Source organism: Drouetiella sp. (genome assembly GCF_059504425.1).
This window is the reverse complement of record NZ_JCACIN010000053.1, coordinates 1-56801: the sequence shown is the minus strand read 5'-3', so window position 1 is coordinate 56801 and position 56801 is coordinate 1. Positions and strand designations below refer to the sequence as shown.

Here is a 56801-nt window from a genome sequence, read left to right as displayed (position 1 = left end):
TGGCGGAGAAGGGCGGTTTAAAGGCAAAGGCGGCATTCGACGGGGCGAAGCTCGTTACGTCATCCTGGATGCGCTACGCGATCGCCCCAAGCACGGCTACGAGATTATCAAGACATTGGAGGAGCGATCGTCCGGTCAGTATGCACCTAGCCCTGGCACCGTTTACCCAACCCTGCAATACCTCGAAGATAGGGGGCTGGTGCGCACCGTTCAGGAGGCAACCAAGCGCGTCTATCATCTGACCGAAGCTGGACAGACGGAGCTAGATACTCATGCCGAGGAAATCAATGCCTTCTGGACACAGTTTGCAGTTGCAGACACTAGCCCAGCTGAAATCCGCTTTCTGCAAGATGAGCTAGATCTACTGACGCAGACCGTCTGGGGTGGACTGCGATCGGCTCAACAAGATGAGGCTCAACGAGATGATGCCCTAATCCGGCGAGTTCGACAGGCGGTAGAAAACTGTCGCAATGAGATTCGCCGCATCCTTACTGAACCGGATCGGTCTCTGGAAAAAACGGAATAGCCGTTGCGAAACAGTAGCGTCACTGTCTAAAGGCTTACTGAACATTTAGCAAGCGAGAACCCACAAACCGATCCATCCAGCCTTCCAGATAGGCGCGATTAGCCTGCTGCTGTTCTGGATCAGTTGTGGTGCGGGGGTAGGGCATTAAGCCAAAAATAGCCGCTGTGGTGACGCAAAACATGGATTTTTGGAAGCTGAGGCAAATTTTTACCCGCAGATCGTCATCGCCTCGCAGCCCCTGCATATAGACCTCGCGCAGGTAGTTGGGAATGTAATGCAGCATGTCCTGCATCAGCAGCGTGGGTGGAATGCCGGAACCGCCGATCGGCAGCGGATCGGCAAACAGCGCGCCATAGTTAAAATCTGCCTGATTATGAGAAATTTGCCCTGCCTGGGCGTTGTAAGACACCGTGCCAAAGAAAGGGAACGATCGAAAAAATACAGCCTCAACGTAGGGTATCGCCGTGTCCTTCAGAAAGGTTAGCCCCACCGATGCCGGAATAATGTCATACACCTTGCCCTTAATTTCTACCGCATAGGTAATTGGGTTAGCGGCAGCCGCCACCAGCGCATCCTGAATATGCTGCACGACCTGAGCAATGGTCTGAATTTCACCGCGATCGTAGCGATCGGACAAACTCAAAAACATCCGGCTCATCACATCCCAAAACTGACCCAAGGCACTGTAGTAGCACATCATTCTCACCTGCTCTGGCAAGAAGTCTGGAAACAGGCGATCGAGTCCTTGCACCAGAAAGTCACCCTGGATTTTTGCCCGAATTGCCGCTCTGACATGTTGGTCGAAGGCTTCACTATCCAGGTAAGTATCCAGCCCCTCTGCCCCATGCCAAAACATTGACTTCATGCAGTATTCGGCAAATTCATAGTTGATGCGATCGTGCCACCAGTGTTTCAGCAGCTTAGGCAGCGTCACTTCACCGTTGAAATACTTGAAGAAGGGAAACATCACCAAAAACTGATGCTCGGCGATGTAGTTGAGGTTGCGCTGATAGGCATCCAACACGTGACCATAGCTTTTGAGTACGCCCACTACCTCCAACACATTTTCGGGAGAGTCGGGCAGCAGAGCGCCTCCTGCTTCCAGATGGTAGAGGATATCGGCAAGCGGATGATTGGAGGAAGGCAGGGCGAGGGTTTGAGTCATTGCAGGAGGGCGAGGAAGCGATTTCCCGATAGAGATCTCTAGCGGTAGTGTTCTTTTATCTAGTGTTCCTTTCTGACTGAGCTGAGTCAAGGAAAAAGTTGAGTCAAGGAAAAAGTTGAGTCAAGGAAAAACAGCTATGTGGACGCAACCCGCAGCGTCGATCGAATCTCTGTGGCATCTGAGAGGTAGCAAATGCCGCCAAACTTGTTGAGAATGGGGCGAACAACTTCGGTCACGCGCTGCGTGAGATCAGGCGGAAAGAAGGCAATGACGTAGACGTTATCAAGCATACTCATCACCAAGTCATCTGTAACCTGACCCTGCTGACCTTTACCTACAACGTTGCGAACTACAGTGTAGCTAGGCACACCTACTTGATCGAGGCTAGCCAGAATTTTTGCCAGTTCGGCAGAGCTGGCAATGATTTCCATGCGGGTAACGGGAGTCATAGGAAGAGTGGGAGATGAAAGAATATCAAGGCCAGAACAGGCGAATAACGTAGAAGTAGAGCGGAATACCAACAATGATGTTGAAGGGAAAGGTGACGGCAAGCGCAGTTGAAATGTAGAGACTTGGGTTTGCCTCTGGCACGGTGAGGCGCATTGCCGCCGGGACTGCAATGTAGGAAGCGCTGGCGCAGAGGACGCAGAATAGCAGCGCATCGCCTTCTGACAGCCCAATCAACTTGGCAATGGCGATCCCGATCGCTGCATTTAAGATGGGAACCAGAACGCCAAAGGAAATGAGAAAAGCTCCCGCCTTCTGCAAATCTTTGATTCTGCGGGCGGCTACTAGCCCCATGTCTAGCAGGAAAAGCGTCAGAACGCCGTAAAATATGTCTTGGGTGAAGGGCGACAGAAATTTCCAGCCATGCTCACCCGTCAACGCACCAATCACCAGGCTACCGATCAACAGGAAGACTGAGCTGTTGAGGCAGGCTTCTCGAATCACCTCCGACCAAGAAAACTCCTGATCATTAGTCTTCGCGGCATATATTTTGACCAGAATTAAGCCAATAATAATGGCAGGCGATTCCATCAGCGCCAGGGCAGCAACCATGTAGCCGTCATACTGCAACCCAATCTCCTGGAGAAATGAGCTAGCCGTGATGAAGGTGACAGCGCTGATCGAGCCATAGGTTGCCGCGATCGCCGCCGCATTGTAAGGATCGAGCTTCCGTCTCAGAATGAAAAACGTGTAGATGGGCACCACAACAGACATGAGGACGGCGGCTGAGAGCGTCAGCAGCACTTCTAGACTGACTCCGCTTTTGACCAGCTCAACGCCTCCTTTGAAGCCGATCGCAAACAGCAGATACAGGGAGAACAGTTTAGGAATCGGCTGAGGAATTTCTAAATCAGACTTGGCAAATACCGCCAGCATCCCTAGAAAGAAAAACAGGATGGGCGGGGTCAGGACATTAGAGAGAACCAGGCTAATGTCCATGGTCGCTAGGCTCCTGAGAGATGAGATTGGAGGGGGGGAAGGGAGGAGCGATCGCGGAGTAGGGCATTAAAATATTAGATTCACAGAAACTCCTATCAGTCCACTGTATAAAATTGTGGGTCATCTGGACGATAAGAATCGCGAATGTTGGATTTTTCTGCAAACTTCTGGGCGATCGCAGAAGTCCCTATGAAGTTTGCCTACACAAAGTCTCGACGATCGATCACACGGAGGCTCGTATCTTCTATCAAAATGCCAGCATCCCCTGATAGGCGATCGCCTCCACTCAGAAAATGAGCGTTAAAGAAGCTGCTTAAAGCAGCTCGCTAGAAAGAGCATATTTACACTACTGACTGTTCAGTGAGTGAATCTGCTCACAAATTTCAATGAGGCGTGACCTTAGCCACTGCTGTCTACCCTCAAGATGATTGCGTTCATGCCACATCATCTTGAGGGTAGTGGGTGCCAATTCGATCGGCAAAGGCACAATATGCAACTGCTTTGCTACTCCACTTAATTGCACAATGCGATCGGGCAATACGGCAATCAAATTTGATTGGGCAATGATTCCAGGCGCAACGGCAAACTGGTTGACGGTCAATGCAATCCGCCGCTGCAATCCTAGGTCTTGCAGTAGGCGATCGATCGGTCCTGTGGATTCTCCAGAGAGAGTAACCAACAAATGCGCGGCTTGGACGTACCGCTCTAGGGTCAGCTTTTTTGCTGCGAGCGGGTGATGCTGACGCATGATACACACGAAAGGCGAGGTAAGGAGCGAGTACGATCGCAATCGGGAGCCAGGATTGGGAAACACCCCGATCGCCAGGTCAATTTCTGCCTGTTCCAGCAGCATGGGCGCATCAATATAGGTTGTTGGAATAGTTCGCAAATCGACTCTGGGAGCTGTTTCTTCCAGCACTATGACTAGCTTTGGCAGAATTAAGTTTGCCGTAAAGTCGTTCATGGCAATGCTGAATGAGGTGGCTGCCGTCGCTGGGTCAAATTCAGCAGGGTCTAAAGTTTGCCGAATTTGAATTAACGCTTCTCGCAAAGGCTGCCAAATCCGGATTGCTTTGGGTGTGGCACGAACCCCCATCGGCACTTTGATGAATAGCTCGTCCTCTAGTAAATGGCGTAACCGTTTGAGTGCATTGCTAACCGCAGGTTGCGTCATATGGAGACGATCGGCTGCCCGCGTGACATTCAGTTCTGTCATTACGGCATCAAAGACCCTAAGCAAGTTGAGGTCAAGCTGTTCGTAATTCACTGCTCGTCATTCATCATAGTGATAATGCTCATAGTAATAATCAATTAGACAATATAATAATCTGCTTTTATCTTCAAGATGTAAGCAGTAAAGGTTATGCACAATGCAATTAGAAAACCAAAACGTAGTGATTATTGGCGGTAGTTCTGGGATCGGTTTTGAGACTGCACAATGGGCAAAAAAGCAGGGTGCGATCGTCACAATTACGGGGCGCAATCTGATTAAGCTAGAGCAAGCTGCCAAAGAACTCGGTAATGTCACAATAGCAATCGTGGATATTGCTCAAGAATCTAGTGTGCAGCAGTTGATGGAAGCTTTTGATCACGTCGATCATCTCGTTGTATTGGGTGCGAGTCTAGCGTCGGGGACAGTCGTAGGAACTCCACTGGAACAGTTGGCACGACCAATTGATGAACGGATTTGGGGTGCAGTTTATGCTGTGCGTCATGCGGCTCCCAAAATGTCAGGCGGTTCAATCACATTGATGTCAGGGCTATTTTCCTCTCGTCCCATTGCTGGAATGTCGATCGTCGCGGCGGCTGTAGGTGGAATTGAAGCCATGACTCGATCGTTGGCGTTAGAACTGGCACCGATACGGGTGAATGCGATCGCCCCTGGCTATATCGATACGCCTTTGCTCCAAGCCGCCTTTGCAGACCAGTATGAAGGTGTAGTCAAAGCTCAAGCTGCAACATTGCCGACCCAGCGTATTGGCACAGCGAGTGAGGCTGCTCAGTCCATTCTATTTTTAATGACTTCTGGCTTTATCACGGGTGAAGTTTTGCATTTAGATGGTGGGGGTCGCTATGTCTAAATATGTAGGGTGGGTCACAATTTCACGGTACTTTTTGTAGAAGGATAGATTTGCAAGGTTTGTACTTTGACATTGCTAAACTTCTGGATTTTCCAGGATATATTTCCCAATGTAAAGTCAGAAAATGTGCCTTTAAACTCAGCGCCTTTGATCTTAATGCAACAGGCTAGACGATGCGGATTCTGTTAGTGGAAGACGATAGCCAATTGGCAGAATCTCTGACTGAAGCACTTAGCCTACAGCGATACATTGTGGATTGCGCCAGAGACGGTGAATCTGCATGGGAAAAGACACAGGCATTTGCCTATGACTTGATCTTGATGGACGTGACCCTGCCGAAGCTAGATGGCATTCGCCTTTGTGAGCGGTTGCGCGATCGCGGTTGCTCTTCCCCTGTTCTCATGCTCACTGCCCGTGATACAAGCCTCGATAAGGTAATAGGGCTAGATGCAGGTGCAGATGCCTATATGGTGAAGCCGCTGAATTTGCAGGAACTGCTGGCGCAAATTCGGGCTTTGCTGCGTCGTGGGCAATCTGGCACCTCTCCCGTTTTACGATGGGGCGATCTGTCGCTTGATCCGGGGAGCTATGAAGTCATGTATGGGCGATCGCCGATCCGCCTCACGGCTAAAGAGTTTGCGCTGTTAGAAACGCTGCTCCGATATGGCAAGCGCGTCTTGAGTCGAGCGGCCATGATTGAAAGCGTTTGGACATGGCAAGAGTGTCCAGAAGAAGACACTATCAAAACTTATATTAAGAACTTACGAGCAAAGCTCAAAACCGCAGGCGCGCCAAGAGATCTGATTGAAACGGTGCATGGCGTGGGATATCGCCTAAAAAGCCTAGATTAAGCGAAGCACTTGCGTTTTTAAATACAAGATGCACTCAGGGCGATGAATATCAGTATTCGCTCTGAATGAGCTTTGAATTCTTCAAGAAACCCTGACATTCTCCACGATTTCTCCACGAAAGCATCCCTGAAATATACAGGTTAGATCTATACGCTGATGCTTAACTTTCGAGAGGTGATTTCGCATCGGAGAAGGGAGAGGGATACAAATTTATGAATCGCTTTTTGTATCTTTTGATGCAATTCTAACCTTGATTTTATCCACTGTAAAGGTGAAGCCCATGAAGATCCACAGACGACATTTTCTTCAAGTGAGTGCAGGTGCAGCAGTAGCGATCGCAGCTCACGGCTGTACGCAACCTCAAGCTCAATCACCCGCTACGATCGCAGGTGCAACAAACTCAGAGAATCCCGGTAAAATTTCGATTGGATTTTGGCCCGTTGCAGCTGGGTTACCTTTATTTATTGCTGAAAAGAAGGGATATTTCAAAGAGGCGGGGCTAGATGTGGAGGTGGTGAAATTTGCCTCGGCTAACCAGGTGGCTGAGTCTCTGATTGCAGGACGGCTCCAGGGCACGGGGAATGGGGTCGCTAGCGGTGCCCTAGGGTTATCAGAAATTGCGTCACCGGGGTTGTTCAAGATTATTGCAGCCAATCCCAGCAGTGCAGAATACAAGCTGGAGCAGGTGATCGTGGCGAAAGACAGCCCGATTCGCTCGATCGCTGATCTGAAAGGTAAGAAACTGGCATCTGGGCCAGGGGCACAAAATCTGGCGATCGCCCAGGAAGTTTTGGTCAAAGCAGGGGTTTCAGATCCTCAAGTGCAGCAGCTTGAGATTCGGCAGCATGTGGCGGCGATCGAGTCTGGACAAATTGATGCGGCTTACACTTTGGAACCCACAGGTACCGTTGGTGATATGAAAGGAATCACCCGCGTTTTGGAATATGGGGTAGTCTCCAAATACATTTTAGGGAATGCAAAAGCGCCCTGGTTTGGCGGGGCAGCAGTCCTCAGCAGCAAGTTTATTGAACAATATCCCTCTACCACCAAAACCTATATAGAGGCATACCGCCGCGCTGTGCAAGAGATTCGCGATAAACCCGATGAGGTGCGGCAATATCTTGTGGGTTATACCGCGATCGAAGGGGAGCTAGTGCAGAAAGTGCCCCTTGTTGCCTATACCCTGTATGACGAATTCAAGCCAGAAGACGTCAGCTATTTTCAGAAATTCTTTGATTTTATGACCGATAAAAAGGTGTTCTCGAAGCAGGTTGATGTTGCCAGCCTGATGTACAAACCTGCTTAATTGTTCACGTTCGATTCATCTGGAGACACGCTGAAGACCCTTATTCTGGGAAAACTTATTATGACGAGAGATGCCGTACTCACGCCCACCATTGCCCCACCCGAACATTTCATTTCTGTGCAGGGCTTGTGCAAGTCGTTTGCAGGGCAACCGCTGTACGAGGACTTCAACCTCGATTTACCCAATAACCAGTTGGTATCCGTTTTTGGCCCTAATGGATGCGGTAAGTCTACGCTAATTAACATGATCAGTGGATTGATTCCCATCGATCGCGGTGAGATTCGGATTCATGGCAAGCCGATTCGCCGCGCCAAGATTGGCTATGTGTTTCAAAACTACCGGGATTCCATGTTTCCCTGGATGAGTGCCTATGACAATATTGCGTATCCGCTCCGGGTTAAAGGAATGCCAGAGCCAGAATGTCGCGATCGCGTCGAGCGCTTAATCAGCACCTTCAATATTCGTCTTGATCTGAAACGCTATCCCTACAGTTTCTCTGGGGGACAGCAGCAGTTGGTGTCGATTCTGCGGGCGCTAGTTGCTGATCCAGAAGTGCTGTTTCTGGATGAACCCTTCTCGGCGCTAGATTTTGAAACGACCCTATTTGTCCGTGACAAGCTCCAGGAAATCTTCATGGCAACGGGCATCCCCATGCTCATGGTCGTTCACAACTTGGAAGAAGCGGTGTTCCTGGCAGATACGGTTCTGCTGCTCAGCAAGCGTCCTACGCATCTGGTAGAAGCCGTCCCCTTCCAAGTTCCCCGTCCTCGCACTCCCGATACTCTCACCTCTCCCGAATTTATTGAAACTAGCCGTCACTGTTTAGAAATCTTTCGTCAGGAGATGCGGAAATGACTGCTTCAAGCGTTCGTTCATCTAATCGCATTCAAAAATTCTCTCTTGCTCGTGCCGATCAGCTATTGCCGCTAATTGGTGTACTGGCGCTGTTCGGAGTTTGGTGGCTAATTGCGATCTCCGGGTTTGTTAACCCCGTACTGCTGCCTACGCCGATCGCCACCCTCGGCACCCTGATCACCGGAATGCTGACGGGTACAATGCTGCCTGACTTTATTGCCACCGTGCTGCGAACCTTTAGCGCCTTCTTCATGGCGGCGGCTGTAGGCGTGCCAATAGGTGTGGCGTTGGGTAGTTCTGAAAAGCTCTATCGCAGCTTCGAGTTTTTAATTGACTTCTTCCGTTCCACGCCTGCAAGCGCGCTGATTCCCATGTTCATTCTCTTTTTTGGCGTGAGCGATTTTTCTAAAGTCGTCATTGCTGCCTTTAGCGCGTTCCTATTGATTGTGTTCAACAGCGCCTATGGCGTAATTAACGCCAAGCAGTCGCGTATCCTCGCGGCAAAGGTGATGGGCGCGAATCGTTGGCGAGTGTTTAAAGATGTATTGCTGTTGGAAAGCCTACCGCAAACCTTTATTGGGTTACGGAGCGGTATCAGTATTTCACTCGTGATTGTGATTGTTGCCGAGATGTTCATTGGCACTGAGCAAGGGCTGGGGAAACGGATTATTGATGCTCAGCAGGTTCTCAACGTTAAAGATATGTACGCCTCAATTCTGATCACAGGCATTCTAGGATATTTCCTTAATATGCTGTTTCTGCTAGTAGAAAAACGGTTCATTCACTGGAGTGGCAAATAGTCGGCAGAGGGTTCTACTCTAGGGGTAGCCGTACTGTTATGGTGGTTCCCTCATTGATCTGACTCTCGATCGCCCATATCCCTCGATGCAGTTCAACGCAGGTTTTTACTACTGCCAATCCCAATCCTGTTCCAGTTGCATCTCCTACATTGCTGCCTCGATAAAAGGGGTCACAAATGCGGGGTTGATCTGCGGCGGGAATGCCAATGCCGCGATCGCTAATCTGAATGATTGCCCTATCTAGATCGGCGCTTAACCTAAGTTGGATGGGGGCATCGGGAGATGAATATTTTGCCGCATTCGAGAGCAGATTGGTGAGGAGCGATCGCAGCAAATTCTTATCTAGAAAGGCTTTGATTGGCTGTCCTGCATTCGTAAACTGAATGGGTTGGCTGATGCCTAGCTGCGTCTCTTCCATAACCTGCTGGCAGAAGCATTCTAGATCCAGTAACTCTGGGTGAAATTCCAATTTCCCCACCTCTGCCCGCGTCAACATCAATAAATCTGCAATCTGCTGGCTCATCCGCTTTGCTGTCAGATGAATTCGCTGAATGTTGGTTTGCTTCTGTGCCTCTGTGAGCTGATTGTGGTTGATCTGCAGCGATTCGCTGGAGAGCAGGATAGTGCTGAGGGGCGTTCGCAGTTCGTGGGATGCCATCGAGAAAAAGCGAAACCGTAAGTTGCTCAAACTTTGAGTTTGTTCTAATTCACGATTCAACTGATGCAAAAACAGCACTAAACCGCTGGTCAGTAGCAATCCGGTCATCAGCGTCGCGATCGCTCCATATTGCGTTCCGGTATAGCCAACGGAGGGCGAAAAGACGATCGACCACTGCCGCTGTCCTACGGTTAAAGTCTGTGTGCAGCTCTCAGCAGAAGGGCAGAAAGGCTGTATTCCGTTAACTGATGACTGATTCTGGCTTGATTGCTTCTGACCTGACTGATTCTGGCTGGCAACGACCTGCTTGCGAGCCGCATCATATCGTCCTAAAAACTGTTCTGCGGGGTTGGCGCTCCGATCGTATACCGTAAAGTCAATCTCGTACTGCAAGTCCTGCAGAGATTCTTCCACAACATCAGATATGCGAAACACACCCAGCAATACCCCTGTGAACTGCTGGCGACGCAGGGCAGGTGCCTGATCATTTTGAGCTTGATAAATTGGCTGAAATACCAGAAAACCAAACTGATTACGTTTTTCCTGAACTAGCCGAATTCGTCCAGTAGCGGTTATGCTGCCCGTGTCTCTGGACTGCGCGATCGCGGCAGCGCGAGTCACATTAGAGTAAAGGTCATATCCTAACGCAGACTCATTGCCTACGAACGGCTCCACATAGGTGACAGGAACATAGTAGGGACGCTGAACAGCCCTCACCAAACTGCCGTCTCCCCCTAATTCAGTGATATTGAAGCGGGGATAGCCTTCTGACTGTACGGTTTGTTCGTAGGACAGACGATTGGCTTGCGGCACTACAGGTGCCCATTCCAAAGCCTGAATGCCAGAATAAGTTTGAAGCGATCGTTCCACAAAACTGGCAAAAGCTTGGCGATCGACGGGAGATTGCTCCACCTTATAGTAATCGCTCAAGAATGCCAGCAAGTCCGTATATCGGTTGAGGCTGCGCTGAAGGGCGGTCGCCAAGTTTTCAATTTGCCGTTGAAAGCGAAGCTGCCGATTAGATGCCTCCCATCTGCTAACAAAGGAAGTTACCAAAACCGACAATCCTATGCCTAAACTGAGAATCAGACCTAAGGTAGATTGGCGGTGCAGAAGGTTCTTTGGCATGGCTGCCCGTGGTGTTATTCTTAGCTATCCTGGCTGTAGCACCGTAAAACTATAGCAGTGCTTAATTCCTAGAGCGTACTATCAATCAGAGGCTTACTGTCGGGGCAGAAAGTGGATAGCGGGTATTATGAGGCGATTTTGGAAATGCATAGCGCTACGCACTTAGATCCAATGAGTTATTTTTTGAGAGCCGTGCTCCGCGCAGCTCTCAAAAAATAACTCGTCCTAAATTAATTACGTAATGTCCTATCAAACACGTACACCCGAATTTTGGGAAGGTCGCTATCAGGAGGGCACCGATCGCTGGGACTTAGGACAAGCCGCACCGCCTTTTATCCGATTGCTAAATGCCGCTGATGCGCCGCCGCCTGGATCGATCGCCGTTCTGGGATCGGGCAAAGGACAGGACGCTCTGCTGTTTGCCGAGCGAGGCTTTGAGGTGACGGGATTTGACTTTGCACCCTCTGCCGTTGCCCGTGCTGCGGAGGTGGCTCAGACTCGCGGATTGTCAGCTCAGTTTCTTCAGCGCGATATTTTTGGGTTGTACCCAGAATTTGCCGATCGCTTTGATTACGTCTTGGAACACACCTGCTTTTGTGCGATCGATCCCGCTCAGCGAGAAGCCTACGTTAATCTAGTGCGATCGATTTTGAAGCCTCAAGGTGAGCTAATTGCCTTATTTTGGGCACATGATCGTCCCGGCGGTCCGCCCCATGGCACAACCCCTGATGAAATTTTGCGGCAGTTTACCCCCAACTTTGAACCTGCTGTCTTTGAACGGGCACAGGATTCGATCGCCAGCCGCCAAAATGAAGAATACTTTGCCAGGTTTCGTGTCAAATCTGTTCTGCCTACAGGCAAGGGCTAGAAACCGAGGTCTACAAACCAGACACGCTCAAAGCGCAATGCCTAGCCTCCAGTCTTCAGCCTCCAGCCCTTAAATTTCAGGTTTAGGGAAGTTGGGCGATCGCCTACGACATCGACTGAATCATGTAGTCGAAGTAGGGAGAAGCCTCCGAAGCATCAGCATCGCTCAACAGCGCCAAAGAAGCCGCCTTCAGGCAGCGAATAGACTCCACCATGCCAGGGACAGGCACACCCAAAGAGTTATACATTTCTCTGACGCCGATCAGCCCAATCTTCTCAATCGGTCCTTTATCGCCTGCCAGTACGCCGTAGGTGACTAGACGTAGATACCAGCCGTAATCCCGCAGACACAGAGCGCGCTGCTTGTCGCCATAGGCATTGCCCCCCGGAGCAATGAAGTCAGGACGTTTGCGCCAGAGACTCTTGCTCGCTTCTTGAACAATCTTTTTCTCATTTTCAGCCAGCGTGGCGGCGATCCGTACCCGCTGCTCACCCGTTTGCAAAAACTCTTGAATGTTCTTCAATTCGCCGCTGCTAGGATAGCGCAGTTCTTCATCGGCATTGAGAATGACCTGACTAATTACACTCATAATTATGGGAATGACTATTGCAGTAATTCGGCTATTGGTCGTATTTTATCGAGTTTGGGGGACGAAAAGAAAGGGAAAAAGCCAGAAGGCTGAGAGGGAAAGCGTTAAGAATCAAGAATTCTTAATCTTTCAGCCCTATTTTTTAATGTCTGTAGCAACCGCCAAGGCGGTTAGGACGGGCACATGGCGGGGCGCGAAGCGCCCCGCCATGTCCTAAGCAAACTGGCGACAGCTATAGATCTGACCCGAACTGCGTGACCTCTATATAAATATGCTCTAATCGCACAGGTTGCCGACAAACCGAATCTAGAGGAATGCCTTGAAAACACTGCAAGATTTGGGATAGCTCCATGGCTTGAGGCAGCCAGAAAGCCAGATCGCTGCCGTATCGCCGGGGCGTAAAGCCGTGGGTCAAGGCCCGATCGATCGCCTGCTCTTCTTCAGGCGTTTTCACGATCGCAATTTCGATCGCCGGGATATGCCGCTGGAGTTCAGGCAAAGTGCCCTCAGCCAACAGCTTGCCGCCCTTCAGAATACCAATCCGCTGACAGAGGCGCTCGGCTTCTTCGAGCAGATGGGTCGTCAACAGCACTGTAGTCCCCTGATGCCGAAGCTGGCGAATCAGCTCCCAAATTTCGTACCGCGCCTCAATGTCTAGCCCAGTCGTAGGTTCATCTAAAATCACCAATCGGGGCTGATGTACCAGAGCGATCGCCATGCTCAACCGCCGCTGCATACCGCCACTCAGGGTTTCTACAGGGCTATGGGCGCGATCGCTCAAATTCACGGCTTCCAGACAGTAGCGCACCTGCTTCAGGCGAGTCTGCCGCGACAGACCGTAAATTCGGGCAAAAAAGTTGAGGTTTTCGGCGCAGGTGAGGCTGCGATAGAGCAAGTTCTCCTGGGGAGCAATGCCGATCAGCTTTTGGGTGGCTCCAGAAATGGGCTGACCATCAATTTTTACTAGACCGCGATCGGCTTTTAGCAGATTGCAAATAATGTTGATCGTGGTGGTCTTGCCCGCGCCATTGGGTCCCAGCAGTCCATAGATTTCTCCAGGTGCGATCGCCAGACTCAGATCTTGGAGCACAGAGCGATCGCCGTAGCCTTTGTTTAGCCTCTCAATCTGCAGCACTCATAGCCTCCTTTCGAGGGTGAGCATCTGACGGTAGGCCAGTCCGCTGCTGATCACCATTAGCAGGGCAAAGCCGATCAAGAAATAGAGGTGAGGAGCGATCGCTTCCACGCCATCTCCTGCGGCTGAAACTCCAGTCAGCGCTTCATTCATGTGATAAACCGGGTTATATTTGGCGATCTGTCGTAGTGGCGTGGGCAAAAAGCTCAGAGGCACAAATGCGCCGCCCAGCATCAGCAGGGGCACCCCAAATGCCGCAACCAAAGCATTAACGTCTTCAATCCGACGGGCAACTTGGGTGCCGAGGGTAAACCCCAATCCCACATAGGCAACAATGCTGAGCAGGATAATGAAACCGCCTAACCACAAGGAGCCATTGAAACGTGCTTCTAGAAACGCAGCGCTTGCATAAACCAATAGCGCTTGTCCAATACCAATGCAGCTATGAGCCATCAAAATTCCGCAAAAGTAGGACAGACCGCTGAGGGGGGTCAGAAACAGCCGCTTCAAGGTCTTCTGCTCCCGCTCGGAAACCACGGTAGCGATCGTGCCGCCCAAGCAGCTAAAAAACAGAGCCGCTCCCACCAAGGTCATTGGCGCGGCTGCTTCAAAAGCTCCTTTAAGCGTTGCCTGGGGCTGATCGGCGAGAATATAGCCATTGAGCAGCAGCACAAACACAGGAAACATGATCCAGAGAAATAGCGATCGCTGTCTACGGCACAATTCCAACAAAATTCGTTGCGCCACGGCAAGCGCTTCCTGCCAATACTTCATCAATACCCGAATGCCCTGCCTACGTCCTTCTGTGCGATCATACCCCGAAGATCGTGAGGGAAGAATGTTTGGCGATCGGCTTCATTAGATTTAGACAAGTGTCTGGAGTTGATCATGGCATTATATCTGGCGTGATATTCTGGAGGAGTTCGACTTCATCTGTAGGATCAGACAACCTGATCTTCCTTGAAAACCCTGCTTAGAAATGAAGACATTCTTAAACTTTTGGGTAGCATAGGCTAGATGCAAAGGTTGAGCTTCTCAAATTTTGATCTGAAGGCGATCGCTGTCCTTCCCATCTCGCCATCAGATTTCCCAAGATTTCCCAAGCCCGATAAGGTGTCACCGGAGCTAGTGAATGGCAAGGTTTGCTGACACAGGTTGTGGGGAGATAGGGATACAGGTAAAGGCTTACAGGAATAGTTTTCTTAGTTTCCATCTAAAGTACTTTCATGCAGACTGCTGTTTTTAGCGAACTGTTTCCGCTCTTCAATGCTGCGAGTCCTGAAACTGTTGAGTGGTTGCTCTCCATCACGGTTGAGCATGAGTATCCAGCAGACAGAGCCATTCTCATGGAAGACGCATGGGGAAATGCGGTCTATTTCGTAGAGTCGGGCTGGGTTAAGGTTCGTCGCCATGCTGGGGAAGATTTCTCGACGCTGGCGATTTTGGGACGCGGCGATTTTTTTGGAGAAATGGCAATTCTGGATGAGTCTCCGCGATCGACTGATGTGGTTGCCCTTTCTTCCGTCAAGCTCCTCAGCATTTCGGCGCAGAGGTTTATCCAGACGCTATTCAGAGACTCTCAGCTGCATCATCGAATGCTACAACTCATGGTGCGGCGACTTCGCCAAACCAATTTTCGCTTTCAGTTGCGCCACCAGCCGCCTGCCATCAAGCTTGCCAACACGCTCGTCTCTCTGGGCGAAAGCTATGGGCTTCCTAGTGAACATGGCACCGAAATTTACAACATCCCCTTTAGAGACTTGGCAGATGTCAGCGACATTACGCTAGACGAAACCGCCAAAATCATGGAAAAGTTGCATAGTAAAGGCTGGATCAGGGTATCTCCCAGCAGTCAAGCGATTTACCTAGTCAATATGCGGCAGCTTGCTCATCTGGCAGGGAAAATGCAATAGGGAATGCCCTAATTCTTCGTATCAAACTACCGTATTCATGACAGAAGCAACTCAAACTCGTCCTGCGGCTCTGCCTCGCACCGTGCAGATGCAATATCAGGTGGCAATGCCTCAGCCAGAGTCGCATCTGTTTGAGGTGACTCTACAGGTGAAGGGTTGGTCGTACAACCTGCTGGACTTGAAAATGCCCGTCTGGACACCCGGTTCCTATCTGGTACGAGAGTATGCACGACACTTGCAAGATTTCACGGCTAGCCACGGTACTGCCAGTCGCGGTACTGCCAGTCACGGTACTGTCAGTCAGGATATTGACCCCGCAGAAAGCAAGCTCACTTGGCATAAGTGCAGCAAAAATCACTGGCAGATCGAGGCAGACGGAGCCAGCGAGATAGAAATCCGCTATCGCATTTTTGCCAATGAGCTGACCGTGCGCACCAATCACTTAGACGCAACTCACGGCTTTTTCAATGGCGCAGCTCTGTTTTTATTCATTCCTGGATTTGAACAGCAGCCCATTCAAGTGGCGATCGCCCCTCCTCCCGAATGGCGCATAACTACGACGCTGCCGCCTGTGACCGCTCAGGAGAATACCTTCCTTGCAGCCGATTTTGATACGCTCGTAGACAGCCCGTTTGAGATTGGCACCCATCAGCTCTACGAATTTGAGGCAATGGGCAAGCCGCATCAGTTTGCCATTTGGGGACACAGCAACCTCAAGATCGATCGCCTGATTGCCGACACCCAGAAGGTGATAGCCGCCGAAGCTGAGATTTTTGGGGGCTTACCCTACGATCGCTATGTATTTTTGCTGCATTTGGCAAGCCAGGGTTTTGGCGGCTTAGAACATAGGAATTCCTGCACGCTCCTCTACTCGCGGCTGGGCTTTCGCACAGACGATCGCTACAACACTTTTATGCAGCTCGTGGCGCATGAGTTTTTCCATCTGTGGAACATCAAGCGGATTCGACCTAAAGGGCTGGAGATTTTTGACTATGAAGCCGAAAATTACACGCCTTCTCTCTGGTTTAGCGAGGGCACGACCAGCTACTACGATCTGACAATTCCTTTACGGGCAGGCCTCTACGATGTCAAAGCCTTCCTAAAGCTGCTGGGCAAAGAAATTTCGCAGTTTCTCTCGACTCCAGGACGGCGGGTGCAGTCCCTAAGCGAATCCAGCTTTGATGCCTGGATCAAGCTCTACCGCCGCGATGCCAACAGCAACAACAGTCAAATCTCCTATTACCTCAAGGGAGAGATGGTATCGCTGCTGCTAGATCTGCTGATTCGAGCCAAACATGGCAACGGACGATCGCTGGATGATGTGCTACGCAGCCTATGGCGGCAGTTTGGGCAATCTGGCTCAGATAACTCTGGCTTGGATAACTCTGGCTTGGATAATAGCGGCAGTCAGCTTGAAATCGGCTTTATGCCAGAACAGCTTGAGGAGACGATCGCCGCTGTCGCCGAGACTGATCTGTCGGAGTTCTTCAGCCGCTATCTCCACACTACTGCCGACCTGCCCTTTGACGAATATCTGGAACCTTTTGGACTTCAGGTGCAGCCCGAAAGCCTCGATCACTTGCCGCCTTACCTGGGGCTGGTGGCAAAATCTGAGAATGGCAAAGAGGTCATTAAGTTTGTGGAAAGCGGCTCTCCGGCAGCTCAAAGCGGCATTGATCCTGAAGACGAGCTATTGGCGATCGATGGGTGGCGTGTCAAAGCCGACCAGCTGGGCGATCGCCTCAAGGACTATGCTCCGGGCGATATTCTCAGCGTTACCCTGTTTCACCAGGACGAGCTGCGCACCTGCTCCGTCATCCTGAGCCTTCCTCGCCCGACTGCCTATCAGATCGTTCCGATCGAGCAACCCTCGATCGCCCAGCAGCAGAACTTTAGAGGCTGGCTGGGTGCAGAGTTGGCGGAACTGCAAAAAAGTTGAAGAAGAATAAAGGGGTGGTTTGAGCCAGACTTGATATGCTTTAAGCCAGACTTGATAGGATGTGTGGGGTGCAGCCAATGTTGCTGCATTGTGGAGTGGTTTAAGATATGACCGGAAAACACGGAAAGCCAGACCGACGATCGCCAAAGAGGTCGGGCAAAATTCCCCAGAAGCCAGTAAACTCATCAATCCCGCCGCTGAAATTTCCTTTGCCCCAGGACATGCCAGCCGCTCAGTCCCCTAGTCTCACAGATCCGCGCCCTGCCAAGCATTCACCCTCCTCTGGCGGGGTTGCCGTGCAGCCTGTGCGTTTGCCATCCCCGCCTACAGGGCAAGACAAAAGCCTATCGCTGCCGCAGTGGGTGCCCCGAAACTGGCAGTTTTGGGGTGCGCTATCCGTGATCACCTTTAGCGGGTTAGGCATTTTCTCCGCTCTGACCCTGTTTAGCCTACCAGATAGCCCCAACTGTCCAGCTATTTTTCTGCCGACTGCCTCTGCGTCTATGCGGCTCTACTGCGCTCAGATGCTAGCAGGTAAACACACGGTAGAGTCTCTGCTCAAGGCGATCGATTTAGTCAACGATATGCCCTCGGATCATCCGTTGCGCTCAGAAATCGATCGCAACGTCGAAGATTGGTCACAAGAGATTCTGAAGCTGGCGGAAGGCTCGTTTCAGAATGGCGAACTAGAAAAAGCGATTAGCACCGTTCGGAGAATTCCTGCTCAGACCGCTGCCTATGGATTGGTCACTCAGCAGATCGAAGATTGGAAAACTCTCTGGGCAAAGGCAGAAACAATTTATCAAGAAGCTGAGGAAGACCTGCGGCAGAACGATCTGAAACAAGCTTTTCTGACGGCAACTCGGCTGTTATCCGTGGGCAATAAATATTGGGAAACTACGAAATATAAGCAGCTCAGTGCTTTGATTACCGATACGCGCGTCGATGGTGGCAAGCTGGATAAAGCCAAAGGGCTGGCTGAACAGGGCGGCGTGGAAAATCTGCTGGCGGCGATGAAATTGGTTGAGGAAATTAAGCCCACCAGCCATCTGTATTCAGAAGCAACCAGCGTCACTTCTCAACTGGGGCAGAAAATGCTGGATTTGGCAGACGCAGCGCTCGATCGCCGCGACTATAAAGGAGCGACCAACATTGTTCAGCAAATTCCTGAGCGCGCCAACCTCAAAGCCGAAATCCAGGACTTCAATACTTTGGCACAAGCCAGGGCACAGGGCTGGGGCGGTACATCAGATGATCTGCAAGCCGCCATCCAGCAGGCTCGGAAGCTAAAGAACGATCGCCCTCTCTACAGCAAGGCTCAGCAGCTCGTTACCAACTGGCAATTAGAAATTCAGGACATTGCCTACCTAGAGCGTGCCCGCCAGCTTGCCCAACCCGGCAGCATTGGGGATTTATCTGCCGCCATTGCCGAAGCACAGCAAGTTCCTGCCAGCAATCCGCGCGGCAAGGAAGCCCAAGACGCGATCGACGGCTGGACAGCAACGATCCAAACGATTGAAGACCGCCCTTATCTGAATCGAGCCGAACAGTTTGCCAGCATTGGCGATTTGCCCTCGCTTCAGCGCGCCATCAACGAAGCCAGCCGTATCGGAGCCGGACGCGCGCTCTATGACCAGGCAGATCAGCTCATTCGCGATTGGACGAATCGAATTCAGCAAGCGCAGGATCAGCCGCTGCTCGATCGCGCCCGTCAATTTGCCAATCAGGGCAATCTTCGAGCTGCGATCGATACAGCTTCCCAAATTGGTGACGGGCGGGCTTTGTCGAGAGAGGCTGAAGCCAATATTCAAGACTGGACGCAGCGCAGCGAACAAGTTGAAGACCGCCCCTATCTGGAGCGCGCCCGTCAGCTTGCTGCCCAAGGCGATCTCTCGGCAGCGATTGCCACGGCAGGGCAAATTCGGGAAGGGCGATCGCTCTATGATGACGCTCAGGCTGATATCCGCACCTGGAGCAGTCAGTCTGAAGGATTAGATCGAATGCAGCAAGCCTATAGCGCCGCTCGCGTCAGCACGCCCCCCATGCTGCTATCTGCCATCCAAATTGCGGATCAAATTCCTGCCAACAGTCCGCAAAGATCCGAAGCCGATCGCATGATTGAACAATGGAGTTTCCAAATTCTCCAGAATGCTGAAAGTCAGGCGCCGTTTAGCCTCACGAGCGCCATCGCCATTGCCGAAAGTATTCCTCCAGGCACGGGGGCATACGGAGCTGCCCAGAAAGACATTCAGACCTGGCGACAACAGCTCCGCCGATAGTTTCCGCCAATAGTTTCCGCCGATAGTTTAGCCTAGCGCCAGCCTATCTGTGCTTGGTTTAGCACATACTCTGCGACCGACTGAATTTGCTCTGAGGTGAGGCGATCGCGATATGCCGACATATTGTTTTTGCCCTGAGTGACCAGAGTGGCGATCGCTTCTAGGGAGTCCACCTGATTTTTCTGGAGCGCCTTCAGCTTCAAATTTTTGCCTCGCCGCACGATGTTGCCCCCCTGAGCGTGGCATCCTGCACAGTGAATTTCAAAGACTTTTGCACCTGTAGCCAGTCCTGAAACGCCGCCGATCGGATCAGAGGCAGCAGGAGCGATCGGCATTGTGAGCAGGAAAATTGTTAATAAAAGAGCGATAATTTTCACGGATTCTCTGAGTCTTCCTTTTTTCTGTTGAGACGCATGATTAAATTGCGTTATTTAAAGTAAAGCGCATTATTTAAAACTATCTGGAAAAGCTCCTCTAAAGCCATTCCAGATGCTTTTGCCATCATAGAAATCACGCTTTTCTGAGCAAAAGAACAGTATAGTCCTGCCTCCAGAAACCAAGGTTGCCCGCTTGGATCGATGCGGAAATCAAACAGGCTGTAATGCCGACAGCCCAAAGCCCCGTGACATTTTTTAGCGGCATCCGCAACCCGTTCTGTGATCGGGTCGTCTGGAGCAACGATCCAAGCTTTGGTACTGTCCTTAGCCACCAGATTTAGGTCACCGTTTTTGTCCTGGTTGATCTTATCGTCGTAGTTCCGAATAGGCTTGTGATCTTTGTCCAAGCTGTACTCTTCCAAAGGCAGACAAACAAGCTGACCATCCCGAACGATAATGCCGCATCTCACTTCTCTACCAAGTTCAATAAATCTCTCTACCAGCACCTCATCTGCGTAAGCAAAAGCTGTCTTTAAGGCAGTGTCGTAGTCTGAGGCATTTCTGACCAAGGCCACTCCTAGAGAATTGTCTGCATCTACAGGTTTGATGACTGCTGGAGGGATAATTTGAGGATAGATTCCAGGACGAAGCAGTTCTCCTTGAGGTACTCTCACCCCTGCAGCTGCCACAACTGCTTTGGCTTTCGCTTTGTTAGCGGTCAACGCCATGACATCGGGTGTATTTCCAAGATAGGGAATGTTGAGTAGATCAAATAAAGCTCGATAGTAGGTCATGCCGGGGATGCAAAACATCTGGGGCAACATCACGTCAATCTTGAGCGCGGTCAAAACTTGAACAGCCTCAGCCAAGGGTAGGGGAATAGCTGTAGCGATCGCTTCATGACTCAGATCAGCAGGAAACCGCCATTGGCGATCGGGAGTAATGTAGGCAATATGAAATTCATACGCCGGATTAGCGATCGACTCCAAACAATCTTGAGCATAAAGGCGCGATAGATCACAGTAAAACTCGCTCACCGCAGACCCCACCAAGTGCAAAACCCGCAGTGCCATAATTAATCTCCTGCCATTTCGACAAGCTTACCAATATTAAAATCAATCCGAATCCAGCCTTTGAGCTGCCGCAAATTTTTGATCAATAGCCAGGGGATTTGCACGTGATGAACCATTAAAAATGGGAGTGGATCAGACCAATCAAAAATGGCATCTTTGCCGCTAAAAATAATTTGTAAGCGCTGCCTTATCTGGGTCGGCTGTGTTACCAATCGCCAGATTTCGTGGTAAATCCAATAAGTTGGGCGACTGGACTTCAGGGGTTGAATAACGGGAAAGCCATTTTCTAAATACGCCCTTGCCACATCGGCATGGTTATAAAACATCGTGATGGCTGAATGGGTGCGTGGATTACATTCGATCGCATAAACAGATCCATCCTCTGCCTGAATGAAATCAAAAGAAACTTGCCCCGTGAGATTTAAACCGCCAACAAACTGTCTAACCCACGCTTCGATTTCTGGCTTGTCCACCCTTTCATAATTGATCTGAAAAGCTGATGACTTACAGCAACAATGCATCTGCAATTCTCCATTGCGCACGGTGCTATGGGTGCAGTATTCTTGCCCCGGAATAAACGCTTGCATGATCCAAGGATTGCGATCGGAGATGGGCAAATCCTTGACAAATGCTGCTGTTTTCAGAGGTGTTTCACAGGGGAGCCGAGTCAGGTCTAGTCGTCGCACAGAGTCGTAGGGAATGCTCTTGAGAATGTATTTTCGCTCTTGCTTGGAAAAATCAAAGTCCGTTACCTGCTGCGGTTGGGTAATGCGATAGGAATCAGGGACAGTGAGACCTAGTGACGCTGCAATGACAGAGAATTCATATTTGTCATCTAGTTTTTGAACCGTTTCCGGATCAAAATGCATGACTTCACAATAGGCTGAGAGTGTCTGCTTCGCTTCAGCATCATAACGACTGGCAACTGGACTACAGACCGGAATATAAACATCTACTCCCTCATTCTGCACGATCGCCAGAAGCGCATCAGCATAGTCCTTTGCCTGCGGATTAGGTACGGTATAAAAGCGATCGACTGCCCAAGAAAAACGATGCCCCGTTAGCCAATATTTATGCGATTCGATTAGGATGACCCGATGACCTGCCTGATGAAACGATCGGGCTAGCTGCAACGCCTTCGTCATCTTGCCACCGCTGACCAAAATTGTTTTAGGATTCGCCACCGTCTTACGAGAGGGTCTCACCACGAGTGCCCTGAGCAAAGCGATCGCGGTCAAAGCGAGATTTAGAGGCAACACTAACAGCAGTAGGGCTAGGGTTGCCACCGTTTTCACTGCGTTTGCCGGAGCTTGCAGTCCCCTGTTGTCTGCCTTGTTAAAGACCATAGTGAGAACAATTGAGATATTAAAAAAGCTCTAAAAAAGCGATACTCCTACACCCTAATCTGAGAACATGGATGTAGGAGCATCGTTTACACTCGGCGAATTAAGGTGAGACCATCTCTCAACGGCAGCAACACCTGCTCTATTCGAGGGTCGTCCACAACAGTTTGATTGAAGGAGGCGATCGCGACTCCATTGGCTGTAGACTCACTCGACAAGTAGGGCTGTCCCTGCATCAGCGTATTGTCTACACAGATCAGACCATTGGGTGACAGTAGACCAGTGTCTAGCAGCAGATTCAAGTAGTCTACATATCCTGCTTTGTCAGCATCGATAAAGACTAAATCGAACGTTTCATTAGCGGCAGCTAATTGTTTCAGCGTCAACAGTGCGGGTGCTACTTTGACCAAAATTTTGTGACCATCGGGTGACTGATCAAAACACTGCTGAGCAAACTTTGCCACATAGGCATCGACTTCACAGGCAACTACTTTGCCATCATCGGGCAGAGCTTCAGCCATCGCTAGGGCAGAGTATCCGGTAAACATCCCAATCTCTAGCACCCGCTTAGCCTGAGTTAGATGCACAAAGAATTTCAAAGTTTGACCTTCTACATGCCCTGACAGCATTTCTTGCTCCAGCTGCTGTACGGTTTCACTGTCAGAAAACCGCTGGCTCCAATCTTCTGCCTGGGTACGTTTGACAAGAGAGGCGAGAGCAGAAGATTCTGGCGTTGTGCAATGACTCAGGTAAGGATCTAGCCCGCTGGCTAAGGCAGAGGCTTGTCGTAGTTCAGACTTCAGATTTGCATCAACGCTGTCTAGGGCTTCTATCTGCTGGCTGAGATGTTCAAGCTTTGCCACCAGAATCCCTAGCGGTGTCACAGGTCTGGGCGATGTCAACGATTTGGAAGTCATGCGTCTATCCCTACTGAAATAGGATGGCTCGCTGCCTCCAATGACATATACATATCTTCTCCCTCTCCCCCGCGAGGATAGCCGCGACATATCTCTTTGTGAATCGCCAAAATCTCATCCAATTCAGTCCTTGTCAAATCATTGATAAAGAAGCAGCTACCAATAGGATGAGGAACGGCTGCCCGCAGCAACCCATCCCGCGTCCGGCTGATCGATTCTGTCGCTTTCCACAGCAGCTCAGGAGTGAGATAAGGACTATCGATCGCCAGACCGATACGGCTCATCAGTCCGATAATGCGATCGCGATCGCTGACCGAAATGTAGCCCCGCTGCTGAGCAATAGTTGCCGAGAACGCCATGTCAATGTTGACTCCATGACCGTGGAACATAGGAATCTCAGGCGTTAGCTCTAAAGTCGGACTCCAGGTATGACCATAGGCAATTACGCGATCGAGATCCAGTTCATGTAGGTTGGGCACTTCTAATCCCAGCATGGTGTTGATGGCATCGTACGTGACCCTGTGCGCCACCTCTCGCAGCTCAGGCGTCCCATTCAAGTAGCCAAATCGGGTGTGCAAAAGTTCTTCACCGTGGTTTTCTAACAGCTCAAAGATGCTGCTGTTAGCAACGACCGCAATTTTAATCAACTCTGCCATGCCGTTGCGTACCTGATCCACGGGTAGCGTCTTTAAAAAGGAGAAGTCGAGAATCACCTTTTGAGAAGCATGATAAGCACCCAGTCGATTCTTTAGCTTGCCGTGGTTAACAGCCACTTTGATGGCAACACTCGCATCAATTAGCCCAATCAGCGTTGTGGGCACTCGGATGTAATTCGTGCGACGGCGATAAGTAGCACAAGCAAAGCCCGTTACATCGGTAGTTAAACCGCCACCAACGACTAAAACAGGCTCTTTACGGACTAGCCCAAAATCTGCGAATGCGTCCACAATCCGCTCAAAAGTCCGCAATGTCTTATCAGTTTCCTTAATCGTGACTGGGAAAACCGTTAAGTCAATTTCATAATGCCTGAAATAAGTCCGGATCTGCTCACCGTACAAGCCATAGACTGCCTCATCTATCACCATGAGACAGCGCCCAAACTGACGATAGCTCTCTGCAATCTCAGAATTCTCAAGTGCAAAGGCTCCATCCACATAAAGCAAGCTGAAGTCAATCTTCTCGTATCCCTCGACATGAAAAGCTTTTTCCGTAGCTCTGAAAGTTGCCTGGATGTTACCCATGAAGTTTTCCTGATAGCTCGACTACATATAACTTAACAATCTTTCTCATCATTATCACGGTAATCAAACGCAATATCAACGTGAGCGCAAGATTGATGTGGGAGCGGGTTTCTATGGTGGCGACGCTTGTTCTAGACGGTTCTAATTTGCGCCAGCCCCTACAGATAGTATTCTTGCTTTGATGATGAGCAAGTATGTCTTTAGAGGTATTTTTTGAAAATTTATTAAGATAGATTGCGCTTGAATATAATAATTAAGGCTGCTGCTCTTTCAAAGGCAGAGCTTTTAAGCTGTGCTCTTGTCGGCAGCGTCTAGGCGCTCAAGTCTGGGCAAGACGGATTACAGAGAAAACATATGTCAGCTATTCTCTTTGGCTCTATTGGCACGATCGCAGACACTTCCGAACTTCAAAGACAGGCTTTTAATCAGGCTTTTGAAGCTAACGGACTCAATTGGTACTGGAATCAAGAAGAGTATCTGAAAATGCTAGAGCAAAGCGGAGGGCAGAAGCGGATTGCTGCCTACGCGAGTTCCACTGGACAGACCGTTGATGCTGCGGCAATTCATAGATCAAAGTCAGAGATTTTTCAAAAAAACTTAACGGAATCTCAGGTGTCGCCGCGCTCAGGCGTGGTCGAAACCATCCAAAGCGCTAAAAGCAAAGGTTTGAAGCTGGCCTTGGTGACAACAACGTCTCAAGAGAACATTGCACTATTAATCGAAGCACTGCGTCCCAATATTCAAGCCACCGATTTTGATGTAATCGTCAATGCCTCCAGCATCGAACACCCGAAACCAGACAAAAGCGCCTATGTCTTTGCGCTAGAAAAACTGGGTGAGAAATCAGATAGCTGTGTTGCGATCGAAGATAACGTGGATGGGGTTGAAGCGGCGACATCGGCAGGCTTAGCTTGCGTCGCGTTTCCCGGCGAGAATACGGCTCATCACGATTTCGTGAAGGCTCAGCTCTTGGTAAACCGCTTGAATTTTGATGAGTTGCAGCAGTTGATTTTAAGCGAGTAAGCTGCATAGGGTAGACATGGTTATGAATAGAGAAAACATTGCTTTTCGCCCGCTTTTACCTTTTGGTAGGGAAGCATACGGGATTAGCATCACTGACGTGAACGATAAAGATATCAACTCTTTGAAGAACGCCCTTGCCAACCATGGATTTGTTGTCTTTCGGAGGCAGTTGGTCAGTGATGCAGACTTTGTTACCTTTCTCGATCGGTTAGGGCAGCTAACTTTTACAGTGGGTGAGACACCTGTCTTACACCAGCCCTCTCTCAATGTTGTCAGCAACATTGGACGAGTTCACCCACCCAGAAGCGTTTTTCATACAGACACGAGCTACGTTTCTCAGCCGCCTGCATTCACGGCTCTGCGGGCTTTGACAGTACCTTCGGCTGGGGGTGAAACGCTATTCTCAGATCAATATCGTGCCTACGACACATTGCCCCGATCGCTCAAAGAGAGGTTTGCAGATGCAAAAGTTCTCCATGTCGTGTCTGGTCTCACATTAGGTGAAGATCAGGAAAAACAAAGCTGGCATTCTTTGTTTAGGCGGCATCCTATTTCAGGTCGTCTGGCGCTATTTTTATCTACACCAGAACGGTGTCAGGCTATCTCAGGAGTAATGCCTGAAGCGGCTCATCGAATAATTCGGTTGCTCTACAAACATTCAATTCGTCACTACAGGCTTTACCGTCATCAGTGGCAGCAAGACGACATTGTGATCTGGGACAACCGCTGTACGATGCATCGTGCTGATCATGCCAAAGTTGTTGGCGATCGGCTCTTACATCGGGGTCTTGTATTGGGCGAAGCCCTTTGACTTTAAACAAATCTTATAAGCTGCCGTCAACTTGCTTAAGACATTTAGGGAAGGGCGCTTCGCGCCCTTCCCTAAATATCCCCGTCCTAACCGCCTTGGCGGTTGCCATAACACCTAAGCCAGTAGTTCTCCACGTAAAACCGTCACGGCTTGTCCACCTAAGTAAACACGATCGCCTTCATATTGCACTTTGATCACGCCGCCTCTAGCAGAAGCTTGATAAGCCAAAAACTCCGATTTGTGGAGGCGATCGCGCCAGAAGGGAGCCAAACAGCAGTGGGCAGAACCCGTTACCGGATCTTCGTTAATCCCCATCTGAGGTGCAAAGAAGCGAGATACAAAGTCAAAGTGACTTGCCTCATCTGCCAAACTTGTGACGATTACCCCATGCACAGGCAGGTTTGCCATTACCCCAAAATGGGGAGAGAGTTCGCGAACCGACTTTTCTGAATCTAAAGCAACAAGATACCCTAACGAGCTTTGCCAAACCTCGTCAATTGCCGCACCTGCAAGGGCTTCAGTGAGCTGTGGCGGGATATCAATTTGCTGGGAGAGATTTACTGGAAAATCAAGCTGAATCCATTCCCCCTGCTGTTTTGCAACTAGCAAACCGCTGCGGGTATGGAACCGTGCCTTTATTTCAGGCGGTAAGTGACCCTCTGACCACAGCACATGGGCACTAGCCAACGTCGCATGACCACACAGATCGATCTCAACAGCAGGCGTAAACCAGCGCAGGTTATATCCATCCTCCTGTTTCAGCAGAAATGCTGTTTCCGACAGATTCATTTCTTGCGCTATGCTCTGCATCCAGCGATCGCTCATGGGTTCTCGCAACAGGCAAACTGCCGCCGGATTTCCTGCAAACGGTGCATCTGTGAAGGCATCAACTTGTGTAATGGCAATGGCTAAGCCCATGGGAGTGCTAAGGTTTTAAGATCAACAGGCTAAGCTTTCGGCGCATGGACTGTCAGAATTTCGCAGGGCGCATGGTGTAGCACATAGTTACTGACGCTGCCTAGAAAAAGCTCGTTGAGGCTAGAAGTTCCTCTTCGCCCCACTACAATCAGGTCAGCCTGCCAATTTTGAGCCAGTTCGCAAATCACACGACCCGGATAGCCCGGTGTCTGCGTAAACTCAGTTTTGACCCCGGCATCAGTAGCAATCTGAACATGCGATCGCAAAAAACCTAGCCCCTGCTCTTCGTACTCCTGCCACTGCTTTTGATAAACATCAAACACAGCCGCCTCCATCGTCAGGCTAGATCTCAAACCTGTTGCCGAGACTGGCATTTGGGGACTGCCTGCTTCATCAGCCGACAGAACATGCAAAATCATCAGTTCTGCCTCTAATGCTTTGGCAATACCCAGCGCCTTGCCAAAGATGATTTCTCCTAGGGGAGATTGATCGATCGCTACCAAAATCTTATGAAACATAAAAGCGCTCAGGTTCAAGAATACAGGTTGTAGAAGCGCATCTGCTTCTCTAAAAGATTACTACCACACGACAGCGCTGCCGAACGAATAAGCAGCTTTCTTAAACTTTGCGGCTAGACACCCGTTCTCTCAGTCATCGTATACCGATTCAAAGATACAACCTCTGCTCCGCTCTCACGGGCAACCCGAATCAGTAGCCCTGCTGCTAGCAGACTAGCAATCATAGAGCTACCCCCATAGCTAAACAGCGGGAACGGTAGCCCCGTTGTCGGCAAAGCCCCAGTCGCTACGCCAATGTTTAGCAAAGCTTGCCCCACCATCAAAACCATCACGCCGATCGCCACGAGTTGATGGACTTTGTTGTTAGCTTTAACCGCCACCCGCAGCGCCAATGTGCCATATATCACCAGCATCAGCATCAGCAGCAAACATCCGACGAAACCAAATTCTTCAGCAAACACTGCAAAAATAAAGTCCGTATACTGAATCGGCAGATAGAACAGCTTTTGCCGCGACAGACCAAAGCCTGTGCCTAGAAATCCGCCAGACCCGATCGCCAGCAAACTCTGAATCAACTGATAGCCATCTTGCCTGGGATCTGCCCAAGGATTCAAGAAGGAAATCAGTCGCCGCCGCTGATAAGACTTGAGGCTAACGCTAACGATCGCCGCCAGTAAACCCGCCCCCGCAGCGCTCCCCAAATAGGAAAAAGGCAGACCCGATGCTAGGGCAATCAGCCAGAGCATCATGCCACACAGCGAGGCGGTGCTGAGATTGGGTTGCAGCAGAATTCCGGCAAGCGTCACGACAAAAATTCCTAGCCAGGTGAGCCGCGTTGCCCAACTCAGCCGATCCCATTGCCCAAAGATTCGAGCCGATTGCAGCACCAGAAACGGTTTAATCAGCTCGGAGGGCTGAATGCCAACAGGGCCAATCACCAGCCAGCGCGTCGCCCCATTCACCGAGGTGCCCAAGCCAGGGAGCAGCGTCAGCAAAATTAGCCCCAGCATCAGCAAAACGCCCCAGTCTGCAAAGCCCAAGATGTACTTTAGGGGTGAATGCACCAGAATATTGAACCCGACTAGCCCAATACAGATCCAGACAATCTGCACCTTGAAGTAGTACAGACCATCGCCCCAATCTTTGTCGGCGATCGGGTAAGACGCAGAAAACATCACTACCAGCCCAACAAAAATCCAGAGAAATGTTAGCCAGCGTAAGAACCGAGCTTCTGCTGACCAATCTTGGGTTGAGGTGTCAAAGAAGGGGAGAAAATGGCGGAGTTTCACGGCTAGATAGCTTGAGGTGGAGTTGAGCGATCGAAAGCTCAAATACATTAACGCAAGTCAGCCCAATTTTTTCTCAACACTCAATTTTTTCTCATACCAATTTGAATTGGAACCACGACAGATCCCGGTATGGGCTTGGCAATGCCAAACCCCTTCTGAGGTTCGATGTGCCCACAAATTCGTTTAAATCGGTATAACCTTGATTAAAACTCAAACGCGGCAGATACCTTTTAAGAGCCACAGAGAGAGCGGTTCTCAAAAAATATCTGCCGCATCAACAGCATGATGGATGTAGAATCCAAAATCTGAAGTTTTTAGGCGATCGAGCAAGGTTCCCCAGAGTAAAGTTTTCTGGATAAAGCCCAGACTCTACAACAAGCCCGTGTTCGCGCCTGGTTTGCCCGTTGCCAACTCAACTTTAACGATTTTGCCACCCATCTTCATGATGCGCTGCTGCTCCTTAAACCAGTTGTCGTAGGGAACTAGCTTGGTGAAGTAGGTATTTTGCAGTTCCCGCTGGGTACGAATCCGGGTTTGGCTAGGAACACAGGCCGTAATTTTGAACATCCGCATGGGCTTTAACGCTCCCGTTTAAACTGGAAAATTTTGATTAAATCTAGAGACTGAACCTAGAAAATTTTAGGTACTTACTGCAAGTCTGGGAGTCTGATGTCAATCCTAGACCGTCACAGCGAGCCATTAGCTGCCGTTGACCCCCTAGCACTCACACCAAACTGCCCAGACCTAAAAAAGCTACGAGACTGAAGCGCTCACGTTCAAACTCTCAACTCAAACTCTTAGCTCAAGCCAGAGCAGATGTAGTCGAGGTAAACGCCCATTTCCTTCCCTGCATCAGCGCCCACCAAGCTGGCGGTCACTTCTTTGATGGCTTGGATTGCTTGCACTGTTGCTGCAACCGGAACGCCCAAGGAGTTGTAGGTTTCTTTCAAGCCGTTGAGCACGCGCTCATCAAGAATGGAAGGGTCGCCTGCCAACATGGCATAGGTAGAGTAGCGCAGGTAGTAGTCGAGGTCGCGGATGCAGGCTGCATAGCGACGGGTGGTGTACATGTTGCCACCGGGACGGGTGATATCAGAGTACAGCAGGGACTTTGCCACAGCTTCTTTGACGATCGCCGCAGAGTTGGCGCTGATGGTGGTCGCTGCACGAACGCGCAGTTCGCCGCTCGAAAAATAGCCCTTCAGCTTCTCTAGAGCAGACATATCCAGGTACTTGCCCTGAACGTCGGCAGAGTTGATTACAGCAGTAATTGCGTCTTGCATGATTTTGCTTCCTTAAAAAATGCGTTGATGTCTATCGGGCGATCGAAAAGTTCCAAGTCTTGAGCTGAGCTAACCCAGCGGCGGCTTAGCGCTCCTATTGCATAGCACCGATAACGTAGTCGAAGTAAGCACCTGCTTCAGAAGCATCTTCACCAGACAGCAGGGAAGAAGCCACGTTCTTCATGGCACGAACGCCTTCAGCAACCGCTTCGATGGGGGTTCCCAAAGACTTGTACATTTCACGCACGCCCACGATGCCGATTTCTTCGATCGGGGTAACGTCGCCAGAAACCACTCCGTAGGTGATCAGACGCAGGTAGTAATCCATGTCGCGCAGGCAGGTTGCGGTCATTTCTTCGCCGTAAGCGTTGCCGCCGGGAGAAACCACATCAGGGCGCTTTTGGAACAGCTGATCGCCAGCTTGCTTCACAATACGCTCACGAGATTCTGTAAGGACTTGAGCGATCCGCAGACGGCGTTCGCCAGAGGTAACAAAGCCTTTGATCCGATCTAGTTCGCCGGGGCTAAGATAGCGAGCCTCAGCATCTGCATTCACGATTGACTTCGTGACAATACTCATTGATGGATTCCTCCGAAAAGCAAGATGTAACCAGTGTGTTTAAACAGCACTTACCGCTGGGTAGCCTGAGCCGCTGAACGGCTAAGCCCTCAACCGTAAAGCCACGTTAGCCAGATAACTTTAAATTTAGCTATCTCTGCCTGATAATTTTCGAGCATTGCGTTCACACTCTTAAGGCATCCGTAACATTTTGTAATAATTTTCCTCATTCAGACATCTCATTCAAACAATCGGTGGAGATGAGAGCCTGCTAGAAGCAGCATACTTTCGGCAAAATCGCAACATCGAATTTCCAAAAAAGTTAGTGATTTTCTGAGAGATTTGAAGATTTGATGCGCTTCTCATTCTCAACTGTTGTTGGATTGCCGTTTTGACTTGGGCACACTGGAGCTAGGTCTTTTGCTTAACGGACTGTACAGGAAATGTTGAAGAGCAGCCAGTGGACTTTACCGTAGCCATTCCCACCTACAACGGAGAGCATCGCCTGCCTGAGCTTTTGGAGCGATTGCGATCGCAATCAAATCCGGCTAATCTGCAATGGGAAATCCTAATTGTGGATAACAATAGCAGCGATCGCACCCCTGAAGTTGTTCAGTCTTTTCAAGCTCATTTTCCAGTAGCCATTCGCCATCTCAAAGAGCCTTGCCAAGGTGCAGGATACGCCCGACATACTGCAATTCGATCGGCTCAAAGTGATTTAGTTGGGCTTTTAGATGATGACAATCTACCAGATGAAACTTGGCTGAGTGCGGCCTACGATTTCGCCCAAGTTCATGTTCAAGCTGGAGCATATGGCAGTCAAATTCGAGGAGAATTTGAAGTCAATCCCTCTGAAAATCTACGGCGAATTTTGCCGTTTTTAGCGATTACAGAACGGGGTGAGCAACCCACTTGCTACATCCGCTCACAGGGGCTTTTGCCGCCTACAGCAGGGTTAGTCGTTCGCAAACAAGTCTGGTTGGACTATGTGCCTGAAGCAGGTATTTTGATGAAACTAGGCTTTAAGCGATCGGATGGCAATCATTGTGGTGAAGATATCGAAGCTCTGGGTTATATTCATCGATCGCCCTGGGAAATTTGGTACAACCCCGCTATGAAAATCACCCATAAAATTCCGGCTTGGCGATTAGAAAGATCTTATTTACTCCCTCTTTTTCGCAGCATAGGGTTGAGTCGGTATGTGACTCGGATGCTCAAGATTCAGCCCTGGAAAAGATCGCTGATGGTCATGCTATACATCGCTAACGATTTTCGAAAAAGCGTGTTGCATTATTTGAAATATCGATCGCAGTTACAAACTGATTTAGCGGCTGCCTGTGAAATGGAGCTATTTTTAGGAAGTCTGCTTAGCCCTTTTCACCTCTGGCAAGCTTACTTTTGGCAAAAAAGCATTCGTAAAAAATCAGGTCTTTAATTTCATAGCTTTCAGGGGTGATCATGCATGTCATCGTTTTAGAAAATGAGCCATCTTCTCGTCGCGGGGGGCAAGAATTAAGCTTAATTGATATCTGTAAAGGGCTACATCAGAGAGGGCACAAAGTTAGTTTGCTCTACACGAAACCCGGTGATTTGTTGGAGCAATATCAAAGCTTTTGTACCCATATAGATTTTGTCGATGGATATAAATTGACATTACAAAATCCTGCTCAATTTTTTACAGGCTTGCGCGAAGTGGGTCAATCTATCAAAGCTGAGCCTGAGAGCTTGGTTTATAGCAATCAATATCAGGAAAGTTTTTTTGGCTATGGATTAGCTTCTCTCAAACGCATTCCCTTAGTCTGTCATTTACGACTACCTCCCCCTTCAACGTTGGGAATTCAATCTAGGCTAGGACTGCATGGCGCAAAACGATTAATTGCAATTTCACGCTGTACTCGAACAGATTGGATAGCCGCGGGCTTTGCCAATGACAAAATTAAGCTAGTTTATAATGGAATTGATTTAGGAAAGTTTCAGCCTCAAGCAAGTAAGCTAGCAGATAGTAAAGTGATTGCTTACGTGGGGCGATTAGACAAGGTCAAAGGTCTAGAAACTTTATTGAAAGCGATCGCCCTCCTCAAGTCAGAGGCAAATTCAGAGAAATTGCATTTGCGTCTGCTCATTGCCGGAAAGCCTTTGATCCAAAATGCTCACTACCAGGATTTTTTGCATCAGCTTACTCATCAGCTCAATATCACGGCAAACGTTGAATTTCTAGGTCATGTTGCCGATCCCGCCGAGGTCTATCGATCCAGCCATCTGGTGGTTTTACCCAGCCTTTGGGCTGAACCCTTTGGGCGATCGCTGCTAGAGGCGATGGCCTGTGGGGTGCCTGTGGTGGCTAGTCGAGTGGGCGGCATTCCAGAAGTGCTGTCAGGCGAGTTTGCGCAAGGGCTGTTTTGTCCCGGCGACGCAGAGGATCTAGCGGCAAAGCTGCGGTATGTCTTAGACTGGCAGGCTCAAGACCCTAGCTTAGGGCAGCGCTGCCGAGATTATGTGAGCGATCGCTTTCCCCTCAGCCAAGCCGTTGAGGGTGTAGAGCGAGTCATGCTGGAAGCGTTGAGTCAGTGACTGAACCTGTCATTTAACGCCACAACCTTAAAAGCATTCGTACTGAATCGGCAAATTCCATCTACCATTTATCAGGGTAAAAGATTCAGGACAGTTAAACACAAGGTTAGCTATGGCAGGACTCAGCGCCGATCAGCGTCACTATTATTATTCGAGTGAGGCAACCCGCACAGGCATTCACAAGCCGCTCTTGGCAGCGCTCTATCAAGTTCACCATCGTCCTGCCCTCAGCGACGGCGAAATGGGCTTGGGAATCTCTCCTGCTAACCGCATTGCTTTGGAACAGGTCAATAGCTTTGCGGCACAAGTCCAGTTTGCAGCCAATACCATTCGCAGTATCACCGATCGCCTCACGGCACAGGGCTGGAAAGGAGCCGATATCTGGGATGCTGACGCAGGTCACTACACCGATCGCTTTCTTCAGGCGATCGCCAACGGCTACAGTCCTCCCATAACTGATCTGATGGCAACCCGGCTAGAATCTGCCGATCTGCAAACGCTTCTGCAAACCTACAAAGCGAATACGTTGCAGGACTGGGCGATCGGCAGCTCAGATGCGCTGCCACCCAAACAATCCTTCCTTGATGCTGCCTTAGTTGAGCTTGCAGAACCTATTTCCCGCTATTACATGGGGCTGTCTTATCAACGTCAGGCTCTTCTGGAAGCCGTGCGAATCTGGCGGAAGCTGAATACGCTTGAGGGCGCGATCGCCTCTCTCTTACGCATTAACGAAACAGCCCTTAACCTTGCTAGCCTGGATGAAGTCACGCTTGATCGGGCGCTGATTCAGTTTATTCAGCAGCTTCCTCCTTTTTATGCGGGCTATCCGCACCAGAGAGAGGCGCTATTACGAATGGCTCAGCTTTGGCGACGGTTAGAGAGTCGAGAAGCCGCAATTGTCTCTCTACAGCAGAGCACTTCTCCTGAAACTGATATCAGCATTATTGATCCGGCGCTGATTGCCTTTGTCCAGCGTTTGCCTCAGCAATATCAAGGCAAAGGCGACCAGCGCAATGCCATGACCGAAACCTTTCGCCTCTGGCAAGACCTGGATTCGCGAGGGGAGGCACTCAAAACTCTGGGGGTAGACGCACGGGTGCTGACCGCCAGCAATCCCGATCGCAATGCTCTATTGAACGCAGCGACTCAGCTCGATCGGGCGCTCTTAGACTTCGTGAAGCACATCCCGACAACCTACGAGCAAAGCGATCGCCAGCGAGAGGCGTTGATTCGTCTTGTGCAGCTTTGGCGCGATTTAGAAGGACGCGATCGGGCAATTCAGACGTTGCTGGATGATTTGATTCGCCTAGAGCATCCCCAGCGTGGTGCCGATGCCCCACCTATCCCCGAACCCATAGCGTCCCTGGCGCGTCCAGATCGCTGGACACCCGACAATCTTCAAATTCATGCGCTCATCTTGCCCAACGGCAGTTTCACCTGGGCAGAGGCAACCCAGGGCGGAGCTTACTTGCCTGAGCATCAGGAAACCGTTGATGCGATCGTTCGGATTGCTGAACTGGCTGAGCAGGCTAGCGATCGCCTGGGTTGCCCACTGCGCATCACCCGATGGTACTGTCCTCGGAAGCGGCACAGTCTTGGAGATGCGATCGAGTTCTACTGCGAGGGATTGACGGGCAGCCAAATCTATCTAGCTTTAGATTCTGTATGGACAGGCAGCTTAGGACGATATACCCAAACGCCTTACCTTTGCTATATTGATGCGTCCCCTCATCAAGCTCGATGGAAAATTTAGGCGCGATCGCCTCCACAGGGCAAATTCCCATCTCTTGACCTACATGCACCTCTCTCTTTTGGCGCTTTCCCAACGGGTTTCAGGGGCGCTCCGCGCCCCACACTCTGTGCGAGATATGAGTTGCTCCACTCCTCCTGATCTCAAACGGATTGCCTCGTAATGGTTTAACGTGGAGACTGCCAAGCAGTCAAATATTCATCAATCTTCATGATGCAATTTATGAGTCGCAGGGCATTCTAAAACTACGTAACTCAAACCCTATACTTTAACCCTTCAACTCTTGCGGCAAAATGCTATGTCAACCCCGATCGTTTTTGTCGAATCCTGGTTGGCCCAAACTTCAAAACCTGCTAAACCAGACATCTCTGCACCTCAGCAAATAGGAATGATTTCATCAGGAGTTCTGGTTATTCTCCTGGTGGGTTTGGCAGTGTTTACAAAAGTGAAAATTACTCAGCTCAAAAAGCAGACACGCTTTGAAGAATTTAAAAATCGAGAGCTGCAAAAAAAGCTGAAGCTGGCGCTGAATACGATTGGCAAGATGGAAAAAAATCCAGATCTAATTCATTCGCGTGAATTTAATTTGGATTACTTAAGAATGCGGATGGAAGAAGAGCAGTTTCACTTCATCATCTTGAATCAAATCAAGATTCGAGTGAAGGAAAAGATATCGATCGCTCTCCGCCCATCGCAAGCTGAGCAAGGGCTGGTCGGCATTGCCAGCAGTGGGCGTCAGGTTGATGAAGTTTTTGATGTAGAGTACGACCCTTCTGGTTTACCCAAAGGCAATCGACGGGTTTTATTCCGCATTCAAATCAAGCTAATGAAGCTACCTACACAGCCAACCTCATTAACCATCGGTCAAATTATTGACTGTATGCACAAGTTTATGAGTCAGGAAACGGACGATCACTGGCAACCCACGATTCAGGGGCGCATCGCCTCAATTCACTGGGATCAAAAAGCAAAGCCAACGCCTCTTCTGGTCTTGGAACAGCTTAACGAAGGGGTCAACGTTACCTTCCGAACTACGCGCATGGCAGAGAGCTAGTCTAGATCTACTCCTTGTTTTGCAATGATGTTTTTTGAGTATCTTCAGCGTCCTAACTTGATGTGTACCTGTAAACTCTGCGTAAAGGCAGGAGGTAATGCTTGCGATCGCTCTCTTGAGTTGGGCACTCTAAGTTTAATCATCTTAATAGTGCAAGGAATCGTTGAGCATGGGACGCGATCGCGCTGGAAGCACATTACTCAAAGCCAAGAATCTGGGGAATTTAACCTCAGAGCTGAATATCTCACGTGATTTTGTCGGTAAGTCTGATCTCAGCGATTTGTATCGCGTTAGTTTGGGCGATCGCAGTAGCTTCAATCTGCAAATCTCTAACTTGAGTAAAGGTGCAAAAGTAAGGCTGGAGATGTTTACTCTTAGAGAAGCCAAAAGCGAAGCGCTGAAGGCAATCGGGCGATTGGATTTTAGCCAACTCAAAGGCAAGAACCTCAGCAAAAATATTAGCTTTATCACTAAAAGAACGCTTGATAAAAATAGCAAGCCGCTTCAGCTTGTGCTAGATGCAGGGGAGTATTTCTTTCGCATTGCATCTCACAAGGGTGACACTGTTTATAAATCGATCGCGTTTACTAGCTCAATTTCTGCTAACTCCCCTAGCGATCCCACGCCCAACAACCTTACGCCCAATAGCCCTGCTCCTAGCAATCCAAATACGCCCATTCCCCCCTCGTCCCTCCGGTTCGATCGCCAATGGATTCGTCAGTTGGGTACCGCCCAGAATGACTATGGCTATGGCTTGGCGATCGTAGGCGATAATCTCTACCTTTCTGGCTCTACCGAGGGGAGCTTGAACGGGGCAAATCAGGGCGATCGAGACAGTTTTACGGCGCTGTATACCACCGAAGGCGCCCTGCAATGGCAGCGGCAGTTTGGCAGTCCAGGTATTGATACAGCCGCAGATATTGCCGCAGATGGCAGTGGTCATTACTACGTGGGCGGCGTTGCATCTGGCTCCTCTGGAATTCCAGATGGCTATGTCTCCAAATATGGCGGCAACGGGACTCAAGCATGGTCAAAGCAAATTAAGCTGGGTGGAATTGAGGCGATCGCAGGCATTACAACAGACAACTCCGGCAATGTCTACGCTTCTGGGTTGGTCAGAGGTATTCCAGGCTTCACTCCAGCCAATGCTTATGTAGTCAAATATGACAACGCGGGTAGTGAGCTGTGGTCGAAAGAATGGAGCGGCTCTGGTTCCAGCAGCGCAACGGGTGTAGCGATCGACCTAGACGGCAATGTCTACATTGCGGGTATTACCAACGCCACTTTGACTACCGACATTAATCGACCCCTCACGGGCGGCGATGTGTTTTTGGCAAAATATAGTGCTAGCGGCACGAAGCTTTGGGATCAGACGATCGCCACCTCAGCGGCAGAATACGCCCGTGGCATCGCGGTAGATGGCAGCGGCAATGTCTACATCACAGGCGAGACAGAGGGTACTTTGCCCGGACAGACCAGCGCTGGCGGTACAGACGGATTTGTAGCAAAATACAGCGCTACCGGAACTCAGCAGTGGCTGAAGCAGTTTGGCACGGCTGGATTGGATGAATCTCAAGCCATTGCCACCAGCGAGACAGGCTATGTCTTCCTGACGGGTGAAACGACAGGAGGCATTTTTGGCAACCCCAGCGCTGGTGGTTCCGATGCCTGGATTGCCGCATTTGGCACTGACGGCAGCTTGGCTGTCAGCACGCAGGTCGGTACTGCCGCAGCCGACGAAACCTATGGCATTGCAGCATCCGGTAACACTATCTATGTGCTGGGGCAAACCCTGGGGGCGATCGCAGACACCGCTAATCAGGGACAATACGATGATTGGGTCGCAAAATACGTTGTAACCTAAACCCCTCAGATTGCCATCTGTCGCTGTCGCCAGTTTGCTTAGGACATTTTGGGTGGAGCACTTTGCGTCCCACCCAAAATGTCCCCGTCCTAACCGCCTTTGCGCTTACTATATTTTCGAGAGGTTCATGGCGAGAACCTCTTGAAAAACACGATTCAGTCATGGCTAGAATTTGTGTTCTCACTCCGTCCACCTGTTGCCATGGCGGCTAGAACGGCTTGCTGACTCGCCTGACTATAGATCGTTTTGAGATAGTCCAATAAAAGCTGAGAAGCGATCGCCCCTTGATTGCCTCCCATCTCTGCCTTAAAAGGTATAGCGCCCAACACATCTAGAATGGTTTCGCTGCTGGGAGGTGGCACTACTACAACCAGAGAGGCTTCTAGCTGCTCATCGTATTGCCAGAAAGTTGCCAGATCAATTTGAGAAGATTCTGGAATTGCTTCCTCAACGGGTCTAACCTCGCCTTGGGTGCTACGAGTCTGACGCAGCGCTGTGATGATTTGCTCTTTACTGCGACCGCGTAGCTGAAACAGCACAAACGGATCTTCGCTAAAGCGATCGCCCAGCAGATAATAAACGGCTCCGATGTGCTTGCAAGGATTCGCCGGATCAGGACAAGAGCAGCGGCTGTGAATGTCGAACTTGGTGTAAGGAAACAGACTCAGCCCGTTGGCTGTAAAGACTTCCTCAATATTCTGCGGCATCTCCCCCGACAGCAGCTTCGCCGAAAAAATGGCTCGCTCTGACATTGACTCAATCACATACTGCCACTGCTCATCATCGAAGGGATCAAGGGACAGAGACACATCATAGGGTTCTGGAGCCGTTCCCTGAACCTGCGCCGAAACCTGAGAGCCATCAAACTGGATATCTAACACGTTGCCTTGACGAGCATAGTTCCGGGCGCGTTCGAGCCGTCGCCGCCAGCCAAAGGATTCCAGCACATCAACCCAGCGCTGTGCCCACCATTCGCGGTTAGATTGCGTGTCGTAGTGAGTCATTGATGAGGCACCCCATATCAGGATGGTCAAAAAATAAAGGACTGAGCATCAGGCTTGATTCCTGGCTCAGTCCTTATGATGTTAGAGCGAATGGTTGAGATTCAGCAACTTGAACCTAGCTCAGCGACTCCAGATAATCCCGTACCCGGTTGCGGCGCTTGGGCTGTCTCAGCTTTTGCAAAGCCTTAGCTTCAATCTGGCGGACTCGTTCCCGTGACAGGTCAAGGGCACGACCGATTTCGGCAAGGGAGTAAGGCTGTCCATCGCCCATGCCAAACCGCATTAGGATCACGTCCCGTTCACGGCTGGTGAGGTCAGTCAGCAACTGCTGCAAGTCCCGATGCAGCGCTTCCCGCATCAGCACTTCCTCTGGGGAAACATCTTCAGTTTCTAGCAGGTCGCCCAGCTCGGTGTCACGCTCTTTGCCCACCTTTGTTTCCAGAGAGACGGCGCGAGGCACCCGTAGTAGGACTTCTCGCACCTGCGCCGGGGTCATTTCCAGCTCTAGCGCCAGGTCTTCCATGGTCGCAGTCCGACCTTTCTCCTGGGAGATTTTGCGCTGCGCCTTCTTGATTTTGTTCAGCTTTTCGGTGATGTGAACCGGGAGGCGAATGGTGCGGCTTTGAGTGGCGATCGCCCTTGTAATCCCCTGGCGAATCCACCAGTAGGCATAGGTGCTAAAGCGGTAGCCTTTAGTCGGGTCAAACTTCTCTACAGCTCTCTCCAGACCCAACGTACCTTCCTGAATCAGATCGAGCAGCTCTAGCCCCCGGTTCTGATACTTCTTGGCAACCGATACCACTAAGCGCAGGTTGGCTTTGATCATGTGATCTTTTGCCTTCACGCCTTCTGACTGAACTTGATCTAGTTCTGCCACCGTTAGCTCTGCAAGCTCTGCCCAGTGACGCTTGCCCGATGCCAACAGCGGCTTCAGCTCAGCCACTGGAACTTCTGCATCAGTTGCCCAGCGCTCCAGAGAAGGGCGGTGTCCTAGGTGAGAAGCAAGGCGATCGTGGGTTTCAATAATTCGCACATACTGCTGGATTTGAGCATCGGTTTCAGCCGCAGTGTTACGCAGCTCGACTAAGCGCATGTAGCGCTGGACGCTTTGAGCTTCAGAAACTTCTTCATCGCGTCCTAAGAGCCGGACTCGACCAATTTCCTGGAGATATAGACGCACGAGATCGGTGGTACGCCGTCCCGCAGCCTTCGCCACGCTGGAACCTGAATATTCTATTTCTAAGTCTGCCAGGTCGTGATCAACTTGCGATTCGTCCAGCTCTGCTCGATTTGCATCGTTGGCAAACTGGAGGTTAACGACGTTAGAAGACTCATCGTAGTCGGCATCCGCGTAAAAGGGTTGTGCTGGCATAATGCTTGTCTCAATTGCTCCAGGTAACAAGGGGGCGTTCATTGTTGCTTACGGCTATTGTTCCCACCATTCGGGATCAATTAACTTAGGACGAAATAAATTGCTTAAAGTTTCGCCCCGTGAGTTTTTCGACTGGCAGCCGTCCTATCAGGCGCAGTACCCAGGAAGGGTGCTGATAGAAACCGTGGTGTAGATGTAGCTCATGGGTTAAGTCAGCAATTACTCCTAGTTCCCCAGGGGATATAGTCATCTACATCTCTTGTATCCCTAATTCCTGAGGACATTCTTGAAATCTTTGTGGGTTGCCATCAAGCGGCAATGAAGATCGGCTTTGGCGGGTGGCACTGCGTAGACAGCACTGCGAGGTAGCACCGCGATCAAGCCTCAATATTTGAGTTCCTGTCAGGCTCTTTCGATGGCAAGGCAATCCGAGCGATCGCATCCTGCACAAAGACCCTAATAAACTCATCACGGCGGTTGAGCTGAAACTGCTCCTGTACAACCTGCGCCATGCCGCCATCTCCCCAGGTTTGGTCGCGACGGAAGTACTCAATGAAGCTTTTTCCGGCAATGCGGGTCAGGTAGGCTGCCGTTACGCCCTGGATGGCACGACCAATGAGAAAAGTGCCGACATTCGTTTGAAGAGCAATCGAGAGAAGTTCGATCGCGCCTCGCACTACGCCTAGGCTGACGAGAGTTTTTGCCAATGAAATGGCCAGCTCTTTGCCGCGCTCCAGATTAATCTCGCAGCCATAGACTCGCCCTAATTCCACCACCATCTGGGCATTGATGGCAGCCGTGGCAATCAAATCAACGAAGGGTAACGGTGTGACTGAAACCACCCCAGCACTGATCCACTGGTAGCGATCGACTATTTTCTCAGCTTGAGTTTGGCGCTCAACATCAATCAGCTGGCGGGCTTCTGCGCCCAGCCGCTGCGATTGCAGCAAGATATTATCAGCAATCAAGTCTTCCCCTTCCGATCGCAGCACTGCCGCCATCCGCCGCAGTAGCGGAATAACTTCTGGCTCAGGCTGAAATAGCTCGCCGTTCTCTAAACGCACAGGCTGAGGGTTAGCGGCGATCGCCACAATATCTTCGAGTGGAATCAGCGTCTGGACGCGCTGCCGAATCCGATTGAGCAAAACATCTAGGTCAGCTTCGGGATATAGATCGGTTTTATTGAAGACGAGGAGCGATCGCTTGCCAATTTCCGTTAAAGCCCGCAGAGCCGTATATTCTGACTGGCGCAAATCATTGTCGATCACGAACAGCAGCAAATCAGCATCTGTTGCCATCTGCCGAGCCAGGTTTTCCCGCTCTGTACCAATGATGCCGATTTCTAGGATGCCGGGAGTATCAGCGATTTGAATTTCTCGATCTAGCCCTTTAAGCTGAAAGCGATAGATCTGCCCCAACTCTGTCGTGCCCAGCGTCGCGCCGACTCGACCCGCCATTCGACCGATCACAGCATTGACGATCGAAGTTTTCCCGGCTGATCCCGTGCCAAAAATCACGACATGCAGCTCTCGAAACGATAGACTTTGCTCAATTTCACGGGAGCGATCGATCAACGCCTGTCGTGCAATCTCATCTTGAATCTGAGCCACCTGCTGCTGCACCGCCTGAAGGGTTTCACGGGCAACCTCTGCCTTTTGCTCAGGAAGCTTGACAGGCTGCGGGCGATCGGCTCTCTGACGGCTGGTTCCTTCACGAAAAAGGGGCAGCGTGAAATAGAACAAAGCCGCCACAGCGCAGATCAGAAGCGCCAGCATCAGCGCTACCAGAATATTTGCCAGCAGCGGAGAGGTGATGGCGATACCAAAATAGAGCTGCGATAGAGAGCCTGTCAGCCATATTACCAGCCCCAAAATTAGAAGAATGCCAGCGACAAGCGCTAGGAGGCGTGAGCTAGACATCAGCGACTCCAGAGGTTAGCGATCGAAACCTTGGGCATCTCTTACAGCCATTTTCAATTGCATAAACCACGGTTATTTCAGTAGAAGCCTCACTCCGCGAGGCTTCTACTGAAATAACCCAGACTTAACCGAGCGCAAAGTGCCGTAAACCGTTATGGGCAGCATTAAAGGCTTATCACCCTTAGCGTACTACTCCCTGGATGCAAAGCCGCCACTTCTGCGACCGCCCTCACGGCTGCCGCCCTCTTCACGAGGTTTTGCCTTGTTAACGCGAATTTCTCGACCGAGCCATTCAGCCCCATCCAATTCAGCAATGGCTTTGTCTTCTTGAGCGTCTTCTTCCATTTCCACAAACGCAAAGCCGCGCTTTCTGCCTGTTTCGCGATCGGTCGGCAGACTAACCCGGCTCACCTTGCCGTACTCTGCAAAAACCTCCCGCAAATCCTCCTCGGTAGCCTGAAAAGACAGGTTGCCCACGTAAATAGTCACGGCTCTCTCCAAACCTTAGCAATACAAGAGACAGTTCGGAGAAGTTCAAAGAATGCAAGTGCAGAACCTTCAACTTTTCTACCGAATACTGCATTTGCTGGAGATCATATCCGATTTATGTGGTAACAGCAAAATTGCGCCATCTTTTTTTAATTAATTTTTGCCATTGCCTAATTTTAGAGAGGAATTCTCCCAATCCATAGCAACCGCCAAGGCGGTTAGGAGGGGACATTTTGGGTGGGGCGCGCAGCGCCCCACCCAAAATGTCCTAAGCAAACTGGTGACAGCTATGAGCCGACCTATCGGCTAACGAACGACTTGCTGCATATAGTTACCCCAAAGCTGAGCAGCGTCTGCACTCGTTCCGGCAGTAGGCGTGTTGTCGTCGTTGCCAAACCAAATGCCCGTTGCCAAAGCCTGACCCGGTACATAGCCAACAAACCAAAGATCTGTATTGTCATTATTGGTGCCAGTTTTACCCGCTTCGCCCAATCCCAGCGCCGCGTTGCGTCCGGTACCCGACTGCACCACGCCTTGCATCAACGAAGTCATAATGTCAGCGACCTGGGGATCAAGGGCAGGGAGATTAGTCTGGGCATTTTGCTGATAGTCAAAAATGACGCGACAGGTTTTGAAATCTTGGGGGTTAGTGCAATCGCTACTGTCTAAAATGCGGTTGATCGTGTGGGGCTGGTTGCGAATTCCCTGGTTTGCCAGAACGCTGTAAGCTCCTGTGAGTTCCAGTAGATTGACCTCACTCTGCCCCAACACGAGTCCAGGAACCGGATTAAGCTTAGAGGAGATCCCCATGCGCTGCGCCGTCCGCACCACCTGGTCTAGCCCCACCTCTTGCCCAATGCGCAGGGCAACAACATTTTCCGATCGCGCCAACGCACTATACATATCTAGACTGCCGCCGCCCGATTTACAGCCCTCAAAGAACTGTCCGCCCCAGTCGAGCGGAGCACAGGAAAAGGCGGCGCTGGGCGAAATTCCCTGCTCGATCGCTGCCGTATAAGCAAACACCTTGAAAGTCGATCCGGGCTGCCGCATGGCCTGAGTCGCTCGGTTGAACTGGCTCTGCTGAAAATCAATGCCGCCCACAAGCGCCAAAACCTCACCCGTACTGCTGTCGAGGGTAACAAGGGCGCCTTGTGAGAACCCAGCAGATGCCCCTGTGGTGCCTACTGCTGCCTGTAGACTCGCCTCCGCCTTAGTCTGCATCTGGGGATCTAGGCTGCTTTCCACAATAAAATTGCCTTCCTGGGCCAGCTGCTCACCCAAGAGCGTATCCAAATCTTGAAATACCTGACCGTAAAAATAGGGGGCGATCGTGCTTTCTAGCTCCTTAATTGCCGCTGGATTGATCTCGATCCGCGATCGCCTTGCCCGCTGCGCTTCCTCTAGGCTGACGGAACCCTGAGCTGCCATGCGGTTGATAACGCGATCGCGTAGCTCCACTGCCGACTGGTAATCTCGCACGGGATTAAATCGGTTTGGGGCAGGCAGGATACCCACAAGGGTTGCCGCATCAGATAGCGTCAGGTCTTTCGCCGATTTGCCGAAATAAAATTGCGCTGCATCCTCAAAGCCATAGTTGCCGCTGCCCAGATAGACGCGATTCAGGTAGGTCAGCATCAGGAAATCTTTGCTGTAGGCAGCTTCCAGCTTCAGAGCCACCATTGCCTCGCGGATCTTGCGGCTGGCAGAATCTTCGGTGCCCACGTAGTCTCGGAAAATGCTGCGCGCCAACTGCTGCGTGATGGTGCTGGCTCCTTCGCGAATTTCGCCGCCCTTAACGTTGGTCACGAGGGCGCGGGTAATCCCGATCGGGTCAACGCCCCAATGCCAGTAGTAGCGGGAATCTTCTGAGGCAATCACCGCCTTGGGCAGGAAAGGCGAGAATTCCGAAAGCCGCTTATTTTCCAGATGTGCGCGTGTTTCGATTGGTCTGAGGGGTGTTTCGCCATCTCGTGCATAAACCACAACTGGACCCTGTACAGAGGCAGGCAAAGGAGTCACCCCAAACTTTTGCCACTCAAACCCGACCCATGCAGCAGCGATCGCCGTCAGTCCCGTGAAGCCATATAGCCCGTACTTGATTGCCTTGACGTAGGTTGGAGGCGGATTGTGATACTGAATCTTCACAGCTGCCGCCAATTCAGGAGGCCCTAACGTTAGAACATCGCCATGGTGCAGCGTTACCTTGGCAAGCCGCCGTTTACCTCGGTAGATGCCGTTGGTGGAGTTTTCGTCCTTCATCACAAACGGATCGTGGGGCTGCTGCTTGTCGCGCGTCATCGAGAGATGCACCTGGCTCACCACCGGATTTCGCACCACAATATCGCAGGATTTAGAGCTGCGCCCTAGTACGTAATGCTCACCCAGCAGCGGGTAAATTTCTGCTTTATCAGAGTCGGCATCCTGCACCCACAGTTCCGGCACTTTGGCGTTGGGCTTAAGGGCAAGCTGGGAAAAGTTAACCTTTGCCTGAATAGTTTGAACGGCTTGCGTGATGGCCCGCAAGAACGTCTTTGGCGGGTTAGAGGGCGAATTGGGCGGTGTAGGTGGTGTAGAAGGTGGAGTCATGGACAGCTCGTGCAGAGTCACTCAAGACTAGATACAGTTTGACCCGCTGAAGTTTCCGAAGAGTTCTCCAAACTCAGCTACGCAACATTGTACTGACTGTATTGTACCGACTGTCCTACAAGTCGCAGAAAGCCTAGGCAGACTACTCAAGTTTTTGCGGATCAGGTTTCTGCTGAGGGAAGGCGATCGCCCAAAAAAAATCCCCAGCTTTTGGCCGGGGAAATCTATCAGGGTGCATCTACCACTCCCTTATGCAGAGAAGTCAGGCTAATTCAGGAGAAGGGCTGTGAGGTTACCGTGAAGACCGATCCGTGAAATTTAGAGATTGTGCGAAGCTGCCAAAATCCTGCGTGAATTCCGAGATCTAAAAATTCAAAGATATGCCTTTCGCCAGTTTGCTTAGGACATTGGCGGGGCGCTGCGCTGTCACACCCAAAATGTTCCCGTCCTAACCCCCTTGGCGGTTGCTATATGCTGGATATGTGTATCCTCATCTTGCTCTCGCGCTCTAGAAAATTATGACGGCTCAGGCAGAAGTTTTTCGGCAAAGCGACTTGATTAATCAGCTCGTGCTCGATCGCCAGACGTTGGAAGAACTGGGGCGCGTCGAGACTCTGTGGATGTATCCTCCTGTGCATCGCGTGTTGGGCTTCATCTGCAAGTCTGGATTTCTGGGCAACACAAAATCCGCCTTCAAGCTAAGCCAGATTGCCGCCATTGGAGCCAGTGGTGTCTTGACTCACGCACCCTCTGAACCAACCGAGGCCAAAAAGGTACAGCAGCTTGAGTCGTTGATTCAGCATGAAGTGTGGAGCAACGAGGGCAATCAGCTCGGCAAAATTACGGATTATCTGTTTGAGCTAGAGACAGGCAAGATTAAAGCCTATCTGTTTATTTCTAGCGGCTGGGCAGGTATAACGGGCGAAGTTTATGAATTGCGCCCTGCCGACATTGCCAGCTTTGGCAAAAAGCGCGTTTTGGTGGCAGAATCTGACACCGATCGCTTCACCATCTATCAGGAGGGAATTTCTCAAAAGCTGATCAAAGCCAAAGATTCCCTGACGCAAGAAGCCTCTGAGGAGTTGCGATCGCTGACTCAACGGGCAGAAACCTTGACCGAACAAGTCACAGAGCGAGTGAGAGGAAAACTTTACAACCTGGCTGATCAAGCGAAGGCGAACGCCCAAATGCTTTCTCAAAAAGCGAAAGAAAAAGCTCAGATTCTCAATGAGCAATTGGGTGAGCAGTTGGGTGAACAGTTGGACGACTTGAGCGCCAAAGCCGAAACCCGAACTTTTTCAGAACGAGCTAAGGCGACAAGCCAGACTCTTGCCGAAGAAGTGAAAGAGCGATCGCATTCTCTGAGCAAGCAGCTTGGAGCGAGCTTTCAGACCTTGACGGTGCAAGCCGAGGAAATTTTTGAAACCGTCCGAGAAAATTCTGGATTTGAGGCTGGATCTAAGCAAGAGGAGTCTCAAGCTGCTAGTTCGGATGACTCACTGGATGATGACTGGCTAGATGATGACTGGATGAATGATGAGCCGAGCCTGAAAACTGAGCCAATTCTACGGAATGAAGATGCGACAGCTCAGCATCATGAACCAGATGATCTAGATGATGAGCCTTGGATTTGACTCAAGAGTCTTTGAGTAAGTTTTGGGGCAGGGCTGAATCCGGGTATGAATTTTTTTGAAAGGGGCGCGGAGCGCCCCTTTCAAAAAACTCATGCATAAAACCAGCAGCGCCGTTTTGGGATAAGTTCTCAGGCGACTCTTCAAAAATCTTTACTTTAAGGAAGGGTGGAGCGATCGCCCCCATTAAAATCTGCGCTATGCTAAATCGCTAAAATGCTGTGAATTTGCCAGTTCTCGCAGATACGCTACAGACAGCGCCAGGTTGTGGGCTGCTGCAAATAAATATCTAGCTCTAGCGTCCATCCTGAATTTTTAGTGTTATATTGCTTGCTGTATTTGACATCCCTGAAGGTGGCTATGGAAACGAAAGAGATGACTTCCCGTAGGGTTTGTATTCCACGCTCCTCGGCTGAAAAGGTCAGGACTACCCTGTTGGGGGTTCTGTCGTTGGGCACCCTTGCTCTATCTGCTTGCAGCGTGGCAGACTTAGCTCCCCGCGATGTCAGTTCATCTGTTCCTAGCGCTACTCCTACACTTAGCGCTTCCCCTTCGCTTGGCACTTCACCGAGCGCTTCTGCGATCGCTAGTGAGTTTACCTTTCCCCAAAGCTCTTGCGGCGACCAGGCTGTTTCCCCTAGCGAAAGCTGGTACCCCGTATATATCGACAAAAGTGATATCGCTCAGATTCGCAATCGGTACTGCAAAGATGCTGTCAGCGTCATCAGAGATAAAACTGGCGTACCCTCGGTTCAGGTTGCTAGCTTTACGACCTACGGCAAGGCTCAGCGGTTTGCCCTAGCGGTAGGCGGCGAGGTAGAACCCGTGGGCATCTCGCGCACCTCGCTAGATGCCCGGATAACCAGCCAGGACTCTCAAAGCCCTGACAGTAGCACCCGTGCCGATGTGGAATCCACCGATAAGGCTGTCCTCACCTCAAGCCAGCCTCAAGCCCCCATCAATGTGCGGGAGCGTGCCACCACCTCTGCCGGGATTGCGCACATCGGCTATGGAGGCGATCGCCTCAGCATTCTCGACAAAATGCAGGGAGAAGACGGCAACACCTGGTACAGCGTTCGTCTAGAGTCTGGAGAGAGAGGCTGGGTCAGAAGTGATTTTGTCTCGCAAGATGCCAATGCTTCAAGTTCTGGCATCCAAAGTTCGAGCGCTCAAGATCCTGCAACATCGGGTAACCTCGATCGTTCTTTGACTGCTTCTGCTTCCCCTTCTGCCTCTGCTGAGTCCTCTACTTCAGGCTCTGCCCGATCGGCAGTTCTGACGGCTAGCGAACCCGATGCGTTGATTAACGTCCGCACTGGTGCCAGTACCTCGGCAGAAGTACAGTCTACAGGCTATGCAGGCGATCGCATTCAGGTGGTTGACAAAAAGCGAGGAGAAGATGGAGAGACCTGGTATAGCGTTCGGTTTGAGTCGGGTACAACGGGCTGGGTGCGCAGCGACTTTGTTTCTAGCAACTAATTTTCTAGCCACTCATTTGGGCTGAAAAAATCTTTTCCAGCTCACCCCAAAACGAAATCATTGGCGTTTGATTGAGTAAGCAAAACTGGGCATCGGAGACTCCCACGATCGTCCAGTTGTCGCAGACCTGCTGCCCAATGTCGATCGCTACAAACAGCAAATCTAGGCGCGCCGCAGCCTTCAGCGCCATATCAAAAATTGCTTCCTCTTCTTCAACCGTCAGCCATTTTAACGGGTCATCTACCTCCCAGAAGTAGGCGTAGGTGAGAATCGTTTGTCGATAGAGATAGACCCGAAACGATCGCCCCAAGGGTTTGCCTTTCGGGTCAGCCTGACCATAGTGCAAATCGGCAGCTTGGCGCACCTCTGCCCAAGACTGAGCCGATTTTACTGGCGCTAAGTCTGACAATTTACTATAGATATTGCTAAATTGCTGAGCGATCGCATATTGCTCAGGTCGGTTCAAAAGCTGGATATTTCTGCTGAGAAAAGCGTCGTAAACTGCTCTGTAGCGATCGATCGAGGGTGGCGCACTTAACCAGATGCCAAAGCTGTTCTGAGGCGGATTGGTTTGGGGTTGAAGCGTTGCTGCGATCGCTCCAAGGCTAAAGTTTTTTGGCAATGAGTAGACTGAAATTCCCATTACGGCCGCAATTTTAGAGGCGATCGATTCAGGGTCTTCGCTTAAAACAATCATCCTCATGTGATTTTGGACTGCTTCTCTACAGAAAACTATTCAGCAATGTTTTCCTAAATCGCTTTAGACTGCACCGCTTGAGCAGCTCAGCAGACTCATCATGTGTGATCCTAACCGTCTGAACCCACTAAGCTATTGTCTCGGCAAAACGAGTTTCAATGATCCAGTCACTCCGAGGAATCGCACTTCTATTTTGCCACTCGATCGTGAAATCTAGGGTGTAGCGCTGCTCAAACCCATCCCTTTTTCCCGCCTGAGCTTCCTGAACTTTGACGACCCTACTTCGAAGTTGATGTCGATGAAAATATTGGGTGATCGTGTGCAGGTAATGATTTTTTGTGGTGTGAACTTTGCCCACACCACAAAAAATCATTACTCCTTGAGGACTACCAAATATGGAATGTCTGGTAAAAGTACGCAGTTTGAGTAAAGCTGAATCTTGATTCTTCAGGATATGCCGGGATGTTTTTCTAGAAGGACATTGTCGAAAATACAGAGTAGTCCGCATTGATACCTGATTTTCCAGCTTCTACCCAAAAGTGCAATTTCATGATTGAAGTCCCTTCTAGAACGGTAAGTAAAGAGGAAGTTGGCAGGCTTTACAAGCGATTCCGAAGAGTGGTGCTGGCTTCATCTGCTAATCACTTGACAAAATATCAGACCGGAGAACTTAATCAGGAAGTAAGGGCGCTCATTCATCGAGAAACCCAGCAGCTTTATCGGCAGTTGCGAACGGTTGCTTTTGCGTCTTCTCTCAGCAATGTCAAACAAATCCAGCTGCCTGTTCGGGGCGGAACTAACGCAGGGCTATATCGTAAAGATCCCCGCAAGCTCCATCAGGAGTTTCGTCAGGCTGTTCTGATCTCGTCTGCCAATATTCTTAGGCAAAAGGCAGCCGCCTCACTCCAAGAGTCTGTCCGAGAAACTGTAAAAATTCTGAATGTTGAGATTGATAATCTGTCTAAGCAAGAGTTTTTAAGTAAGCTCAGTCGGGGCGTTGTCTTTACACCCAATGTCGATCATTTAATGAAATTGCAGCATGATCCAGCGTTTATGGCAGCATACCAACAGGCTGATTACCGAGTTTGTGATAGCCAGGTTTTGATGTATGCCTCTAAGTTTTTGGGCAAACCTATTAAGGCAAAAATTTCGGGTTCAGACCTGTTCCCTATGTTTTGCGAACATCATAAAGATAATGAATCCACTAAGATCTTCTTACTAGGGGGTGCTGAAGGGATTGCGAAACAGGCTCAACGGCGAATTAACGATCGCATTGGTCGGAACATCATTGTTGCTGCTCACTCTCCCTCGTTTGGCTTCGAGAAGAATCAGCAGGAATGTCAATTCATTATTGATCTGATTAATCGATCGCCCGCTAACGTGCTTGTGGTCGGAGTAGGTGCGCCCAAACAAGAAATCTGGATTAGTCGATACCGCTCTCTGCTGCCAAAAATCAATATTTTTCTAGCCGTAGGTGCGGCGATCGACTTTGAGGCAGGCAACAAGCCGCGTGCGCCCAAAGTGATGAGCGACCTAGGCATTGAGTGGCTGTATCGGCTGCTCACTGAACCCAAGCGATTGTGGAAGCGTTACTTGATAGATGATTTGCCGTTTATTGCTCTAGTTCTCAAACAAAAGCTGCGGAACTGGCGATCGTCAGACTTGGGTGGATAAAATCCACTGGTACGAGCCTAGCGCAATGCGCTTAGATCCAAAGAGATATTTTTGAGAGCCGCGCGGAGTGCGGCTCTCAAAAATATCTGCCCCATAACCAGTTTAAATTGGTGTGGGATGTGGCTGTCGCCAGTTTGGTTGGGAGCAGTTTCTTGTGCATTTTCCCCTATCAGGAAATAGGAATTCGCCCCAGGATATCAATTTTGTTATTATCTTTAACCTCTACCAGAACAGCTTCCCCAGACTGCGGAAAAATATCGCTCAGATCCGTAATATTAACCTGATGAGAAATCATCACAACCACACCCGGCACCGCTTGATTTTCTAGCATGAATTTCTGGACTTGTGCTGTCTGTTCATCGGCAGTGCTGCGATCGCCAAAGAACGAATTTAGGGGTGGGAAAGGTTCAACCTTGCCCAGGTTCATCAGTTCAGCAGTTTCTAAGCAGCGGCACCACTGGCTCGATAGCACCTTGGTCACCGAAACATTGCGACTGCGAAACGCCTCTCCGATGCGAATGGACTGTTGCCTCCCTTCCTCTGAAAGATTGCGTTGTGTGGAGCAGTCCCCTAGCCTAAAGTTAGGCGGATCGCCTGTTCCAGGGGCCGTTGCATGTCGAATCAGCATAACGAAACTTCTCTGGTCTGCTTGCTGAAGTAATGACCACAGTTCCTCCTCAGATCGCTCTATCCCAGTTCGTACCTCGACCGAGACGCTGTTGGTTGGCGTAGAATTTGCAGGGGTTGAGGGAGAGTTTGGTAAGGCACTGTCAGCCTTTGACGTTACGGACGGGCTAGACGTTATGGCAGTGCCCTGGATAGAGGGAGCGCTGCCACAACTGACTAAAGTGAACGCCGCGACCAGCAGCCAGCTTCCGCTTTTTGCATATAATTTAGCCTCTATATGAAGCGTTTTCATGAAAGTCTGAATGAATAGATGGGATAAGCAGCATCAAATGATAGGGTGATGGGCATGGATACCCTGCTCATAGTGACTCCGTAGAACATCCATGCCAAAGTTATTTCTCAGGTCATGCCAGACCGTATGAATATGATTGGCATTGTTTTGAGTATTGTCGTATTCAATCAGAACTGTAGGTCCCTGGAACCGATAGTAGTGAGCTTGTTGCGGTTCTAGTGCCCCAGCCCAGGCAAAGCGGATCTGATCAATTCCAGCCTTCTGAATCTGCTGCAATTGCACAGTTGCCAGGTCATCTCGCAAGTTGCGAACGTAGGTTTCTATTAGGCGGATTGCCCGATCGCGGCTATCCGTTTCCATGTCGCTCAGCAACAGTCCAGCCGATCGCTCCAGGCTTACAGAGCGACCGGGTCCTGTCAGAATATCGCCAAAGGATTGGTCAGCGAGAATGAGCTGCTGACGTTGAGCTGAGGATAGACTTTGCAGGAGTTCAAACGCCAGATCTTGCTCTTGAGGTAACGCTCGCAATCCTTGCTGGAGCGGAACTTGGACTTTTGCCGGATTTGCCCCCAAAAATGCAGGAGTGACTGTCACGATCGCCTCCGATATCACAGCAATATTCAAAGACAAGTGATGCCCTTCCAGCCGCCATCCCCAGGGAACCTGAGCCGGATTGCCAAACACGGTGACAAAATAAAGCTCCGGATCTCGAATAGAGGGCGAACCCCCCATCTCTCGCAGAACGGTCTCCAGCGTCAAGATGTTTTGAACTTTGCGATAGCCAACTTCACTCAAGCTGAATTGCAGCAGACGATCGACTGTCTGGCGCTGTTGAGCAGACATCTGCTTGAACGCCATGCCTTGGCGCTGGCGCGGAACATAGTGCCAATTGAATCGTTCCTCAGCCTCAAAAGGAAACATAGCCTCCCTCTGCTGCTCCGAGTCAAGGCTTTGGAGGAATGCCGTAACTAACTCTGCCATCGTCGCCTGAAAAGATGAACGAACGGGTATTGCTGGCAACTCACCAACTTCAGCTGTCTGAGTTTGCGGTTGACAGGCTTGACCCATGAGAGAAGAGAGGGCGATCACGCCTCCGCCCAAAAGCAAATGCCTGCGATTGATCTGTCTATTGATCTTTCTATAGAGGTTCATCAGTGAATTGTAGGGGAGAAACTGCTTTCACATAGTGTCAGGAGATCGATCTGAGGAAGTGCGCGTCTCTCAGATAAATCTCCTGGCAATACCAGAAAGCCTTAGCTTCCGTATTTAACCGTGCAACCATAGGGCTGGGTGGATGCTGTCGCCACAGGCTGACCTGCAATAACCTGAGTTAATGCACTCTGCACATAGTTTTGGGCACCCGCGATATCTTCCTGATTGGCGGTGGGCTTGTCATCGATCGCGCCCATATACTGCAAAACTCCGTTAGCATCAATCACAAACATATGGGGCGTTGTGCGGGCGGTATACAGCTTCCCAATTTTGCCCTCTGAATCCAGGATGACTGCCGTTGGGCTAGCCTTACGGCTAGTAGTCAGCTCATTAGCCTGCTCAGGCGTGACATAACCTTGCAGCCCGGAAGCCGAAGACACGATCGAGAGCCAAACCACATCCTTACCCGTGGCTTCCTTTTGCAAAGCCTGCATGTTGCCGCTTTCATAATGCTTGACGGTGTAGGGGCATTGATGATTCGTCCATTCCAAGACAACCGTTTTGCCTCGGAAATCGCTGAGCTTGTGGCTCGTGCCGTTGCTGTCGATGCCTGTAAAATCGGGGGCGGCTGTGCCGACGCGTATGGGAGTCGCTTGGGCGATCGCTGATGCCGACGAGGTAGCGTCTGCCGTGGCTTCGCTAGCGGGTGTCGTTGGGCTAGAGGTCGTTTGGCATCCGGCGATCGTCACCGTAAGCCCAGCCAGTCCAGCCAGGACAATTTTGCTCAAGCTCGATACTCTTAGACAGGTCATAATTTTCTCCTAGGGACAAGGGATAAGTGGACTCTAAATTTGCTCGATCGCGGTGCGGATTTCACCAGGCGACAAAATTTGTGGGAGTACGATCGGCTTGGCTTCTGCCCCAGCAGGGTACAAGACATATAGGGGCACACCGCTACGACCAAAGGACTCCAGAATTGCAGTAATGGCTTGATCCTGGTTTGTCCAGTCTCCTTTCAGCAGCGTGATTCCCTCTGACTCAAATGCCGCCGCCGTTTCAGGCTGATTGAGAGCAACTTGCTCATTCACCAAGCAGGTGATACACCAAGCCGCCGAGAAATTGACAAACACAGGTGTTCCAGCCTGCCGCAGCTCTGCCAAGCGATCGGCTGAATAGGGCTGCCACGCCAGTAGGTCTGAATCTGAGCGTTGAGTCTGTGAAGCGTTTTGTAGAGTTTGAGGAACTTGCGCCAGGGTCAGCGCAAATCCCAATACAACCAGCGCTAGGACTGTGCCTATCCGCTGCCATCTGAGAGGCGTTAGGCGAGTCTTTTGATAAAGCCAAGCGGCGAAAGCAATCAGAATTAGCCCCATCAAGGCAACTGCTAACCCCTGTGTGCCGCTTTGCTGAGTCAGAACCCAGACCAGCCATGCGGTTGCGGCATACAGGGGAAACGCCAGCGCCTGTTGAAAGGTTTCCATCCAGGCTCCGGGTTTGGGCAATCGTCGCTGTAAAGCCGGAATAAAGCTAATGGCAATGTAGGGCAAGGCTAATCCCAGACCCAAAAGCTCAAAAATTAGAATAGCGATCGGCAGAGGTTGCGTGATGGCTACACCGATCGCCGTTGCCATAAAGGGAGCCGTACAGGGTGTCGCCACGACGGTAGCAAACACCCCCGTAAAAAATTCCCCGACGTAGCCAGAACGAGCGGCAAGTCCCTGACCTATGCCCATCAGCGATGCCCCAAACAGAAACACCCCCGACAAGCTTAAGCCCACGGCAAACATCAGATATGCCATCAGCGTCACGAAAACCGGAGACTGGAGCTGAAAGCCCCAGCCAACCTGCTGCCCCAAGCTTCGCAACAGCAGCAATACACCTGCAACTCCCAGAAAGCTAAGCAGCACTCCACTGGTGAAAGCGATCGCTCCCCGCCGCACTTGCTGACGGCTTTTCTGGGCTTTTTTCACGATACTCAACGCCTTTAGCGACAGCACTGGAAAGACACAGGGCATCAGGTTTAGCGTCGCACCGCCGAGCAGGGCTAGCAGCATGATTTGCCAAAGCGGCAAAGCGCTAGCCGATTGCAAGGCTGGCTCCCTCACTGGCGCATTCAGGGTAAAGGACTGAGCGATCGTCTGATTCTCCAACGCTTCCTCAACTACCAGCACGCCGTTCACCTGGGTTAAATCGCTGAGATAGCCTCGCGGAATCCTCAAAGTCAGCGCGCCGTTTTTCAGCTGCATTTCTTGAGGAGCTGCGTTGGTAATTACCCCGTCTTTAGTTGGAAAGAAGGAGACTTGCGCAAGTTTCCCCACCTGAAGCTCAGGGGCATCGATCTGTAAAATCAACACCTCATCTCCAATCTGAGCCGATGCAGACCAAGGAGACGATCGGGGAATCGACTGCTGTGCCTGGGCAAAAAGAGCGGCTTCGTTTTTTACAGGAGGCGTGGTTACGACAGGCAAATCGAGCGAAAGGCTTGCCGACTCTGGAATACAGTCGATTTCACAGACCAGCCAATCTGCTTTGGCTTGCAGTTGAGCGGATGAACCTGCGAGATTGGCTGGCGGTGTAATTTGGCTCAGTAGCGTCACTTCATTCTCATAACCAAAATTCATCAATGGCCCCGCAGGCAACCGACTGGGGTAGGGAAACACCAGCCCGCCTGCCTCAAACCCCGGCGGGAGTGTCCAATCGATCGTTGGCGCTGCCCCAGAATCTCCTGGATTTTGCCAATAGGTATGCCAACCTTCTCGAATTTGAAAATGGAGTCCGACCCAGAAGGGCTGACCCGGCTGAAGACCCTCGACTTCACTGATTAGCGCGACCTGAACATGCTCTGTCTGAATCGGATTTGCCGATACTGCCAAGGGTGAGCCGAGCAAGGTCATACAGAGCGCAAGAACAAAAGCGATCGATCTCAGAATTGGCTGTATGAACATAGAGGCGCAGGCTACTGTATCAATCGTTAATAGGGCATTACGCAATTGAGTTGGGACGAGTTATTTTTGAGAGCCGCGCAGAGCGCGGCTCTCAAAAATAACTCACTGGATCTAAGCGCGTAGCGCTATATCGGCGGTCATAGAGAATATAGTCATCAGATAATTCTTGACTGACTGCTTTAAAATAACGAAGAAAGCTAACAGAAACATTACAGGAGCATTACAAAAATCAGCGACAGCCTAGATTATCCGGTGCCTCCTATATGGCTACGAAGTTTCTAAAGTTGCTCAAAGCCATGGGAAACTTCGTCCCGATGAGTTTGTGCTATCCTGCCTTCTGCATAAATTAGCTAGCTCTATAGCTGTGTCGGGGAGATCGACAATAAAGTTTCTAACAGCACTCCCAACAACACCCAAAAAACTTGCGATCGCCATCTCAACTACTGCTGCAACGGGATGTTCAATTTCAGCCGTACGAGCAATTAGAGCAACGCGAATTCGCTCAGGCAAGCGTCCTAAGATAGCTTCAGCATTAGCAGGATACATCTCGGAAACGACTAAACCCAAGCCTTGCGTTTGTACTTGCTTTTAAGAAATGGAAAGGCTAGCTCATTATGGATTTTGCTTTTCCACGCCTTCAGAATTGCACAAATCAAACACTTAGCATAACGCTCCGCTCCGGCTGAGCGGCTGTAAGTAACCTTTTCAAAACGACCAGGATTTCTCAGTAGTCCTCTCTAGCCGGGTTATGGGGGTACGGGGCTGAAATTGAGTAGTACACTCGATTTCAAGACTCGGAGG

The 56801-nt window shown here is 50.5% G+C and carries 55 protein-coding genes (1 of these 55 running past the window's edge); 21 read left to right on the top strand and 34 right to left on the bottom strand.

The window, feature by feature from the left end:
- Positions 1–526: the 3' portion of a PadR family transcriptional regulator gene (locus AC5JMP_RS13260; protein WP_495851950.1), read on the top strand. The gene continues 77 nt to the left of window position 1, outside the view; only the last 526 of its 603 coding nucleotides appear in the window; the start codon falls outside the window, past its left edge; it ends in the stop codon at positions 524–526.
- Positions 527–560: 34 nt separating this feature from the next.
- Here the strand turns inward: AC5JMP_RS13260 and AC5JMP_RS13255 are convergent, their stop codons facing one another.
- The 4 genes from AC5JMP_RS13255 to AC5JMP_RS13240 all read right to left on the bottom strand — a co-directional run bounded on the left by AC5JMP_RS13255 (position 561) and on the right by AC5JMP_RS13240 (position 4404).
- Positions 561–1691 (bottom strand): CO2 hydration protein, encoded by a 1131-nt coding sequence (locus tag AC5JMP_RS13255; RefSeq protein ID WP_495851949.1) that lies wholly within the window; start codon positions 1689–1691, stop codon positions 561–563.
- Positions 1692–1825: 134 nt separating this feature from the next.
- Positions 1826–2140 (bottom strand): P-II family nitrogen regulator, encoded by a 315-nt coding sequence (locus AC5JMP_RS13250; protein ID WP_495851948.1) that lies wholly within the window; start codon positions 2138–2140, stop codon positions 1826–1828.
- A gap of 25 nt (positions 2141–2165) precedes the next feature.
- On the bottom strand, positions 2166–3137 hold the full coding sequence (locus tag AC5JMP_RS13245) for a sodium-dependent bicarbonate transport family permease (protein ID WP_495851947.1): 972 nt from the start codon (positions 3135–3137) through the stop codon (positions 2166–2168).
- Positions 3138–3483: 346 nt separating this feature from the next.
- Positions 3484–4404: a LysR family transcriptional regulator gene (locus tag AC5JMP_RS13240; protein WP_495851946.1), complete on the bottom strand. Its 921-nt coding sequence runs from the start codon at positions 4402–4404 to the stop codon at positions 3484–3486.
- Positions 4405–4507: 103 nt separating this feature from the next.
- On the opposite strand from AC5JMP_RS13240, the gene AC5JMP_RS13235 reads away from it, so the two are divergent.
- From AC5JMP_RS13235 to AC5JMP_RS13215, 5 genes are all read left to right on the top strand, one after another.
- On the top strand, positions 4508–5218 hold the full coding sequence (locus AC5JMP_RS13235; RefSeq protein ID WP_495851945.1) for an SDR family oxidoreductase: 711 nt from the start codon (positions 4508–4510) through the stop codon (positions 5216–5218).
- Positions 5219–5391: 173 nt separating this feature from the next.
- Positions 5392–6069, top strand: coding sequence for a response regulator transcription factor (locus AC5JMP_RS13230; RefSeq protein WP_495851944.1), 678 nt, complete (start codon positions 5392–5394; stop codon positions 6067–6069).
- A gap of 280 nt (positions 6070–6349) precedes the next feature.
- Positions 6350–7375 (top strand): ABC transporter substrate-binding protein, encoded by a 1026-nt coding sequence (locus AC5JMP_RS13225; RefSeq protein ID WP_495851943.1) that lies wholly within the window; start codon positions 6350–6352, stop codon positions 7373–7375.
- 60 nt (positions 7376–7435) lie between these two features.
- Positions 7436–8230 carry an ABC transporter ATP-binding protein gene (locus tag AC5JMP_RS13220; protein WP_495851942.1) on the top strand — a complete coding sequence of 265 codons (795 nt, stop codon included), beginning with the start codon at positions 7436–7438 and terminating at the stop codon, positions 8228–8230.
- Entirely contained in the window at positions 8227–9030 is an 804-nt protein-coding gene (locus AC5JMP_RS13215; protein ID WP_495851941.1) for an ABC transporter permease, read from the top strand. Before AC5JMP_RS13220 ends, AC5JMP_RS13215 begins: the two co-directional genes overlap by 4 nt.
- A gap of 13 nt (positions 9031–9043) precedes the next feature.
- Here AC5JMP_RS13215 and AC5JMP_RS13210 read toward each other — a convergent pair whose 3' ends face one another.
- Positions 9044–10816, bottom strand: coding sequence for a CHASE domain-containing sensor histidine kinase (locus tag AC5JMP_RS13210; protein ID WP_495851940.1), 1773 nt, complete (start codon positions 10814–10816; stop codon positions 9044–9046).
- A 241-nt stretch (positions 10817–11057) separates the two neighbouring features.
- Between AC5JMP_RS13210 and AC5JMP_RS13205 the strand changes: the two genes are divergently transcribed.
- Positions 11058–11684 (top strand): methyltransferase domain-containing protein, encoded by a 627-nt coding sequence (locus tag AC5JMP_RS13205; RefSeq protein WP_495851939.1) that lies wholly within the window; start codon positions 11058–11060, stop codon positions 11682–11684.
- A 103-nt stretch (positions 11685–11787) separates the two neighbouring features.
- On the opposite strand, the gene AC5JMP_RS13200 is transcribed toward AC5JMP_RS13205, so the two are convergent.
- The 4 genes from AC5JMP_RS13200 to AC5JMP_RS13185 form a co-directional block, all read right to left on the bottom strand.
- Positions 11788–12273, bottom strand: coding sequence for an allophycocyanin (locus AC5JMP_RS13200; RefSeq protein ID WP_495851938.1), 486 nt, complete (start codon positions 12271–12273; stop codon positions 11788–11790).
- A gap of 232 nt (positions 12274–12505) precedes the next feature.
- Positions 12506–13408, bottom strand: coding sequence for an ABC transporter ATP-binding protein (locus AC5JMP_RS13195; RefSeq protein ID WP_495851937.1), 903 nt, complete (start codon positions 13406–13408; stop codon positions 12506–12508).
- On the bottom strand, positions 13409–14182 hold the full coding sequence (locus AC5JMP_RS13190) for an ABC transporter permease (protein ID WP_495851936.1): 774 nt from the start codon (positions 14180–14182) through the stop codon (positions 13409–13411).
- A 217-nt stretch (positions 14183–14399) separates the two neighbouring features.
- Entirely contained in the window at positions 14400–14621 is a 222-nt protein-coding gene (locus AC5JMP_RS13185) for a hypothetical protein (RefSeq protein ID WP_495851935.1), read from the bottom strand.
- A gap of 13 nt (positions 14622–14634) precedes the next feature.
- On the opposite strand from AC5JMP_RS13185, the gene AC5JMP_RS13180 reads away from it, so the two are divergent.
- On the top strand, positions 14635–15321 hold the full coding sequence (locus AC5JMP_RS13180; protein ID WP_495851934.1) for a Crp/Fnr family transcriptional regulator: 687 nt from the start codon (positions 14635–14637) through the stop codon (positions 15319–15321).
- A gap of 37 nt (positions 15322–15358) precedes the next feature.
- A complete protein-coding gene (locus tag AC5JMP_RS13175) occupies positions 15359–17260 on the top strand; it encodes a M61 family metallopeptidase (RefSeq protein ID WP_495851933.1) in 1902 nt (633 codons plus the stop codon).
- Between the two features lie 100 nt (positions 17261–17360).
- On the opposite strand, the gene AC5JMP_RS13170 is transcribed toward AC5JMP_RS13175, so the two are convergent.
- Positions 17361–17483, bottom strand: coding sequence for a hypothetical protein (locus tag AC5JMP_RS13170; RefSeq protein ID WP_495851932.1), 123 nt, complete (start codon positions 17481–17483; stop codon positions 17361–17363).
- On the opposite strand from AC5JMP_RS13170, the gene AC5JMP_RS13165 reads away from it, so the two are divergent.
- Entirely contained in the window at positions 17470–19539 is a 2070-nt protein-coding gene (locus AC5JMP_RS13165; RefSeq protein WP_495851931.1) for a chromosome segregation ATPase, read from the top strand. The genes AC5JMP_RS13170 and AC5JMP_RS13165 overlap by 14 nt on opposite strands.
- A gap of 32 nt (positions 19540–19571) precedes the next feature.
- Here the strand turns inward: AC5JMP_RS13165 and AC5JMP_RS13160 are convergent, their stop codons facing one another.
- The 5 genes from AC5JMP_RS13160 to AC5JMP_RS13140 all read right to left on the bottom strand — a co-directional run bounded on the left by AC5JMP_RS13160 (position 19572) and on the right by AC5JMP_RS13140 (position 24490).
- Positions 19572–19874 (bottom strand): c-type cytochrome, encoded by a 303-nt coding sequence (locus AC5JMP_RS13160; RefSeq protein WP_495852163.1) that lies wholly within the window; start codon positions 19872–19874, stop codon positions 19572–19574.
- Positions 19875–19966: 92 nt separating this feature from the next.
- Positions 19967–20992: a D-alanine--D-alanine ligase family protein gene (locus AC5JMP_RS13155; protein WP_495852162.1), complete on the bottom strand. Its 1026-nt coding sequence runs from the start codon at positions 20990–20992 to the stop codon at positions 19967–19969.
- Positions 20992–22335: an ATP-grasp domain-containing protein gene (locus AC5JMP_RS13150; protein ID WP_495851930.1), complete on the bottom strand. Its 1344-nt coding sequence runs from the start codon at positions 22333–22335 to the stop codon at positions 20992–20994. Before AC5JMP_RS13150 ends, AC5JMP_RS13155 begins: the two co-directional genes overlap by 1 nt.
- Positions 22336–22421: 86 nt before the next feature.
- Entirely contained in the window at positions 22422–23249 is an 828-nt protein-coding gene (locus AC5JMP_RS13145; RefSeq protein ID WP_495851929.1) for an O-methyltransferase, read from the bottom strand.
- Positions 23246–24490, bottom strand: coding sequence for a sedoheptulose 7-phosphate cyclase (locus AC5JMP_RS13140; RefSeq protein WP_495851928.1), 1245 nt, complete (start codon positions 24488–24490; stop codon positions 23246–23248). The genes AC5JMP_RS13145 and AC5JMP_RS13140 overlap by 4 nt, the downstream gene beginning before the upstream one ends.
- A 354-nt stretch (positions 24491–24844) precedes the next feature.
- On the opposite strand from AC5JMP_RS13140, the gene AC5JMP_RS13135 reads away from it, so the two are divergent.
- Both AC5JMP_RS13135 and AC5JMP_RS13130 read left to right on the top strand, forming a co-directional pair.
- Positions 24845–25513, top strand: coding sequence for an HAD-IA family hydrolase (locus AC5JMP_RS13135; RefSeq protein ID WP_495851927.1), 669 nt, complete (start codon positions 24845–24847; stop codon positions 25511–25513).
- A 22-nt stretch (positions 25514–25535) separates the two neighbouring features.
- Positions 25536–26324, top strand: a complete 789-nt coding sequence (locus AC5JMP_RS13130; protein ID WP_495851926.1) for a TauD/TfdA dioxygenase family protein — start codon at positions 25536–25538, stop codon at positions 26322–26324.
- Between the two features lie 114 nt (positions 26325–26438).
- On the opposite strand, the gene AC5JMP_RS13125 is transcribed toward AC5JMP_RS13130, so the two are convergent.
- The 6 genes from AC5JMP_RS13125 to apcA form a co-directional block, all read right to left on the bottom strand.
- A complete protein-coding gene (locus AC5JMP_RS13125; RefSeq protein WP_495851925.1) occupies positions 26439–27242 on the bottom strand; it encodes a PhzF family phenazine biosynthesis protein in 804 nt (267 codons plus the stop codon).
- Between the two features lie 29 nt (positions 27243–27271).
- Complete coding sequence (locus tag AC5JMP_RS13120; RefSeq protein WP_495851924.1) at positions 27272–27760, bottom strand: universal stress protein; 489 nt, start codon at positions 27758–27760, stop codon at positions 27272–27274.
- Positions 27761–27873: 113 nt separating this feature from the next.
- Positions 27874–29097, bottom strand: a complete 1224-nt coding sequence (locus AC5JMP_RS13115) for an FtsW/RodA/SpoVE family cell cycle protein (RefSeq protein ID WP_495851923.1) — start codon at positions 29095–29097, stop codon at positions 27874–27876.
- 321 nt (positions 29098–29418) lie between these two features.
- Complete coding sequence (locus AC5JMP_RS13110) at positions 29419–29622, bottom strand: rod-capping linker protein CpcD domain-containing protein (protein WP_495851922.1); 204 nt, start codon at positions 29620–29622, stop codon at positions 29419–29421.
- A 224-nt stretch (positions 29623–29846) separates the two neighbouring features.
- A complete protein-coding gene (gene apcB, locus AC5JMP_RS13105; protein WP_495851921.1) occupies positions 29847–30332 on the bottom strand; it encodes an allophycocyanin subunit beta in 486 nt (161 codons plus the stop codon).
- Positions 30333–30426: 94 nt separating this feature from the next.
- On the bottom strand, positions 30427–30912 hold the full coding sequence (gene apcA / locus AC5JMP_RS13100) for an allophycocyanin subunit alpha (RefSeq protein ID WP_495851920.1): 486 nt from the start codon (positions 30910–30912) through the stop codon (positions 30427–30429).
- Positions 30913–31351: 439 nt separating this feature from the next.
- Between apcA and hpsE the strand changes: the two genes are divergently transcribed.
- The 6 genes from hpsE to AC5JMP_RS13070 all read left to right on the top strand — a co-directional run bounded on the left by hpsE (position 31352) and on the right by AC5JMP_RS13070 (position 38130).
- The gene (gene hpsE, locus AC5JMP_RS13095) at positions 31352–32326 is read left to right on the top strand and encodes a hormogonium polysaccharide biosynthesis glycosyltransferase HpsE (protein ID WP_495851919.1); all 975 of its coding nucleotides are present in this window, start codon (positions 31352–31354) and stop codon (positions 32324–32326) included.
- 23 nt (positions 32327–32349) lie between these two features.
- Positions 32350–33462, top strand: coding sequence for a glycosyltransferase family 4 protein (locus AC5JMP_RS13090; RefSeq protein ID WP_495851918.1), 1113 nt, complete (start codon positions 32350–32352; stop codon positions 33460–33462).
- Positions 33463–33574: 112 nt separating this feature from the next.
- A complete protein-coding gene (locus AC5JMP_RS13085) occupies positions 33575–35215 on the top strand; it encodes a peptidase M15A (RefSeq protein WP_495851917.1) in 1641 nt (546 codons plus the stop codon).
- Positions 35181–35375 carry a hypothetical protein gene (locus AC5JMP_RS13080; protein WP_495851916.1) on the top strand — a complete coding sequence of 65 codons (195 nt, stop codon included), beginning with the start codon at positions 35181–35183 and terminating at the stop codon, positions 35373–35375. The genes AC5JMP_RS13085 and AC5JMP_RS13080 overlap by 35 nt, the downstream gene beginning before the upstream one ends.
- A 135-nt stretch (positions 35376–35510) precedes the next feature.
- Positions 35511–36266: a hypothetical protein gene (locus AC5JMP_RS13075; RefSeq protein WP_495851915.1), complete on the top strand. Its 756-nt coding sequence runs from the start codon at positions 35511–35513 to the stop codon at positions 36264–36266.
- Positions 36267–36435: 169 nt separating this feature from the next.
- Positions 36436–38130, top strand: coding sequence for an SBBP repeat-containing protein (locus tag AC5JMP_RS13070; RefSeq protein ID WP_495851914.1), 1695 nt, complete (start codon positions 36436–36438; stop codon positions 38128–38130).
- 155 nt (positions 38131–38285) lie between these two features.
- On the opposite strand, the gene AC5JMP_RS13065 is transcribed toward AC5JMP_RS13070, so the two are convergent.
- The 6 genes from AC5JMP_RS13065 to AC5JMP_RS13040 all read right to left on the bottom strand — a co-directional run bounded on the left by AC5JMP_RS13065 (position 38286) and on the right by AC5JMP_RS13040 (position 45503).
- On the bottom strand, positions 38286–39134 hold the full coding sequence (locus AC5JMP_RS13065) for an SWIM zinc finger family protein (protein ID WP_495851913.1): 849 nt from the start codon (positions 39132–39134) through the stop codon (positions 38286–38288).
- A 115-nt stretch (positions 39135–39249) separates the two neighbouring features.
- Entirely contained in the window at positions 39250–40506 is a 1257-nt protein-coding gene (sigC, locus tag AC5JMP_RS13060) for an RNA polymerase sigma factor SigC (RefSeq protein WP_495851912.1), read from the bottom strand.
- Positions 40507–40591: 85 nt separating this feature from the next.
- Positions 40592–40756 carry a hypothetical protein gene (locus AC5JMP_RS13055; RefSeq protein WP_495851911.1) on the bottom strand — a complete coding sequence of 55 codons (165 nt, stop codon included), beginning with the start codon at positions 40754–40756 and terminating at the stop codon, positions 40592–40594.
- A gap of 127 nt (positions 40757–40883) precedes the next feature.
- A complete protein-coding gene (locus AC5JMP_RS13050) occupies positions 40884–42425 on the bottom strand; it encodes a YcjF family protein (protein WP_495851910.1) in 1542 nt (513 codons plus the stop codon).
- Positions 42426–42614: 189 nt separating this feature from the next.
- On the bottom strand, positions 42615–42914 hold the full coding sequence (gene rbp, locus AC5JMP_RS13045; protein WP_495851909.1) for an RNA-binding regulator: 300 nt from the start codon (positions 42912–42914) through the stop codon (positions 42615–42617).
- 306 nt (positions 42915–43220) lie between these two features.
- On the bottom strand, positions 43221–45503 hold the full coding sequence (locus tag AC5JMP_RS13040; RefSeq protein ID WP_495851908.1) for a PBP1A family penicillin-binding protein: 2283 nt from the start codon (positions 45501–45503) through the stop codon (positions 43221–43223).
- A 518-nt stretch (positions 45504–46021) separates the two neighbouring features.
- On the opposite strand from AC5JMP_RS13040, the gene AC5JMP_RS13035 reads away from it, so the two are divergent.
- Together AC5JMP_RS13035 and AC5JMP_RS13030 are read left to right on the top strand one after the other, a co-directional pair.
- Positions 46022–47137 carry a PRC-barrel domain-containing protein gene (locus AC5JMP_RS13035; RefSeq protein WP_495851907.1) on the top strand — a complete coding sequence of 372 codons (1116 nt, stop codon included), beginning with the start codon at positions 46022–46024 and terminating at the stop codon, positions 47135–47137.
- A 372-nt stretch (positions 47138–47509) separates the two neighbouring features.
- Positions 47510–48613 (top strand): SH3 domain-containing protein, encoded by a 1104-nt coding sequence (locus AC5JMP_RS13030; protein ID WP_495851906.1) that lies wholly within the window; start codon positions 47510–47512, stop codon positions 48611–48613.
- 4 nt (positions 48614–48617) lie between these two features.
- Here AC5JMP_RS13030 and AC5JMP_RS13025 read toward each other — a convergent pair whose 3' ends face one another.
- Together AC5JMP_RS13025 and AC5JMP_RS13020 are read right to left on the bottom strand one after the other, a co-directional pair.
- The gene (locus tag AC5JMP_RS13025) at positions 48618–49310 is read right to left on the bottom strand and encodes a hypothetical protein (RefSeq protein ID WP_495851905.1); all 693 of its coding nucleotides are present in this window, start codon (positions 49308–49310) and stop codon (positions 48618–48620) included.
- Positions 49311–49437: 127 nt separating this feature from the next.
- Positions 49438–49683: a hypothetical protein gene (locus AC5JMP_RS13020; RefSeq protein ID WP_495851904.1), complete on the bottom strand. Its 246-nt coding sequence runs from the start codon at positions 49681–49683 to the stop codon at positions 49438–49440.
- 176 nt (positions 49684–49859) lie between these two features.
- Here AC5JMP_RS13020 and AC5JMP_RS13015 point away from each other — a divergent pair, with 176 nt between their 5' ends.
- Positions 49860–50984 carry a WecB/TagA/CpsF family glycosyltransferase gene (locus tag AC5JMP_RS13015; RefSeq protein ID WP_495851903.1) on the top strand — a complete coding sequence of 375 codons (1125 nt, stop codon included), beginning with the start codon at positions 49860–49862 and terminating at the stop codon, positions 50982–50984.
- Between the two features lie 169 nt (positions 50985–51153).
- Here the strand turns inward: AC5JMP_RS13015 and AC5JMP_RS13010 are convergent, their stop codons facing one another.
- The 5 genes from AC5JMP_RS13010 to AC5JMP_RS12990 form a co-directional block, all read right to left on the bottom strand.
- Complete coding sequence (locus AC5JMP_RS13010) at positions 51154–51612, bottom strand: histidine phosphatase family protein (RefSeq protein ID WP_495851902.1); 459 nt, start codon at positions 51610–51612, stop codon at positions 51154–51156.
- Positions 51613–51936: 324 nt separating this feature from the next.
- Positions 51937–53055: a DUF3500 domain-containing protein gene (locus AC5JMP_RS13005; RefSeq protein WP_495851901.1), complete on the bottom strand. Its 1119-nt coding sequence runs from the start codon at positions 53053–53055 to the stop codon at positions 51937–51939.
- Between the two features lie 101 nt (positions 53056–53156).
- Complete coding sequence (locus AC5JMP_RS13000; RefSeq protein WP_495851900.1) at positions 53157–53867, bottom strand: thioredoxin family protein; 711 nt, start codon at positions 53865–53867, stop codon at positions 53157–53159.
- 33 nt (positions 53868–53900) lie between these two features.
- Complete coding sequence (locus tag AC5JMP_RS12995; protein ID WP_495851899.1) at positions 53901–56000, bottom strand: protein-disulfide reductase DsbD family protein; 2100 nt, start codon at positions 55998–56000, stop codon at positions 53901–53903.
- 288 nt (positions 56001–56288) lie between these two features.
- Positions 56289–56567, bottom strand: coding sequence for a hypothetical protein (locus AC5JMP_RS12990; RefSeq protein WP_495852171.1), 279 nt, complete (start codon positions 56565–56567; stop codon positions 56289–56291).
- Positions 56568–56801 lie beyond the last annotated feature (234 nt).

Excerpts from the sequence above, each read along its gene's own strand:
- AC5JMP_RS13255 (WP_495851949.1), bottom strand. The coding sequence starts at position 1,691 with ATGACTCAAACCCTCGCCCTGCCTTCCTCCAATCATCCGCTTGCCGAT.
- AC5JMP_RS13250 (WP_495851948.1), bottom strand. The coding sequence starts at position 2,140 with ATGACTCCCGTTACCCGCATGGAAATCATTGCCAGCTCTGCCGAACTG.
- AC5JMP_RS13245 (WP_495851947.1), bottom strand. The coding sequence starts at position 3,137 with ATGGACATTAGCCTGGTTCTCTCTAATGTCCTGACCCCGCCCATCCTG.
- AC5JMP_RS13235 (WP_495851945.1), top strand. The coding sequence starts at position 4,508 with ATGCAATTAGAAAACCAAAACGTAGTGATTATTGGCGGTAGTTCTGGG.
- AC5JMP_RS13230 (WP_495851944.1), top strand. The coding sequence starts at position 5,392 with ATGCGGATTCTGTTAGTGGAAGACGATAGCCAATTGGCAGAATCTCTG.
- AC5JMP_RS13225 (WP_495851943.1), top strand. The coding sequence starts at position 6,350 with ATGAAGATCCACAGACGACATTTTCTTCAAGTGAGTGCAGGTGCAGCA.
- AC5JMP_RS13220 (WP_495851942.1), top strand. The coding sequence starts at position 7,436 with ATGACGAGAGATGCCGTACTCACGCCCACCATTGCCCCACCCGAACAT.
- AC5JMP_RS13215 (WP_495851941.1), top strand. The coding sequence starts at position 8,227 with ATGACTGCTTCAAGCGTTCGTTCATCTAATCGCATTCAAAAATTCTCT.
- AC5JMP_RS13210 (WP_495851940.1), bottom strand. The coding sequence starts at position 10,816 with ATGCCAAAGAACCTTCTGCACCGCCAATCTACCTTAGGTCTGATTCTC.
- AC5JMP_RS13205 (WP_495851939.1), top strand. The coding sequence starts at position 11,058 with ATGTCCTATCAAACACGTACACCCGAATTTTGGGAAGGTCGCTATCAG.
- AC5JMP_RS13200 (WP_495851938.1), bottom strand. The coding sequence starts at position 12,273 with ATGAGTGTAATTAGTCAGGTCATTCTCAATGCCGATGAAGAACTGCGC.
- AC5JMP_RS13190 (WP_495851936.1), bottom strand. The coding sequence starts at position 14,182 with ATGAAGTATTGGCAGGAAGCGCTTGCCGTGGCGCAACGAATTTTGTTG.
- AC5JMP_RS13185 (WP_495851935.1), bottom strand. The coding sequence starts at position 14,621 with ATGGAAACTAAGAAAACTATTCCTGTAAGCCTTTACCTGTATCCCTAT.
- AC5JMP_RS13180 (WP_495851934.1), top strand. The coding sequence starts at position 14,635 with ATGCAGACTGCTGTTTTTAGCGAACTGTTTCCGCTCTTCAATGCTGCG.
- AC5JMP_RS13175 (WP_495851933.1), top strand. The coding sequence starts at position 15,359 with ATGACAGAAGCAACTCAAACTCGTCCTGCGGCTCTGCCTCGCACCGTG.
- AC5JMP_RS13170 (WP_495851932.1), bottom strand. The coding sequence starts at position 17,483 with ATGTCCTGGGGCAAAGGAAATTTCAGCGGCGGGATTGATGAGTTTACT.
- AC5JMP_RS13160 (WP_495852163.1), bottom strand. The coding sequence starts at position 19,874 with ATGCCGATCGCTCCTGCTGCCTCTGATCCGATCGGCGGCGTTTCAGGA.
- AC5JMP_RS13150 (WP_495851930.1), bottom strand. The coding sequence starts at position 22,335 with ATGGTCTTTAACAAGGCAGACAACAGGGGACTGCAAGCTCCGGCAAAC.
- AC5JMP_RS13145 (WP_495851929.1), bottom strand. The coding sequence starts at position 23,249 with ATGACTTCCAAATCGTTGACATCGCCCAGACCTGTGACACCGCTAGGG.
- AC5JMP_RS13140 (WP_495851928.1), bottom strand. The coding sequence starts at position 24,490 with ATGGGTAACATCCAGGCAACTTTCAGAGCTACGGAAAAAGCTTTTCAT.
- AC5JMP_RS13135 (WP_495851927.1), top strand. The coding sequence starts at position 24,845 with ATGTCAGCTATTCTCTTTGGCTCTATTGGCACGATCGCAGACACTTCC.
- AC5JMP_RS13130 (WP_495851926.1), top strand. The coding sequence starts at position 25,536 with ATGAATAGAGAAAACATTGCTTTTCGCCCGCTTTTACCTTTTGGTAGG.
- AC5JMP_RS13125 (WP_495851925.1), bottom strand. The coding sequence starts at position 27,242 with ATGGGCTTAGCCATTGCCATTACACAAGTTGATGCCTTCACAGATGCA.
- AC5JMP_RS13120 (WP_495851924.1), bottom strand. The coding sequence starts at position 27,760 with ATGTTTCATAAGATTTTGGTAGCGATCGATCAATCTCCCCTAGGAGAA.
- AC5JMP_RS13115 (WP_495851923.1), bottom strand. The coding sequence starts at position 29,097 with ATGTATTTGAGCTTTCGATCGCTCAACTCCACCTCAAGCTATCTAGCC.
- AC5JMP_RS13110 (WP_495851922.1), bottom strand. The coding sequence starts at position 29,622 with ATGCGGATGTTCAAAATTACGGCCTGTGTTCCTAGCCAAACCCGGATT.
- apcB (WP_495851921.1), bottom strand. The coding sequence starts at position 30,332 with ATGCAAGACGCAATTACTGCTGTAATCAACTCTGCCGACGTTCAGGGC.
- apcA (WP_495851920.1), bottom strand. The coding sequence starts at position 30,912 with ATGAGTATTGTCACGAAGTCAATCGTGAATGCAGATGCTGAGGCTCGC.
- AC5JMP_RS13090 (WP_495851918.1), top strand. The coding sequence starts at position 32,350 with ATGCATGTCATCGTTTTAGAAAATGAGCCATCTTCTCGTCGCGGGGGG.
- AC5JMP_RS13085 (WP_495851917.1), top strand. The coding sequence starts at position 33,575 with ATGGCAGGACTCAGCGCCGATCAGCGTCACTATTATTATTCGAGTGAG.
- AC5JMP_RS13080 (WP_495851916.1), top strand. The coding sequence starts at position 35,181 with ATGCGTCCCCTCATCAAGCTCGATGGAAAATTTAGGCGCGATCGCCTC.
- AC5JMP_RS13075 (WP_495851915.1), top strand. The coding sequence starts at position 35,511 with ATGTCAACCCCGATCGTTTTTGTCGAATCCTGGTTGGCCCAAACTTCA.
- AC5JMP_RS13070 (WP_495851914.1), top strand. The coding sequence starts at position 36,436 with ATGGGACGCGATCGCGCTGGAAGCACATTACTCAAAGCCAAGAATCTG.
- AC5JMP_RS13065 (WP_495851913.1), bottom strand. The coding sequence starts at position 39,134 with ATGACTCACTACGACACGCAATCTAACCGCGAATGGTGGGCACAGCGC.
- sigC (WP_495851912.1), bottom strand. The coding sequence starts at position 40,506 with ATGCCAGCACAACCCTTTTACGCGGATGCCGACTACGATGAGTCTTCT.
- AC5JMP_RS13055 (WP_495851911.1), bottom strand. The coding sequence starts at position 40,756 with ATGACTATATCCCCTGGGGAACTAGGAGTAATTGCTGACTTAACCCAT.
- AC5JMP_RS13050 (WP_495851910.1), bottom strand. The coding sequence starts at position 42,425 with ATGTCTAGCTCACGCCTCCTAGCGCTTGTCGCTGGCATTCTTCTAATT.
- AC5JMP_RS13040 (WP_495851908.1), bottom strand. The coding sequence starts at position 45,503 with ATGACTCCACCTTCTACACCACCTACACCGCCCAATTCGCCCTCTAAC.
- AC5JMP_RS13035 (WP_495851907.1), top strand. The coding sequence starts at position 46,022 with ATGACGGCTCAGGCAGAAGTTTTTCGGCAAAGCGACTTGATTAATCAG.
- AC5JMP_RS13030 (WP_495851906.1), top strand. The coding sequence starts at position 47,510 with ATGACTTCCCGTAGGGTTTGTATTCCACGCTCCTCGGCTGAAAAGGTC.
- AC5JMP_RS13025 (WP_495851905.1), bottom strand. The coding sequence starts at position 49,310 with ATGATTGTTTTAAGCGAAGACCCTGAATCGATCGCCTCTAAAATTGCG.
- AC5JMP_RS13020 (WP_495851904.1), bottom strand. The coding sequence starts at position 49,683 with ATGATTTTTTGTGGTGTGGGCAAAGTTCACACCACAAAAAATCATTAC.
- AC5JMP_RS13015 (WP_495851903.1), top strand. The coding sequence starts at position 49,860 with ATGATTGAAGTCCCTTCTAGAACGGTAAGTAAAGAGGAAGTTGGCAGG.
- AC5JMP_RS13010 (WP_495851902.1), bottom strand. The coding sequence starts at position 51,612 with ATGCTGATTCGACATGCAACGGCCCCTGGAACAGGCGATCCGCCTAAC.
- AC5JMP_RS13005 (WP_495851901.1), bottom strand. The coding sequence starts at position 53,055 with ATGAACCTCTATAGAAAGATCAATAGACAGATCAATCGCAGGCATTTG.
- AC5JMP_RS13000 (WP_495851900.1), bottom strand. The coding sequence starts at position 53,867 with ATGACCTGTCTAAGAGTATCGAGCTTGAGCAAAATTGTCCTGGCTGGA.
- AC5JMP_RS12995 (WP_495851899.1), bottom strand. The coding sequence starts at position 56,000 with ATGTTCATACAGCCAATTCTGAGATCGATCGCTTTTGTTCTTGCGCTC.